Here is a 57,671-nt window from a genome sequence, read left to right as displayed (position 1 = left end):
TTTTTGTATCGCTTTGCCCGGCAAAGGTTTTCCCTCGGGCAAAAAAAGCCCCGCCGAAGCGGGGCTTTAAGCTTGGAAAGGCCTATTTCCGCCGATTGTCCACCACGTGGCTGGCCTTGCCCTCGGAGCGCTTGAGGGAAAAGGCCGGGCGCAAAACGATACGCGAGCTGATGCCGATGTAGGTCTTGATGTGCCGGCTCAATTCGTTACAGATGGCTTTCTGCTGCTCGTCGCCCAGCTGTTGATGCTCGTTCTTGAGCTCCACATGCACCTCGACGCTGTCGAGGTTGCCGTTGCGGTACAGGTGGATCTCGTAGCATTCGCAGAGTTGCCGGACCTTGAGCACCTGCTCCTCGATCTGCGTGGGGAACACGTTGACCCCGCGAATGATCAGCATGTCGTCGCTGCGCCCGGTGATCTTGTCGATACGCCGCATGGGCCGCGCCGTACCGGGCAGCAGGCGGGTCAGGTCGCGGGTGCGGTAGCGGATCATCGGCAGGGCTTCCTTGCTCAGCGAGGTGAACACCAGCTCGCCCATCTGGCCATCCGGCAACACCTGGCCGGTCACCGGGTCGATGATCTCGGGGTAGAAGTGGTCCTCCCAGATGGTCGGCCCGTCCTTGGTCTCGGCGCATTCCATGGCCACGCCGGGGCCCATGATTTCCGAGAGCCCGTAGATATCCAGCGCGGTGATGCCCAGGCGCTGCTCGATGGCGCTGCGCAGTTCGGCGGTCCAGGGTTCGGCGCCGAAGATCCCCAGGCGCAGGGCGAGCTTTTGCGGATCGATGCCTTGGCGCTCGATCTCGTCGGCGATGTTGAGCATGTAGGAGGGCGTGACCATGATGATGTCCGGCTGGAAGTCCTTGATCAGTTGCACCTGTTTTTCGGTCTGGCCACCGGACATCGGGATCACCGTACAGCCCAGGCGCTCGGCGCCGTAGTGCGCCCCCAGACCGCCGGTGAACAGGCCGTAGCCGTAGGACACATGGACCTTGTCGCCACGCCGGCCGCCGGCGGCGCGAATCGAACGCGCGACCACCCTGGCCCAGGTGTCGATGTCGTTCTGGGTGTAGCCGACCACCGTCGGCTTGCCGGTGGTGCCGCTGGAGGCGTGCAGCCTCACCACGTCCTGGATCGGCACGGCGAACATGCCGTAGGGGTAGTTGTCGCGCAGGTCGGACTTGCTGGTGAACGGGAACTTCGCCAGGTCCTCCAGGCTGCGCACATCGTCGGGGTGCACGCCCAGCGCGTCGAAGCGCTGACGGTACAGCGGCACGTTCCGGTAGGCGTGGTTCAGGCTCCAGCGCAGGCGTTCCAGCTGATGCTGGCGCAACTGGTCGACGCTGGCGGTTTCCAGCGGGTCCAGCAGGGGGTCAAGCACGGCTTTGGCAATTGGCATGTTCATGGCTTCACTCGAATTATTGTTGTGTCGAGCCGCCGGTGGGCGGCTCCTGAGTGCCTGCGCCCAGGATACCCTCGGGGGCTCCGGGCGCGGGTGTATCTGGTCTTAAACTCGTCCGACGATCAGGGCGATGCCCTGGCCCACACCGATGCACATGGTGCACAAGGCGTAGCGACCCTGGCGTTGTTCCAGTTCGTGCAGCGCGGTGGTCACCAGGCGCGCGCCGCTCATGCCCAGGGGGTGGCCCAGGGCGATGGCGCCGCCGTTGGGGTTGACCCGCTCGTCGTCGTCCGCCAGGCCCAGCTCGCGCAGCACCGCCAGGCCCTGGGCGGCGAACGCTTCGTTGAGTTCGATCACGTCCATGTCCGCCAGGCTCAGCCGGGCCAGCTCCAGCACCTTGCGCGTGGCTGGCACCGGGCCGATGCCCATGATCCGTGGCTCGACCCCGGCGGTGGCCATGGCGACCACCCGACCACGCGCCTTGAGGCCGTAGCGTTGCGCGGTTATCGCGTTGGCCAGCAACAGGGCGCAGGCGCCGTCGTTGACCCCCGAGGCGTTGCCCGCGGTGACGCTGCCGCCCTGGCGGAATGGCGTGCCGAGCTTCTGCAGCTGTTCGAGGGTGGTGTCGCCCCTTGGGTGTTCGTCCTGCTCGACCAGGGTCGGCGGGCCTTTGCGCTGGGGAATGGACACCGCGACTATTTCCCTGGCCAAGCGTCCGCTGGCTTGCGCCGCCGCGGCCCGCTGCTGGCTGCGCAGGGCGAAGGTGTCCTGGTCGGCGCGGGAAATGCCGAACTGCGCGGCGACGTTTTCCGCGGTTTCCGGCATCGAGTCGATGCCGAAGCCTTGTTCCATCAGCGGATTGACGAAGCGCCAGCCGATGGTGGTGTCGAACAGCTCGGCCTGGCGCGAAAACGCGGTCTGCGCCTTGCCCATCACCAGCGGCGCGCGGGACATCGATTCGACGCCGCCGGCCAGCACCAGCCGGGCCTCGCCACAACGCAGGGCGCGGGCGGCGGTGCCGATGGCGTCCAGGCCGGAGCCGCACAAGCGGTTGAGGGTGGTACCGGGGACCTCCACCGGCAACCCGGCGAGCAGCGCCGACATGCGCGCCACGTTGCGGTTGTCTTCGCCGGCCTGGTTGGCGCAGCCGTAGATCACTTCGTCGACCCGGCTCCAGTCGACTCCGGGATTACGCTGCATCAGGGCGCGCAACGGCACGGCGCCCAGGTCGTCGGCGCGCACGCTGCTCAGGGCGCCGCCGTAACGGCCGATGGGGGTGCGGACTGCATCGATGATCAGGGCGTCATTCATTGGGGGTCTCCTGCGCCAGCACCGGGCCGCGCACTTTGTAGGATTTGCCGTGGAACAGGGCGATCAGCACGCCATGCTGGTTTTCGATCCGCACGTCGTAGTTGCCGGTCCGGCCGCTACGGCTTTGCTCGATACAATCGGCGGTCAGGGTGTCGCCGAGGCGGGCCGGGGCGATGTAGTCGATGCTGCAGCCGATGGCCACCGTGGCTTCGTCGTAGGTATTGCAGGCCAGGGCGAAGGCCGAGTCCGCCAGGGTGAACAGCAAGCCGCCGTGGCAGGTGCCGTGGCCTTGCAGCATGTCTTCGCGCACGCTCATGCCCAGCCGGGCGGCGCCGGGCGCCACCGACAGCAGGCGCATGCCCAGCGCCTGGCTGGCGTTGTCGCGTTTGAACAGGCTCTGGGCGCACGCGCTGGCCAGGCTCATGGCAGGGTGATCAAGCATGCAGTGTCCTCCCTTCGGCAACCCGGCGGCGCAACAGCAGGGACGGTCGATAACGTTCCTCGCCGTAGGCGGCCTGCAGGTTTTGCAGGACCTCGAGCACCCATGGCAGGCCCAGGCGGTCGGCCCAGGCCAGGGGGCCTTCGGGATAATTGACCCCGGCGCGCATCGCCAGGTCGATGTCCACCGCCGAGGCCACGCCTTGCAGCAAGGCGTCGGCGGCCTCGTTGGCGAGCATCGCCACGGTGCGCAGGACCAGCAGCCCCGGGCTGTCGCTGAGCTGGCTGACCTTGAACCCGGCGCGTTGCAACAGTGCCACCGCCTGGTCGCGGGCCAGTGGGCTGGTGCCGGCGCAGCAGCTGATGGCCAGGTGACCGGCGCTGGCATAGTCATGGGCCAGGTCCAGCAGGATCAGGTTGCTCAAGCCGTGGTCGCGGGCGCGCTGGCTGGCCAGGCGCCCGTCGCTGACCGCCAGTACCGCGTCGCCGACCCGCAACAGGCCAGGGCCGTCGCGCTCGACCAGGCGCACGCCGGACTCGCGCAGGCGTTGCAGCAAGCCTTGGGCGGCCCCCAGGTCGCCCTCGACCACACAGTGCTCGATGGGCTGATCGCTGTGCAGCTCGACAGGAACCGGGCGCTCTGCACCCTCGGCATAGGAATAGAAGCCCTGGCCACTCTTGCGGCCGAAATGCCCGGCATCCACCAGTTCCTGCTGGATCAGTGACGGCTGAAAGCGCATGTCGCCGTAATAGGCCTCGAAGACCGAGCGGGTCACTGCGTAGTTGACGTCATGGCCGATCAGGTCCGTCAGCTCGAAGGCACCCATGGCAAAACCACCGGCTTCGCGCAGCAGGGCGTCGAGGGTGGCGCAGTCGCCGGCGCCTTCCTGCAACAGGCGCAGGCTTTCGGCGTAGAACGGTCGGGCCACGCGATTGACGATAAAACCCGGCGTGGATCGGGTGTGCACCGGCTTCTTGCCCCAGTTTATTGCGGTGTCGTACAGGCGCTGCGCCAGTTGCCGGTCGCTGGCCAGCCCCGAGACGACCTCGACCAGCGGCATGATCGGCGCCGGGTTGAAAAAGTGCAGGCCCAGCAGGCGTTCGGGGCGTTTCAGGCCGGCGGCGATGCGGGTGATCGACAGCGATGAGGTGTTGCTGGCGAGGATGCAGCTGTCGCGACACAGGCTTTCCAACTGGCGAAACAGCTCACGCTTGGCCTCGAGGTTCTCGGCGATGGCTTCGACGATCAGCTCGCTGTCGGCCAGTTGCTCGATGGATTCGGCCGCCTGCAACCGGGCCATGGTTGCCCTGTGCGCCTGGGCGTCGAGCTTGCCGTTGGCCACGCGCCGGGCGAGTTGCCGGTCGATGCCGGCGATGGCTTGCGCCGCGGCGCCCGGGCGGTTGTCCAGCAGCCAGACCGGGTGGCCGGCCTGGGCCGCGACCTGGGCGATGCCGGCGCCCATCGCGCCGGCGCCGATCACCGCGACACGGGCCTGGAGTGTCAGTGCGCTCATGTTCAGCGCCCCTTGAAGGTCGGTGTGCGTTTGTCCATGAAGGCACTCACGCCTTCGCGGTAATCCTCGCTGCGCCCGGCCAGGCGTTGCAGGTCCTTTTCCAGTTCCAGCTGTTCGTCGAAGCTGTTGTTCAGGCTGGCGTTGAGGCTGCGCTTGATCAGCGCCAGGCCGTAGGTCGGCTGGGTGGCCAGGTGGCGCGCAAGCTTGAGGGCTTCGTCACGCAACTCGGCATCTTCGACGCAGCGATAGATCAGGCCCCATTGCTCGGCCTGTTCGGCCGTCAGGCGATTGCCCAGCAGGGCCAGGGCCTTGGCCCGCGCCATGCCGACCAGGCGCGGCAGGGTCCAGGTTCCGCCGGAGTCGGGGATCAGGCCGATCTTGCAGAACGCCTGGATAAAGCTCGCCGAACGACCGGCCAGCACCAGGTCGCAGGCTAGGGGAATGTTGGCCCCGGCCCCGGCGGCCACGCCGTTCACCGCGCAGATCACCGGCAGCGGCAGGTCGCGCAACTGGCGGATCAGCGGGTTGTAGAAACGTTCGATGGACTCGCCCAGGTCCGGCACCTCCGCGCCGGGGGCGACGTTGCGGTCGCTCAGGTCCTGGCCGGCACAGAAGCCACGGCCTTCGCCGGTCAACAGCAGCACCCGGGCCTCGGGATTGGTGCGCACCTGCTTGAGCGCTTCGCGGACCTCGCCATGCATCTGCGCATTGAAGCTGTTGAGCTGCTCGGGGCGGTTCAGGCTGAGGAGGGCGACGCCTGCCTCGACGGAAAACAGGATGTGTTCGAAGTTCATGGTTCTGGCGCTCTCTGACGGGTCGTGGGAGTCGTTGGCCGCTGCGGCGGCCTAGTAGCCGGTGAAGCTGGGCCGGCGTTTTTCCTGGAAGGCGCGGATGCCTTCTTCGCGGTCGCGGGTGCCGGCCAGCACCGTGAAGGCGTGGCGCTCGAAGCGCAGGCCGCTGGCGAGGTCGGTGTCCAGCGCCTTGAGCAGTGCCTCCTTGGCCAGGCGCAGGGCCAGCGGCGCCTTGCTGGCGATCAGCCGCGCCAGCTGCAGGGCACGTTCGACCGTGAGTTCCGGTTGGGTGACCTCGCTGACCAGGCCGGCGCGCAAGGCATGGTGGGCATCGATCGACTCGCCGCCGAGGACCATCTGCATGGCCAGGGATTTGCCGACCGCTCGCAGCAGGCGCTGGGTGCCGCCGGCACCGGGCATGATTCCGAGGTTGATTTCCGGCTGGCCGAAGCGCGCGTCCTCGCCGGCGATCAGGATGTCGGCGTGCATGGCCAGCTCGCAGCCGCCGCCGAGGGCAAAGCCGTTGACCGCGGCGATCAGCGGTTTGCTGAAGCCGGTGATCTGCTGCCAGGAAGCCTGGCGCGGGTCGTTGAGGATGCCGGTGAGGTCGCGCTCGGCCATTTCATTGATGTCGGCGCCGGCGGCGAATGCCTTGCGGCTGCCGGTCAGCACCACGACCCGGGTCTCGCTGTCGGCCTGGGCGGCGTCCAGGGCGGCTGCCAGTTCGCCGAGCAATTCGGTGGTCAGGGCATTCAGGGCGGCGGGGCGTTGCAGGGTAATCAGTCGAACGCCGCCATCGAGGTTTTCGACAGCAAGGGTTTGAGGCATGGCGGATGCCCTCACGGTGCACGCTCGGCGCAGGGCCGGGTCATTATTGGATCGGCAGGGGAGCCGGTTTTCGCCGAGTATATCGCCAATGCGATACATAAATGCAATGTAAAAATATGATTAGTGTGTCTTTATGTTGAGGATTTGAGTCTGTTGCGCCAGGACGGAGAGGGGCGATCAAGTCGTGATTTTCCAGGTTTTATTGGGGTTTGTGGCCTTTGTCTGGCGGCCTTCGCTGAGTAGAGACGCGATACTGTTTTTCCGCTTTTTCGTTTAAGCTTGATGTGATACAAAATAAATCCTGATCGGCATCGCTTTGCGCGCTATGTCGACTTGCCGCCTAGCCAAGGAGTACCTCATGACCTGCTACAGCCTCGACGGCCTGACCCCGGTGGTCCATCCCAGTGCTTATGTGCATCCGTCCGCCGTGTTGATCGGCGACGTGATAGTCGGTGCCCATTGCTACATCGGCCCGCTGGCCAGCCTGCGCGGCGATTTCGGGCGGATCGTGCTGGAGGAGGGGGCCAACCTGCAGGACACCTGTGTGATGCACGGCTTTCCCGACAGCGACACGGTGGTCGAGCGCAACGGCCATATCGGCCACGGCGCGGTGCTGCACGGCTGCCGGATCGGCGCCGATGCGCTGGTGGGGATGAATGCTGTGGTGATGGACAACGCCCGGATCGCGCCACGCTGCTTCGTGTCCGCGGCGGCCTTCGTCAAGGCCGGCTTCGAGTGTGCGGAGCAGTCGCTGGTCATGGGCGCCCCGGCCAGTGTCAAACGCCGCCTCAGCGACGAAGAGCTGCACTGGAAGCAGGCCGGCACCCGTGAATACCAACAGCTGGCCAGGCGCTGCCTGGAGCAGATGCAGGTCTGTGAGCCGCTCGCGGAGCCCGAAGCCAATCGCCCGCGTATCACCGACAGCGGCCTGCGCCCGAAAAATACCGCCCAGTGAACAACCAGGGCACAGTGGGTCGTGCGCTCCAGGCCACTCCAAGCCGGTGAAACCCGGTATATTTCTTCCTTTTTGTCCGGTACGCCCATGTCGTCCCTAGCACCTTTGAATCACCTTGTGACCCGTTTCCAGGAGCAGACGCCGATTCGCGCCAGTTCCCTGATCATTACCCTGTACGGCGATGCCATCGAACCCCACGGCGGTACGGTATGGCTGGGCAGCCTGATCCAGTTGCTCGAGCCCATCGGCATCAACGAGCGACTGATCCGCACCTCGATCTTCCGCCTGACCAAGGAAGGCTGGCTGACCGCCGAGAAAGTCGGGCGCCGCAGCTATTACAGCCTGACCGGTACCGGCCGCCGGCGTTTCGACAAGGCCTTCAAGCGGGTCTACAACGCCAGCGTGCCGGCCTGGGACGGTTCCTGGTGTCTGGTGATGCTGTCGCAGCTCGGCCAGGACAAGCGCAAGCAGGTGCGCGAAGAGCTGGAGTGGCAAGGTTTTGGCGCGATTTCGCCGGTGCTGCTGGCCTGTCCGCGCAGCGATCGGGCGGATATCAACGCGACCCTGGTGGACCTCGGCGCCCAGGAAGACACCATTGTGTTCGAGACCACCGCCCAGGACGTGCTGGCCTCCAAGGCGCTGCGCCTGCAGGTGCGCGAAAGCTGGAACATCGACGAATTGGCGGCTCATTACAGCGAGTTCATCCAGCTGTTCCGGCCGCTGTGGCAAGCGCTGCGCGAGCAGGAGCAACTGCAGCCGGCCGATTGTTTCCTGGCGCGTCTGCTGCTGATCCACGAATACCGCAAACTGCTGCTGCGCGATCCGCAGCTGCCGGACGAGCTGCTCCCTGGTGACTGGGAAGGCCGAGCGGCGCGCCAGCTCTGCCGCAACATCTATCGTCTGATCTACGCCAAGGCCGAGGAATGGCTCAACGACGCGCTGGAAAACGCCGACGGTCCGTTGCCCGACGTCGGCGAAAGTTTCTATCGGCGGTTTGGCGGTTTGAAGTAAGGCGCTCGCAAAGTGTCCCCCGGATACTGACTGACCAGGTTCTTGGCCGCAGGGTGTCGCCACGGTCGTGCAGGCTGGTATCAGCCCGCTTGCCGATCCGGCAGATGCGGCCATGTCACTTGTGGTGCGAACCCTCGAGCGTGAATTCGACGAGCAGCAGACGTACCGGTCGCCATCGCTGATATAAGCCACCTCCGGATGATCTGCCTGTTGTAAATGACCCTCAGGATCGTCGGCAGCCCTGGTCGCGATCTCGTCAACTTTCCCGGATAAGTAGTGCTCGCCGGACAAAACTGTTCCCGGTTTCTCCCCTCCATCAAAGACTTGCGCCCCGATACAGAGTTGGGGCGGCGGCGAACTGCTGTCGATCGGAGCGATAACCCCGGATAGGACCCAGTCCTTGTGTTCAGATATTGCCGTGGAGATTCTGCTTGATTCTCTTTTTTAGTTAAGTTTTATCTTATGAGTGCAAAGGAAATATCTTATAGATATTGGGTTTTCGTTAAATATATTATTTCGCGAGAATTCGTGAGTGCGTATCTTTCTCGATTGGTGATCATAAATATTTATTTAACTTGGAGTCTGTGCGGGTGAAAGGCAGATGAAGGGTTGGGCTGGGGGTAAGAGGAACATAATTGAATTAAGAAACAGGCACGCTTTTCGGCTTTGGCCCAAGGCAAAGGATTTTTAATCGTAGTCTTGTTTTTAGTGGCGAGAGAGTCTCTCGTTAAAATGCGGCGATCAGTTTAGACGTGAAGGCTCACTCTAATAAACCTTAAGGATATCGTATGTTTTCTGCCTCGCCTTACACCAGGATCTTCTGGGATGAATATATTATCAAGCCGCAGTCATGCGAATATAACCTGGTTCTGGATCAGGACATCGAAGGTGATCTGGATTTAAACAGGCTGTGTTTGGCCGTAGAGGGTATAAGTCGAGACTATATTCTGTTTAATCATGTTCTCGATGAAAAAGATGGACAGCTTTTCTGGGTGAAAGCCGATAACCCCATAACCCTCGAGTATTTCGATTCACCCTGCGATGCCCAATCCCTGGTACGTACTCCCTTTGACCTCCGCCAAGGGCCTCTCTGTCGCTTCCATCTGATCAAGACTGGCGAACGACGTTACAACTTTCTTGTCGTCGTACACCACGTGCTATTGGATGGCCTGTCTGGCGACGAGTTTTATGCCTTGTTATCTGAATATTACAACAAGGGCCCGCTTGGGCTCGCGCCGGCAGAGACGTTTAGTGATCTCCTCGATTTATATGCGCGCTATGAAGATGACGTTGCTCAATTGCGTGGGCGGTTTGACTCGACCGGGTTCTGGCGCGACTTGTTGTCTGGTTGTCCGCGGCGTGCCGAGTTGCCCTGCATATCCTCCGGACAGAGGCAAGAGACAGCGGGCGAAGTGCGTTTTGATGTCTCGTTCGCCGACTGGCGAGATCTGAAGGCCGGGATCAAATATGCCAATCATTTTCTAATATTCAAGACGTTGTGGGCGATCTTGATTGCCCGTCAGACGGGGCAGGAAAAAGTTTGCATCGCCTATCCTGTCGCAGCGGAAGGAGGGGAAAAAGTCTATTATGGCGGGCAGGTGAATACCGCGGTATTTCCCTTGGCGTTACTTGCTGATTCGAACTTTTCAAGCTTGTATAAAACGACCCTCGACTATACGAAAAAACTTAAGGTCTCGGGACGGCTGCGCCACTCCAAGTTGCCGGTTCATTACATGCTCAGCGAGAGTCCGGTTGCCGAATTGAACGTCAGTTTTTCCCAGGGTTTTCTGAAGAATTTTCCGTTGACATTTGATGGTTGCCGGGCACAGGTCAATCATCGCTTCAATGACGACCTGGCAGGCACTGAATTGTTGTTGGAGTATCAGCAGTCGAAAGACGCCTTTGAGTTCAGGCTCAGGTATGACGCGAATCTATTCGACGCGGTACAAATGGCTGAACTCGCGGAGCAATACCAACATTTGCTGTGGTCGTCACTAAGCGAGCCGGATCGGCCGCTTTCCACGATGCCATATTTATCCGAAGAGCAGGCGCAGCGTCTAGAAAATCAATCCAATAACGACAGTGAAGTGCCGCTGGAGCACGTCACGACGCTGTTCGCCGGTTTTGAGGAAAATGCCCGTCTTTACCCCACGCGGATGGCATTGGTCGACAGCCGGCAGGCATTCAGTTATGGGGAGCTCGCGCAGCGTAGCAGCGGCCTGGCGCGTAGGTTGCGTGAGGAATATCTGCGTATTTGCGGCGAGGAAATGCCGGCCGATACCTTGATCCCCTTGTATGTGCAGCGGGGGGCCAACGCAGTCGTGGCCATGCTGGCAATCATGAAGGCTGGCGCGGCCTATGTGCCTTTGGACCCTTACGCCCCCGCGCAACGGCTGGCGTATATCCTGAGCGATGTGGGCAGCCCCATTGTCTTGACCGAAACGGCTCTTGAGAACTCATTGAAGGAAAGTACGGCCGATAGCTACTGCCTGCTGATCGATCGGCCGGGAGACCGAGTGTCTGGCAAAGAGCCGATACTGCTTCCCGAGGTGAGCGGCGAGCAGTTGGCTTATGTCATTTATACCTCCGGGACAACAGGGAAGCCCAAAGGCACGCTGTGCGAACATCGGGGTGCCGCGAACATGATTCTGGGTCATGGCCGCCGGCTGCTGAGTCGTGAGCAGGGTGTTCTGAACTGTCTGCAATTTGCCACCCTGGCCTTCGACGCGCATGTGTTCGAAGTCTTCATCGCTCTTAACAACGGGCATCGCCTGTGTATCGCCAGCGAACCCCAGCGCCTGGATCTTGAGTTGCTCACCGCGCAGATGCGCGAGTGGCAAATCAACTTCTGCCTTCTGCCGCCCGCACTGCTTGGTCCCCGTCCTCTATTGCCGGACTCTCTGCGTTGCCTTGCCGTAGGCGGGGAGTCGACTTCGCAGGATGTGCTCGATCACTATCTGGCGGCGGGTTTGCAGGTTGCCAACCTGTATGGGCCCACCGAAGCCTCGGTCAGTGTGAGCATCAACCTGTATCGAAACAATGGTGCCCGCAATATTGGCCTGGGCATTGCCAATATGCGCTGCTACGTGGTGGATGAGCATTTTCACCCGCTGCCATTGGGGGTTGAAGGCGAGCTTTGCCTGGCGGGAATCGGCCTTGCCCGCGGTTATCTCAATTTGCCGGAACTGACGGCCTCGGCGTTTATCGAAAACCCCTTCAGCCAGGATCCGGACTACCGTCGGCTGTATCGCACCGGCGATCGTGTGCGGCGCCTGGCTGATGGCAGCCTGGAATACTGTGGCCGAGCGGACCAGCAGGTGAAAATTAACGGTTACCGCATCGAGTTGGGTGAGATCGAGAGTGTGATGCGTGCCGTGCCGGGAGTGGCCGAAGCACTGGTCACGGCGCGCAAGGAGCCTGCGCCGCAGCTTCAGGCCTGGTTCGTCGTCGCTTCCGGCAGCGATCTGACGGTCGAGGGGTTGTGGCGGCAGTTGAGTACCCAATTGCCGGCCCACATGGTGCCAACGGCGATGATGGCGATCCCGAGGATCCCGCTGACGGTCAGTCGAAAAGTGGATTACCGAGCGTTGCCCGAGCCGGCGATGATCGATCAGAGTGTCCCTTTCCGCGCGCCTGGCAATGAGTTGGAAAGCCGGTTGCTGGCGCTGTTCAACCGCCTGCTTGGTAGCCACGCAGGCATTGACCATCACTTCTTCCGCTTGGGCGGCAACTCGATTCTGGCGATCAGGTTGTGCCATGAAATCTATAAGGCCCTTGGCATAAAAGTATCGGCGCTGACACTGAACCGGTATCCGACGGTGGCGCTGCTGAGTGAGCATCTTGCCCAGCAAGAGCGGACGCTGTCGGAACCCTCGATCGCAAGGAGCGGGCGCAGCGAGGTGCGGCTGTCTTTCCAGCAGTCGCGCTTGTGGTTTATGGAGAATCTGTCGGGTGGCGCCACGCATTACCTGTCGCCGGTGCTGTTGCAGCTGTCCGCCGATGCCGACTGCGCGACCTACATCAAAAGTTTACAGGCGGTGGTGGCTCGTCATCAGGTGCTGCGGAGCCTGATTCGCCAGGATGAAACGGGCGAGGCGTATCTGCATGTCACCGAGCAGGAACTGGCGGTACCGATCCATTCGGTGACGCAAGTGCAGTTCACTGACTGCCTGCAACAGGCGCTACAGCAGCCGATTGACCTGCTGCGCGATCTGCCGTTGCGGGCAGCGATCTACCGCTACCGGAATGAGGTCGGGGCAGAGGTTACGGTGAGTCTTCTGGTGTTCCATCACATTGCTTTCGATGGCTGGTCAATGGACGTGCTGCTGCGGGAGCTGGCGGCGCTTTATCAATATTTCCTCGGGCAAACGGAACAAGCTCCCCCGGCGCTTGATGTGCAATATCTCGACTATGCGGTTTGGCAGCGTGAGCAGTCCGATGACCGGGCCAGTGCCGAGGCCCTGGCATTCTGGGATCAGGCGCTGGATGGCTACCAGCAGCTGGATATTGCTCCGGATTACCTTCGCCCCACGTTTTTTGATGCACGCGGCAGTCACTGCGAGGTCCTGCTGACTGCATCCTTGGTGGCAGCACTCGAGTCGTTGGCCCGCAAGGAAGGGGTTACGCTGCATGCCGTGCTGTTGGCCGGCTTCACCCTGTTACTGGCACGTTATACCAACCAGGATGACATCGTGGTGGGGACACCGTTGGCCAACCGCAGCCAGCCGGAGTTGGAAAGCCTAATCGGCTTTTTCGTCAATAGCTTGCCGCTGCGCAATCGGGTGCCTGACGAACTCTCGGTGTGCGAGTTTATCCGCCAGGTCGCGGCCAATACGGCGCAAGTGCAACAACATCAGAGCTTTCCGCTGGAGCAACTGGTGGATCGCCTGGGAGTGCCACGGGACTTTTCGCGGCATCCACTGTTTCAGGTGATGTTCGCTCTGGAAAGCACGGTGGGCGCCGCTTGCCCGGATTGGCTTTCGGTGGTGGATCTGAGTGCGTATGAGCAAACGGCCAAGTTCGACTTGACCCTCACGTTGACGCCCGTTGCCGGGCGGATCAATGCCCGGTTTAACTTCGCCACCGCGCTGTTCAGCCAGGACACGATCAGTCGCCTGGCCGGCTACTACGTCACGGTCTTGCAGCAGATGGTCGAGGGGGCCGAGCAGCCGCTGAGAAGCCTTGGCCTGGCGAGCGCCGCGCACATGCAGACGCAGCTTGCGATGGCTGAGGAGCGGCGTTTCGAGTATTCGTTCGAGCGTACTCTGCAGCACGATTTCATCCGTTACGCGCAGCAGCATCCGCAGGCCGTGGCGGTGATCGATGAGCTGGGTGAAATGACCTATGGAGAGCTGTATCTGGCGGCCCTGACGCTGTCTACCCAGTTGCGCTTGCAGGGCGGCATGACAGGTGAGGCGATTGCGATACTCGCGGACAAGGGACGCCTGCAGCCTGTGGCGATACTGGCGGCGCTGATGTGTGGCAAAGCCTTCCTGCCGATGGATAAAGGCTGGCCGTTGCAGCGCCGCCTGGGCGTGATGGCCCAGGCGAGCATCAATACCCTGTTGAGCAGCGAGCCATGGGAGACGTCGCAGATCAATGTCGTCGGCCTGAGCGCCACAGGGCAGGCCCTCACGCTACCACCACCGGCGCGGCTCTTGCCTGCCGTCGATGCCGCTGCGGACAGCCTGGCCTATATCATCTTTACCTCTGGTTCTACAGGCACGCCAAAAGGCGTGGCGATCGAGCATCGCAGTGTGGTGAATATGCTCGAAGGTACCCGTCGTTATTTCGCTATCGACGCGTACGACCGCAGCCTGGCCCTCAGCGCGCTGAGTTTCGACCTGGCCATTTTTGACATCTTCAGCCCTCTTTCAGTGGGGGGCGCGGTCGTCATGCCGGCCGAGAACGATCGGGTCAACCCGCAGGCCTGGTATCAATCGATCATCAACCATCGCGTTACGGTGTGGCTGAGCGCGCCCGCGCTGCTGGAGCTGTTGCTGGACTATGTCGGCAATGCCGGACTTCTCTCCGGCCCGGTACCCGCGTTGCGCGCGGTGATGGTAGGGGGGGACTGGATTGCCACGTCATTGCCTGAGCGCTGTCGGCAGTGGGCCCCGCACAGCCGTTTCTGCAGCGCCGGTGGCGCAACGGAGGCGGCGGTCTTCTCGATTCTTTATGAGGTCCCGCAGGAGCCAGTCCGGTCGGTCAGCATTCCGTATGGCAAGCCGTTGCCACACGAGCGTTTCTATGTTCTGGATGCTGAATTGCGACCGCTGCCTGTGGGGGTGAAAGGCGAGATGTATATCGCCGGTGAAGGGTTGGCGCGCGGCTATTACGCGGATGCACAGCGCACCGCCGACAGCTTCTTCTGGCATGAGCACTTGCAGGAACGCGTCTACCGTACCGGGGATGCCGGGCGTTTCCTCAGCGACGGCAACCTCGAGTTCATGGGGCGGATAGACCAGCAAGTCAAAGTCAACGGTTACCGCATTGAACTGGGGGAAATCGAGAACATCACGCTGTCCTATCCCGATATAACCATGTGTTGCGTGGTATTGATTCAGCATCCGCAACCTTATCTGGCGGCCTACTTGGTCGCTACCAAGGCGGTGGACATTCAAGCGCTGAGTCAGTATCTGCGTGGTGAGTTGCCGCAATACATGCTGCCAAAGGCGTTTATCCAGCTGGACAGCATGCCGCTGACCGAGAACGGCAAGATCGCCCGAAAATCGCTGCCGCTGCCCGAGAGCGAACAACGCCCCCTGGTCGCCGCCGAGAATGATCTGGAGCGCGAGTGCTGCCTGATCTGGGGTGGATTGTTGAAGTTGGAGCGCGTCAGCGTGGAAGACAACTTCTTCTCCCTGGGCGGCAACTCCATTCTGGCAATCCAGGCCTGTTACCAGATCAGCCGCAGGTTACGGAGGGAGGTCACCCTGGGCGAACTGGGGCAATATCCGACGATCCGCGCCTTGTGCCGTTACCTCAAGCTTAACGGCAATGAGTCCGGGCCTTTGCTGATTCCGGCGCTGCAGCGTGATACCTGGCCACTGTCGTTCTCGCAGATGCAGCTGTGGTTTATCGAGAAGCTCAACGGTGGCAGCAATCTGTACCACGTACCGATGCTGTTCCGCCTGAGCGCCGAGGTCGATCTGAGCGCTTATCGCCAGAGCCTGAAGTCCATCGTTGCCCGCCATCACGTGCTGCGCAGTGTCATTTGCCAGCCGTCGGCTCTTACCGCATTGTCGAAGTTGACCGACAACGAGTTGCGGGTGCAGCAGTTGCGGCTCGATGCCGCTGGCTGGCAACAACAGTTGCTCGGCGACATTGACCGGCCATTTGCTCTCGATTCGGAAATTCCCCTCAGAGCCAGTCTCTATGAGGTCCGCCAGCCTGACGGCAGTACGATCTTGTACAGCCTGATTGTCGTGCATCACCTGGCCTTCGATGGCTGGTCACAAAACCTGTTCCTGGAGGAGTTGCAAAACCTCTATGAGTCGTACCGACGAGGTCAGCAACCGACATTGCCGGACCCGCTCCTGCAATATGGAGATTACGCTTGCTGGCAGCGTGAATACCTCGATTCGGCTCGGTTGTCAGAACTGAAAACCTTCTGGCAGCACCAACTGCAGGGCTGGCAAACGCTGGAGATGCCGCTCGACTTTGTGCGGCCGGCGCAGTTTGACCACCGCGGGGCCAACCATGGCATTGTATTGCCCGAGGCGCTGATGGCTCGGGCCGAGCAGTTCATTCGACGGGAAGGCGTAACGCCTTTTGCGCTTTTCCTGTCGGCATTCAATCTGCTGCTCAGCTGTTTCAGCGGCCAGCAGGATGTTCTGGTCGGTACGCCGGTAGCCAACCGACCGACGACGGAAACCCGATCGGTAGTGGGTTTCTTCGTCAATACCCTGCCGTTGCGTACGCAGATCAACGACGAGATGCCGTTGTCCGAGTACGTGCGCGAAGTCTTCAAGTCTGTGCTTCAGGTGCAGAAGTATCAGAGCCTGCCGCTGGAGCAGTTGATCGATGCTCTGCAGGTACCACGCGATCTGTCGCGGCATCCGCTATTCCAGGTGCTGTTTGTGCTGGAGGATGACGGGCAGACCCCGAAGTTGCCTGATTGGCTGGAACCGCAAAGCCTGATGGAGCAGTACCAGGCGGCAAAGTTCGACCTGACCCTGAACATACAGAAAGAAGGTGAGCGCGTGCAGGCCGTATTCAACTACGCGACCGCGCTCTTCACTGCCCCAACCATGAGCTGCCTGTCTCGGTACTATCTGCGCATTCTTGAACAGATCGTCGGGGAGGGGCATTTGCGGATCAATCAGCTGGAACTGGTACCCTCTGTAGAGGTCCGGCGGCAGCGCGAAGCCTGGAAGTCCTGCCCGCCAGCCTATGATTTCGAACGGGCGATCCATCACGATTTTATCCAGCATGCCCGGCAGCAGCCGCGAGCCATTGCGATTATCGACGGCCTTGGCGAGCTGACTTACGGTGAGTTGTATCAGGCTGCTCTGACTCTGTCGTTGCAGCTGCGCCAGCATGTGGACATGGACGCCGAGACCATTGCGGTCATGGTCGACAAAGGTCGGGCCCAGATCATCGCGGTGCTGGCGATCGTGATGTCCGGCAAGGCTTACCTGCCACTGGACAGCTCCTGGCCGGAAGGTCGGCGGCGGGATGTTCTCAGGCAGTCGCAAACCCGGGTGGTGTTCAGCAGCAAGCCATGGAAGGAGGAACCCGAGGCCAGGCTGCTATTGATCGATCCATACGGTGCGGTTGCCATGTTACCCGCCGCGAGTATGGGTGAACCCATGCTCCCCGACGCGTCTGAACTTGCCTATGTCATCTTTACTTCAGGTTCTACCGGTGTCCCCAAGGGCGTCGCCATTGAACATCGGGGGGCGGTGAACAGCATTGTCGACACCATTCAACAGCTCAATCTCAATGCCCTGGATCGTGGCCTGGCCCTTAGTGCTCTGAGTTTTGATATTTCGGCGTTTGATATTTTTGGCTTGCTGTCGGTGGGTGGCACCATGGTGATGCCATCGGAAGCGGAGCGTTACCAACCGGATGCCTGGCATCGTTTGATGGTGACCCATGGGGTGACGTTCTGGAACTCCGCGCCTTCGGTGATGACATTGCTGGTGGAGTACCTCGAGTCCGTCCAGGCCGATGAAAATGGCTGGCCGATGCTACGTACGGCGGTATTGGTAGGGGAGGTGATTGCCAAACCGCTACCGGCGCGTATCCGCCAATGGAACCGAGGTTGCAGGGTGGTCAGTGCCGGCGGCGCGACGGAAAGTTCCATCTGGTCGATTCTCTACGACATTCCGGATGCTCCGATACTGGCGCCGAGCGTGCCTTATGGCAAAGCCATGGCGCATCAGCGCTTTTATGTACTGGACAGCCACATGCGCTTGCTGCCGCCTTGCTTGCCCGGCGAGCAGTACATCGGTGGGGCAGGCGTTGCCCGAGGCTATTTCCGCAATGAGCCGATAACCCGGGAGCGATTCATCTACCACCCTGAACTGGACGAGCGGCTTTACCGGACCGGGGACGCGGGACGTTATCTACCTGACGGTAACCTGGAGTTCATGGGGCGCATGGACTTCCAGGTGAAAATCAATGGCTACCGGGTCGAGTTGGGGGAGGTGGAAAGCCAGGCTCTGGCCTTTGACCCGATAAAATCCTGCTGCGCCATCGTCTGCAAGGATGAAGTTCAAGAGCGTCTGGCGTTGTACTACGTCTGTGACGAGCCGCTGGTGGAGTCCGAGCTGCTGGAGTCCATGAGTCAGCGGTTACCGCTGTACATGATCCCGACCGTCTTGATACGCCTGCCGGCGCTGCCTTTCAACTCCAGCGGCAAGCTGGATCGCAAGGCGTTGCCCGCCCCCGGGCAGAGAGAGCAGAACCACTACGTCGCACCCGCCAGTGGACTGGAACAGCAATTGTGCGAGCTGTGGCAGGTCACCCTGAAGCGCGAGCAGGTCGGTATGGCGGATGACTTCTTCAGGTCGGGAGGCACTTCGCTCATGGCGATCTCGGTCTGCATGAAGATGTCGGAGTTGCTGAAAACCTCGATCCCTGTCGTCAGGCTTTTCCAGTGCCGTACGTTGAGAAACCTGTTGGCGGTCACTGAAAGTGGCCTGGTGATACCGTTGAATCCGGCAGAGAGCGGCGCGCCAGTGTTGTGGATGATTCATCCGGCCCTGGTTGGGGCCGAAGTCTTCTATCCCCTCGCGCAGGAGTTCCAGGGCAGGATGAACTGTCAGGGCATCGATAATCACAACCTTTATCACCAGCCGACGATCAGCTCACTTGGGGCGCTGGCTGACCGGTACCTGGATGAAATGATTGTCAATGGACTGCAGGTGGATACCGGCAGGGTGCATATCCTTGGCTGGTCGCTGGGCGGGTTGATTGCCCTGGAAATTGCCGCCAAGTTGGAGCAACGGGGAGCTACCGCTGTTTCGCTCTATCTGCTCGATAGCTTCTACCAGCAGGGCACGGCGGAGATTCCGCTTGCCGCACTGCTGCCAGTGCTGGGGCTTACGGGAGCCGCCGCCGAACGTGCCCGGAGGGTCGCCGAAGTGGAGGAGCAGTTGTCGCAAGGGCAGTTGAGCGTCAAATTGCAGGCGACGACGGTCACGTTGTTCAAGGCGATGCAGGCCAATCCGCAGTTGCCGGGCTCTGTGATGAAGTCGCTTGTTGCTGTCACGGATAACGGGTTGGGCGCGGCTTGCTCGCAGCTGAGCGTCGTCCCGCTTGCCTGCCATCATCACAACATTCTGGAATCCAGCGACGAGATCATCAGGGTCATTACCGGATCAATAATCTGAGAAGGAAGCTCGGCAGCGGCCATGTGGGTCGCTGCCGGTCCTGAAAAGAGCCACGGTATGACAAGATGATTGGACTTGACCCCATCGAGCTGGCAACGCATTTCATTGCGGACGGCATCGGCATGGTCTATCTCCGCCTGGACAGAAGCCGTATTGATCTGGGGCAGTTGCTGCAACATGGCGCTGAACTGCCTGTAGACATTCAACGTAGTGTGCACACGAGGAGAGTCGAGTACCTGGCGGGCCGCTATTGTGCCCGCCAAGCGCTTGGCCAGCTGGGGGCCGCTACATGGGCAGTAGGGCGCAAGGCCGATGGTGCACCCGACTGGCCCGAGGGCGTTCTGGGCAGTTTGTCTCATACGGAGGAACGGGTTATTGCCTGCGTGGCGTGGCAGTCCGAATGGAGCGGGCTGGGTATCGACATCGAAAAGATCGTGGGTACAGAGATGCTCCTGTCGCTGGAACATCTGGTCTTCACCCAGACGGATAAATTGCAGATGCAGGCATCGCACTTGAACTTACTTGAAACCGCTACGCTGATCTTCTCCGCAAAAGAGGCGTTTTATAAGTTTATCCATCCACAAACGTCTGCCCGTCTGGACTTTAAGGATGTGTCTCTGCAGGCATTGGATAGTGACGGGTTTACCATCGAGCTTCATAAGGATCTTGGCGCGCCCTGGAGAAAGGGTAGGCGGGTGCGAGGGAGTTACCTGTTCGAGTCGAACCATGTAATTACCCTCATCGCCAAGTCCAGGACTCATCCTGATAGTTAATTCTGAGTGAGTCAAAATGTCGCAGGGGGGTGTACTAAAAGCGCGGAGGATATATCAGATGAATAAGAAAGACGGATCACTGGGTAGTGATCCGTCTTTTCCGTTTATTCCGGCATGGCCCAGGATTGCAGTTTGTAACCTTCCTGGCTCAGTTCGGCGCGGGCCTGTTTCAGCAGGTCTTCCAGTTGCGCCGGGTCGGAGTAGGCGCTGCTTGGAATCTGTTTGCGGCCAATACGGGTATTGGTGCGGTCGATGACGGTCAGGCTCAGTTCGCCGTTACCGTCTTGTGGGGCCCAGGCGACGCATTGGAATGGCTGGAATGCGCGGTCGGCGATCAAAAGTGCTTCGTTGATACGGAGCGGGGCGTTCATGGGGTCTTCTCTCTATGTGCCCAATCAAATGATGTGCCGTCGGTTGGGCTTACCGTTCGGCTGGTTACTTGTACTGATGTCTCGAACCAGGGATCAGGTCACATAGAAAGACCAGAATTTACAACTTTTGTTCACACCCGCGATGCAGAGCCTTCTTTTGAAAGCTGAATGAAAGATTGGCGCACGGAATTAAACCAGGCTTTTGGATCCATGTAACAGTTAGTCCAAATGGTGATTGGCGCTATAAACAATCGATACAAGACCCCCGTCAAGTAATTGCTAGTGTTACAGCCAGGTTTGCCAAACTACTGTTTCTAATAACTTTTCCTCTTTTTGGCGCCAAGGAACAGTCATGCTTGAAGCGACCGCCTTACGCCGCCTTTTAGTGGTTGACCCGTGCGACGATTGCCATCGTCTGCTGCCTGGATTACGCACGGCGGGCTGGGATGTCGACAGTTGTGACCTGGAAGCGGCCGTCGATCGCGGCTGTGACGTCGGCTTGCTGCGTTTGCAGGCTTTTCACCTGGAGCGGCCGGAAGCGGTCAAGGACCTGATCAGCCGCAGCGGCACCGAGTGGATCGCGGTGCTCAGCCCGGAGGTGCTGCGCCTGCAGAAAGTCGGCGATTTCGTCTGCGAGTGGTTTTTCGATTTCCACACCCTGCCGTTCGATGTCTCGCGGGTCCAGGTGACCCTCGGGCGGGCCTTCGGCATGGCCCGCCTGCGTGGCCAGGGGCACATCCATGTCGCTCAGCCCGAGCATGAGTTGCTGGGCGACAGCCGACCGATCCGCGACTTGCGCAAACTCTTGAGCAAACTGGCGCCCACCGAGTCGCCGGTGCTGATTCGCGGCGAAAGCGGTACCGGCAAGGAACTGGTGGCCAGGACCCTGCACCGGCAGTCGCAGCGCCACAGCAAGCCCTTCGTGGCGATCAACTGTGGGGCGATCCCCGAGCACCTGATCCAGTCCGAACTGTTCGGCCATGAGAAGGGCGCGTTCACCGGCGCCCATCAACGCAAGGTCGGGCGTATCGAGGCGGCCCATGGCGGTACGCTGTTTCTCGACGAAATCGGCGACCTGCCGCTGGAGCTACAGGCCAATCTGTTGCGCTTTTTGCAGGAAAAACACATTGAACGCGTGGGCGGCAGCCAGCCGATCCCGGTGGATGTACGGGTACTGGCGGCGACTCACGTCGACCTCGAGGCGGCGATCGACAAGGGGCGCTTTCGCGAAGACCTGTATTACCGCCTGAACGTGTTGCAGGTGGTTACCGCACCATTGCGCGAACGGCATGGCGATATCGGCATGCTGGCCAGCCATTTTTCCCACTTCTATAGCCTGGAAACCGGGCGCCGGCCGCGCAGTTTCAGCGAGGACGCACTGGTGGCCATGGGCAAACACGACTGGCCGGGCAATGTCCGCGAGCTGGCCAACCGGGTGCGGCGCGGCCTGGTGCTGGCCGAGGGCCGGCAGATCGAGGCCCGGGACCTGGGGCTGCTCAGTCCGCAGGCGAGCATCGCGCCCATGGGCACGCTGGAGGACTACAAGCACCGGGCCGAGCGCCAGGCCCTGTGCGATGTGTTGAATCGGCACAGCGACAACCTGAGTGTCGCGGCCAGGGTGCTGGGCGTATCGCGCCCGACCTTCTACCGGTTGCTGCACAAGCATCAGATCCGCTAGGGCGGTGCGACGAAAAGGCCCGCGGCGAGGTGATCGCCGCGGGCCTTTTTTTGCCTGGTGTTTAGAAGTAGTAGGGGAATTTCAGGCTGAAGGTGAAATCCGGCGCATCGTCGGTCAGTCCGATGGACAGGTTGGGCACTATGGTCAGGTTGTCGGTGGCCGCCACGGTCATGCCGACGTTGAAGTAACCGGCGTTGGCATCGCTGGACACCACGGACTGCCAGTCGCCGCCGTCTTCCTTGAGCTTGCTCTTGCGCTGGACCAGGTCCGAGAAGGAGAACGACATACTCATCTTCTCGTTCAGGGCGAAGGCGATGCCCATGCCGATCTGGAAGCTGTCGCCGAGCTTGACCTTGCCCGGGGTCTTCAGGTTGACCGTGGAGCTGATGTCGTCGAAGGATTCTTCCAGGTTGTGGGTGTAGGAGAGGGTACCGAACAGCACCGCCGGGTCGAAGGTCTTGACCAGCGTGATACCGGGGGTGATCGACCAGACGCCGTTACCGGTCGGCAGGTCATCCGGGACGAACAGGTTGGTGTTGTCCTGGACCTGGCGCAGCTTGATGCCGAACGGCTCTTCGCCGGTCGGCGCCTTGACGCGCAAGGACAACACCGCGTCCGGGGTATTGACCGACTCGTCGAGGAACTTGTAGGCGATGCCGAAGTTCACGTCGCCGAGGGTCGGGTCCTTGGACACGGTTTTTTCGCTGGTGACGCCCGCCGCGCCGTTCTGGGCGCCGCCGGACTGGTAGGTTGACTCGCGGTAGATCACCGGCACGTTGACATCGAACTGCCAGCGGTTGTCCAGGTTGTAGCGGGCCGTGAGGTCGAGGGTCCAGTTGTCGGCCTTGATCCGGTCCAGGTTGATGTTGCCGAGGAAGATCGAATCCAGCGCCAGGAAGCCGTTGAGAATCAGCTGCCGGGTGTCGTAGCGGGAGTAGGTCAGGCCGGTCTCGACACTGAACTTGCCGCCGCCAAAGAAGCCGCTGGCTTCGTCGTACAGGTTGGACACGCTCTGTGCCGGTTGCGAATCATCCCTGAGCGATTCCCCGTAGGAGCTGCCGCCGGCCGGGGTCGGGCCTTTGCTCGTGGTCCCGGCCACCTGCTGGTTGCCACGCATGTCCGCTGGCGACTTGGCCAGGCGTTTCGGTGGTGGCGCCGCCGGTTGCTCCTCGACCTGGCGTACCCGTTGTTCCAATACCGCCAGGGCTTTCTGCTGCACTTCGTAACGTTGCTTAAGCTCCAGTAATTCTTGTTTCAGGGCCTCTACGTCGGCATCAGGCGCTGCCTGCAGCAGTGCAGCCGGGAAGAGCGTGCTCAAACATACAACTGCGCGCAGCGAGACTGATCGATACATGAGTAAGCCGTCCCTTTGAGCCTAATGATCGAGAATCAGCGTAGTTCAATATCCCAGGTTGCGAAGGCCCTTGAGCTGGGTCAGGTTGCAATCCAACGCGCCAGTACTCGCCCCGTTATTGTTGAGCACCACGTTCAGTTGGGTCATGTTGCTGACCAGGTTGCTATCGCCCAGCAGGCGAGTGTTCTGCAGCAAGCCGCCCTGGGCCACTTGTTGCACGGCCGAGCCCTGGTTGTTATTGGCCTGGATGGCCATCTGGATGCCGCCACCGGTGGCGGACACGGCCACGCTGCCCGCGGCGTTGCTGCCGCTGATGGTTTGCCCGCTCATCAATAGCTGGCCTTGCGCCGGCACCAGCGCCGGAGCATGGCTGGCTTCCTTGACGTCGATGGAAACGTTGTTATAGGCGCTATTGCGGTCGCCCGCCGCGCGCACGCTCTGGGTCACACCCTGGGTGGTGGCCAGGCCCGCGCCGCCGATCACGTTGCCCGAGCCCTGGGTCGGCGTCGAGCCGTTGCCGGTTTCGGTGATCGTGGAGACATAGAATTCCGGCTTGATCGTCGATTGCTGGATCTGCATCGAGGTCGTGGCGCCGATCAGATCGCCCGAGGCGTTGCGCCAGGTGCTGCTCATGACAATGCCGAAGCTGATGATCCGCCCCGGCATGACGTAGCGACCGCGGAGCTCGGAGAGTTCCTGGTCCTTGATTTCTATAGGCTTGAACCCTGCGTTGGCGTACGCAGGAAAACTTGTGACCAGGCAGGCAGCGGCCAGCCAGTAAGCGCTTTTCATCTGCTGCTCCCGGAGCATCCTGCCCCTTTATCCTTAGGGCGACCCTAGAAGAAGTCGCTCTGAATGAAACCGAATTCCATCAGTTCTGCGTCTTTGACCGGGTTGAAGGTATCCAGCTTGTTCTTTGCGGTCAGCGGGTTGGGCGGGTCGAGCAAGGCGTTGGCCTTGTCGTAGCCGGGGCCGACGATGGCGAAGACGATACCGTTCCAGCCTTTGACAAAGTCTTCGTGGGAGTAGCGTTTATGGCCGAGGACGGGGTCGCCGATATAGACCCAGTCTTTGTATGCCCGCTGCATGACCACGAAGTGCTTGTAGCCACGAATGTCCATCAGTACCACCACCGGAATGGAGACCGCCTGCAGTTTGTCGGGAGGTATCCGGTAGCCCCGGGCGCGCATGCCGATGCTTTCCAGGTAGCGCTTCATGTCCAGCATGGAGAAACCCTGGGTACGCACAAGGTCCTGGTCGGCGGTGGCCAGCATGCCCTTGATGACCTGCTCCTCATCGACGTCGAGCCAGTAGGCCTGGCGCAGTACCGTCGCCAGCGCGGCGGCGCCGCAACTGAAGTCGGTTTTCTGCTCGACCAGGTCGGCGAATTTGCGCTCCCGCACGCTTTGCACCTGCTTGTACACCAGGTTTCCGCCCGGCAATACGGCCACTGGCATCTGTGCGGCCTGAGCCAGGCCCGTCAGACAAAGCAAAAGGGAGAAGGTCGCCATTCGCATGATCGCTACGCCTTGTGGGACTGTGGAAAAGCCCCGTTTCCGGGGCTTTCGTCACGCTCGTGATTACAGGCAGGCTCTGCAGCCGGCAGCGATGGACAGCGAGTTGCTTTGTTGGTTGCCGACACCCGCCGAGACGTTGGCGCCGCCGTTGCCGGAGAAGCCGTTCATCGAGCCAGACATCGACGCGTTGTTGATCACAGGGTTTTTCCAGCCGTCTTTGGTCAGCACTTGCTTCGTCCAGACGCCGGAAAGTTCGATCGTGCCTTGTTCCTTGAAGGTGAACTTCTGATCGTCGTTATCGTAGCCACCACTACGATCGCCGTAGCCATGATGACCACCGCCATGGTGATCGTCGTCGCCCTGGATCTTGCCGTAGCCGGTGCCTTTGTAGGTGCCGGAGGCATTGAACTCACTGGTAAGGGTGTCTTTTTTGTAGGTACGCACACCCTTGTTATCCACGTCCAGGCCAGTGACGGTCTGGTCGGCCGAAGCCGATGCGGTCGCTACGCGTCCGCCGGATACGGCGATTGCCAGGTTGTTTTTCTGTTGGTTGAGGTCGCCGGCGGTGACGTTGATGCCGATGTTGCCGGAGCCGCCGTTGCCAGCATTGTCGAGTGTTGCGTTGTTTTGCGTGGACCAGTTTTTCACCGTGTTGTTGGTGTTGGTCTGGGTAGCGCTGGAAGTGGCTACCGCGCTGCCGAAGATGAAGCTTTCATCGGCGGTGGCCAGGGCGACGGCGTTGTCTTGTTGGTTGCCGGCGCCGGCAGCCACGTTGGCGCCCATGTTGCCGTTGGAGTTGTTCATCGAGTCGCTGGCGTCGGCGTTGTTGTTGGTGCCGCGGTTGCTGACGCTGTTGCCCGAGCTGAACTGCTCATCGGTTACGTTGGCCGCGGCGCCGGCGGTGATTTGCAGCTTGGTTTTGAGGTCTAGACCGTCGTGGCCTCCATGACCGCCATGACCACCGTGGTGACCATTGTGACCGCCATGGCCACCGTGACCTCCGTGACCTCCGTGACCTCCGTGATTGTCGTCGTTGCCCGCATGTGCGGCGATCGCCATGACTGCGGCGAGGGCAAAAACCAGTGGCTTGAGAGCCATTGTAGGTTTCATGGTGTTTCTCCGTGCTTATTTAGTTGGTTAAGTGTTGGTACCTTCCAATCGCACTGCTGCGGGTCAGTCAGCGACCCGTATGCTCAGGGTGTTAGCCATTCGGTTCCCCACCCCGGCACTCTGGTTCACCTGAATCACTCCCCGGCTGCCGGTGAAGGCCTGGTCGCTGGTAACGACCTGGCGGCTGCCTTTGGAAGCGTCAGTTGCTCCCGAGCCTGGTAACAGCGCCACGTTCTGCTGGGACAGGACGCTGTCGTCGATGCTTTGCGGCTGGGCACTGATGCTCACCCGCATTGCGTTGACCATCTGGTTGTTGGCCCCGGCTCCCTGGTTCACGCCCAGAACCCCGTTGCCGTTGCTGAAAGCGTTGCCGCCGATGCTGCTGGTGGCGTCGATCGCGCTGCTGGCCGGCGTGCCGAGCTTCTGCCGGACCACGGTGGTGGCCTGGGCGTCGGTGCCGATGGCGATGGCGCGCGTGTTGGTCTGTTGCTGCTGGTCGCCGGCGGCCTGGTTGACGTTGAAGTTGCCGTTGTAGCGGGCGCCGGAGTTGTGAAGGGTGGCGGTGTCCACCGCCTGGATGCCTGGGTCGGCCATTGCCGAAGGGCAGCCGAACAGGGCAAGCAATACGAGGGTGCGAATCATCTCATTGGCCTCCGGCCAGTCTGCCCAAAGGAGCCAGGCCAGAATTCAGCGAGCGGTTGATGGTGCCGGAGATGGCGCCACCGCTGCCGCCGCCGTGGCCGGCGCTCATGCCGGCCATGCCGTTGGGGTTGGCGACGCTGTTCAGCCCCTGCAGGTTGACGCCGTTGGGCATGACGCTGCTGCTGATCGTGGAACCGCTGCTGACCCCGGCAAAATCGCCGTCACTCAATTCGGTGTTGCTGGTCATCTGTTTGACCCGGGCCGAAGGGTTGGCATTGACGGTGGTCGGGTAGGGATCTGGATGCAGCGGAGGGCGGCCGACGCTACGAGGTTGAACGTCGCGGTCGAGAACGATCCTGCCGTCCCTGATGTCGTCGGCAGCCTGGACCGGGAGGCTGAGCAGCGAGCCGATGGCGCAGCCGATCAGCAGGAGGTGGGTCAGAGCTGAATTGCGATTCTCCACGGCAGCATTCCCTTCTTCTGTCGCTGGCCCTAGCCGGCGTTGCGAGGGTAGAGAGCAGAAGCCGTGCCGCTTTTTTGATTGTTTCAAAAATTCAACAGGTTACGAATAACCAAGGGCGTTACAGGGACAGGAGTGTTTCAACGATGAGACCGGTGCCGCCTCCGGCAGCCCGACAGTACCGTGGCGACGCTCTGGATCGGGAGGCTCGCGTCGGGCTGTATCAGCGTTTTAACAGATGGCTGAAGGGCAATGAGAAGCCCTTTGAATTGGCCGCTTTGCGCAGCGGCGGGTGTTTCAGGAGTGGACATTTGTCCTGCTTGCGCAGGAGAAAAAAACGCGGACACGAAAGGTATTCGGTCAACCCTGAAGCAGGCGCTCGACCAGCTCGAATGCCCGTTGCCGACGGGCTTCCCAATCGCCGCGAATCACTTCGAAGGGCTGCTGGTGTTGCACCAGCCAATCACCGGTGGCCTTGAAGAAGGCCAGGCGCTCGCTCAGTTCGGGTTGGCAGCGCTGGCCGTCGTTGCTCCAGCCGACATCTTCCGGGGAGAGTAGCAGGTGCAGGTCATAGCAGCGAGCCAGCAGCTCGGGTTCCAGCCAGTCCGGGCAGGCGCCGAACAGGGCCTGGCTCCAGAGCATATTGCTCAGCAGGTGCGTGTCGAGAATCAGCAGCGGCGGGTGTTGCGCCCGGGCCTGGTCTTCCCAGGCCAACTGGCCGCGGGCAATCTCCGGGATATCCGCCAGGCAGGTGTCGCGCCGGTGCTGTTCGATGAAATGGCGGACGTACTCGCCCACCTGGATGCCACCGAAGCGCGCCTGCAAGTGGCCGCTGAGCCAGCTTTTGCCACTGGACTCGGGGCCGGTCAGTACCAGGACCTTCATGCCGGGCGCAACGCCGGGTCGGCCCGCCAGGCGCGCCAGCCCTGCACGGCCAGCAGGGTGAACAGCCCGTACAGTGCCGCTGTCAGGTACAGGTCCTTGTAGATGAACAGGCCGACAAAAATCACGTCGACGGCAATCCACAGCGGCCAGCATTGCACGCGCTTCTGTGCCATCCACCATTGCGCCACCAGGCTGAAGCCGGTCAGCGCGGCGTCCAGCCAGGGTTGCGCGGCATCGGTCCAATGGGCCATGGCCGCTCCCAGCAGCAGGCTGCCAACGGCTCCGAGGCTCAGGCCCAGCAGCATCGAGCGGGGCCCTAGCAGGCTGACCGGACGCCCCTGATGGCTGGCGCCGCCACGGGTCCATTGCCACCAGCCATAGAGTTGCAGGGCGGCGTAGACCACTTGCAGCAGCATGTCCGAATACAGCTTCACTTCGAAGAAGATCCAGCTGTACAGCAGCACCATGACCAGGCCGATCGGCCAGCACCAGGGGTTCTGTCTGACTGTCAGCCAGACGGCGATCACGCCGAGTGCAGCGGCGAACAGTTCAAGCCCGGACATGAAAACTACCTGGAAGCGGAGGAGGGTGCGGATTGTAACCAGAAGCGGCCTTGCATGTTAGTGAAGGCCGGCAACCGTGGCGGGGCGAACCCCGCCAACGGAACGTCTCAGACCCGGAACTGGCGCAACAGGCCGTTGAGCTGCTCGCTCAGCTCTTTCAGGTGCAGGCTGGCGGCACTGGACTGCTCGGCCGCCAGGGCCGTGCTGTGGGACAGGCCGGCGGCCTGGGTCACGTTCTGGTTGATGTCTTCGACCACATGGGCCTGTTGCAGGGTGGCGCTGGCGATGGAGGCGTTCAGCCCATTGAGGTTGCGCAGGGCCTGGCCGATGGCATTCAGGCTTTCCCCGGCCAGCCCGGCCTGCTCGATGGTTTGTTGCGAAGCCCGGCTGCTGTCGCCGATGACTTTCACCGCGGCTTCCGAGTGCCCTTGCAGGCGCTCGATCATCGACTGGATCTCCGCGGTGGACTTCTGCGTCCGCTGGGCCAGCAGGCGCACCTCATCGGCCACCACGGCAAAGCCACGACCCTGTTCGCCGGCCCGCGCGGCTTCGATCGCCGCGTTGAGCGCCAGCAGGTTGGTCTGTTCGGCGATCGAGTGGATCACCTCCAGCACGCTGCCGATCTGGGTGCTTTCCTGGGCCAGGGTGCGAATCACTTCCACGGCCTGGTCGATGGTGGCCGAGAGCCGGTCGATCTGTTGCAGGCTGCCGTCGATATTCACCTGGCCCTGCTGGGCCTGGGCCTCGGCGTCGCGCATCTCGCTGGCGGCGTGCTCGGCATTCTTCGCCACGTCCTGTACGCCGTAGGTCACTTCGTTGATGGCGGTGGCCACCAGCTCCATCTGCTGCGACTGCTGCTGGCTGCGCTCCTGGGCCTGGCTGGCGTTGCTGCCCAGGTCGGCGGAGGATTGCGCCAGGGCGCTGGCCGACACCTGCAACTGGCTGACGACAAGACGCAGCTTGGCGGTGAAGCCGTTGAAGTGCCGGGCCAGTTCGGTGACTTCGTCCTGGCCGTGGGTGTCGAGGGTGCGGGTCAGGTCGCTTTCGCCGCTGGCGATGTTGGCCATGGCGTGCACGGTTTCCTGCAACGGGCGGACGATGCTGCGAGCGATCAGTAGCACCAGCAGGGCCATGAGCAGGGCAATGGCGATACCGACGACCGAGGCTTTCACCACCTGGCTGCGGAACTCGGCCTGCACGTCATCGATGTACACCCCCGAACCGATGATCCAGCCCCAGGGCTGGAACAGCTGGACATAGGAGGTCTTCTGCACTGGCTCGCTGGCGCCCGGTTTCGGCCAGCGATAGTTGATCATGCCGGCGCCCTTGGCCTTGGCGATGGCCACCATTTCGTTGAACAGGGCAAGACCGTCCGGGTCGCGAATGGCCGAGAGGTTCTGGCCGTCGAGCTTGGGGTTGGTCGGGTGCATGACCATGACCGGGGTCAGGTCGTTGATCCAGAAGTAGTCGCTCTGGTCGTAGCGCAGGCCGCGTATGGCGCTCAGTGCCTGCTTCTGCGCCGTCGCGCGATCGAGGCTGCCGGCGCTTTCCAGGCCCTGGAAATAAGCCAGCACGCCGTTGGCGGTCTGCACCACATGCTGGGTCTTCTGGACCTTGGCCTGGTACAGGTCCTCATTGATCTGCTTGAGCATCAGCATGCCCAGGGTCATCAGCATCAGTACCGCCACAATCAGGATCAGCCACAGCCGGCGGCTGATCGACATTCTGCGTAAGCTGTTCATGAATCTGTCACTCCCGATTGTTGTTCTTGTAATGGAAACACCCTGTACATCCGTCATGCGCTCCTTGCAGTCAGGTCCATCGGATTCTTGCAACGCGACAGCGTTTATCGCGTCTGTCTGCTAGGATTTCGGCCACATCGCGAAAAACCTGAATCCGGCTGATTTTTCACGGAATTTTCAGGGGCGATGATGATCCTATTGCGGCTGCGAAGCCGCGACGCACGCGTCAGTGAACATTGAAGAAAAACTAAAAAGGCATGTTACGGCATGACCTTCGGGGGATTGATGGAGCTTTGGACTGCCGTACAGGCATTGATTTTGGGGATTGTGGAAGGGCTGACAGAGTTTCTGCCCATCAGCAGTACCGGCCACCAGATTATCGTTGCGGACTTGCTCAACTTCGGTGGCGAGCGCGCCATGGCGTTCAACATCATCATTCAGCTGGGGGCCATTCTCGCGGTGGTCTGGGAGTTTCGCCGCAAGATCCTTGACGTGGTCACCGGCCTGCCGACCCAGCGCAACGCCCAGCGTTTCACCATCAACCTGCTGATCGCCTTCATGCCCGCCGTGGTCCTGGGGGTGATCTTCGCCGACCTGATCCATGAATACCTGTTCAACCCGATCACCGTCGCCACGGCGCTGGTGGTGGGTGGCCTGGTCATGCTCTGGGCCGAACGCCGGCAGCATGAAATACATGCCAACAACGTGGACGAAATCAGCTGGAAAGATGCCTTGAAGGTCGGTTTCGCCCAGTGCCTGGCGATGATTCCAGGCACCTCGCGCTCGGGCTCCACGATTATCGGCGGCCTGCTGTTCGGCCTGTCGCGCAAGACCGCCACCGAGTTCTCGTTCTTCCTGGCCATGCCGACCATGGTCGGTGCCGCGGTCTACTCGGGCTACAAATACCGCAACCTGTTCCAGCCGGACGACCTGCCGGTGTTCGCCGTTGGTTTCATCACCTCGTTCATCTTCGCGATGATCGCGGTCAGGGGCCTGCTCAAGTTCATCGCCAACCACAGCTACGCGGCCTTTGCCTGGTATCGCATTGCCTTCGGCCTGGTGATCCTCGCCACCTGGCAGTTCGGCTGGGTCGACTGGACCGCGGTCCATTCCTGATGAACGCACGCAACCAGAACCGCCCCGGCGAAGCCGCCGGGGCACGGATCCAGCAGCCACGGCTCAAGGCGGTGGTTTTCCTGCTGCTCTGCGCCTTGCCCCTGTGCGGCTCGCTGCTATTGGGTGTGAAGGGGATTTCCTGGGTGCCGCTGGCGGCCTACGGCGCGGTCAGCGTGCTGACGTTCTTCCTCTACTGGAGCGACAAGCGCAAGGCCCGCAGCGACAGCTGGCGGACCCCGGAAAACGTCCTGCATGCCGTGGAACTGGCCGGTGGCTGGCCAGGCGCCTTGCTGGCGCAACAGGCCTTTCGCCACAAGACCCGCAAGCTGTCCTATCAACTGGTGTTCTGGCTGATCGTGCTGCTGCACCAGGTGTTCTGGATCGACCGGCTGTTTCTCGAAGGCAGCCTGTTCTCGCTGTTCTAGAGTAACAACCCGACCTGTACCCGCTTGGGCAGCTTGCTCACCACCAACTGGTGCGAACGCTGCAGCAAGTCCTGCAGCTCGCCGGCGCCCAGCGGGTAGGGCGTCTGCATGATGATCCAGTGCGCCCGGGCCAGGTACGGCGCCGGCGCAATGCCGGGACGGTCGACATGGCCGAGGAACAGCTCCTTGTCCACCTTGAACGCCAGTGACTCGCCCCGCAGGTTCTGCAGGGCGAACATCTTGTTGCCGGCCACGGAAAACACCCGCACGCCGCCCCATTTGTAGTCTTCGCGCGCACCCGGCAAGTCCAGGCAGAATTGCGCCACATCCGCTTCAGTCATGGTTTTTCCTTTTATCGCGGCCGTCATAACGTTCGGTCTCCGCAGCCTTTGAACGCTTCGCTGACATGCTCGATCCAGGCCCTTACCGCTGGCAATACCCCGCGCCGGTGAGGGTAGACCGCCTGCAGCCAACCGCCAGGCAATGACCATTGCGGCAGCAGTTGCACCAGCTGCCCGGTCTGCAGTTCTTCCTCGCAATACATCATCGGCAGGATGGTACAGCCAAGGCCGGCGAGGGCGCAGGAGCGGCGCACCAGAAAATCGTCGATGCCCAGGCGTGCTTCCAGGACCAGGTCGCATTTCTCGCCCTGGGCGTCGAGCATGCGCAGATGCACCATGCGGTCGGCCTCCAGGGCACCCAGCACCGGCACCTTGTGCAGGTCTTCGGGACTGTGGATCGGCCATTCGCGGGCGAACGCCGGGCTGGCGACCATCACAGTCTGCGCCTGGCGCAGGCGCCGGGTCACCAGCAACGGATCTTCGTCGCCATGCTCGCGAACCCGCAGCGCCACGTCGATGCCTTCGGCGACCACGTCGACCCGGCGGTTGAGCAACTGCATGTCGAGCTGGACCTGGGGGTATTGCTCGAGGAAGGAACTGATGACAGTCGGCAACATATGATGGGCCAGGCCGACCGGACAGGACACCCGCAGGCGCCCGCGAGGTTCGCTGGACATGCTGGCCACGGCCTCGTCGGCCATTTCCGCTTCCAGCAGCATGGCCTGGCAGTGGCGCAGGTAACGCTCGCCGACCGCGGTCAGCTTCAGTTGGCGGGTGGTGCGTTGCAGCAAGCGGGTGTGCAGCCGCTCTTCCAGCTCGGCGATACGCCGCGACAAACGGGATTTGGGCACCCCGAGTAAACGCCCGGCGGCGGCGAAACCACCGGCTTCCACCACCTTGGCGAAGTAATAAAGATCGTTGAGGTCTTGCATAGAATGACTCGACTGTCCTGCTGATGGGACAAACTATCGCATTTGTGCCGACTAATCAGCTATTGGTTTCATCTGTAGGATTGTCCTCAATTGATCGCCCGGTGGCGATCCTCACTTGGAGAATCCCAGATGAAACTGCTGCATATCGATTCGAGCATCCTTGGTGACAACTCGGCTTCCCGTCAGTTGAGCGAAAGCGTGGTCAAGGCCTGGAAAAACGCCGACGCCAGCGTTGAGGTGACCTACCGCGACCTGGCCGCCGACGCCATCAGCCATTTCAGCTCCGCCACCCTGGTGGCCGCCGGTACTCCGGCCGAAGTGCGTAACGCCGCCCAGCAGCACGAAGCCGAGCTGAGCGCTTCGACCCTCGCCGAATTCCAGGCCGCCGACGCCGTGGTGATCGCTGCGCCTATGTACAACTTCACCATTCCGACCCAACTCAAGGCCTGGATCGACCGCATCGCCGTGGCCGGCCAGACCTTCCGCTACACCGAAGCTGGCCCTGAAGGCCTGTGCGGTGGCAAGAAAGTCGTGGTGGTCTCCACCTCCGGCGGTCTGCACGCCGGCCAGGCCACTGGCGTGGCTCACGAGGACTACCTGAAAGTGCTGTTCGGTTTCCTCGGCATCACCGACATCGAATTCGTCCGCGCCCACGGCCTGGCTTATGGCGACGAAGTCCGCACCAAGGCCTTGAACGACGCCCAGGCGCAAATCAGCGAGCAACTTTTCGCTGCCGCGTAAGGCTTGTGTAAAAGTCGCTTACGCCCCAGGCAAGGCCCTTTAAACTCTGTATTCTGATGCCCTCCAGGCAGCGGGATACGGAGTTTTTCGTGTTCGTGCTTTTTTCGTTCTGGCCCGGGTTATGCAAATTGCAGTGCATACAGCGGCGTGATCCGGCCGACAACCCAGGCATCAGGCCAGCGAAACCCTGGCCAGTGAAGCAATCAACCGGCGTTTTCATCAGGTAGGGAAGGTGGTGCATCCATGATGCGTCTTTGGGCAATGTCACTGATCTGCCTGCTTGGCGGCCCGATTATCGTGCACGCCGCGCCCGCGCCCCATCCACATTGGAGCGTGGGTTTCCATGAGATGAGCTTTCTCGACCCGCTGGACCAGCAGCCGATGCGCGCCATTGCCTTCTATCCCTCCACCGGCATCGAGCACCACAGCAAGGTCGAGGGTTACCAGATTGCCGCCTCCCGGGATTCGAAGATCGCCATCGGCCGCTTTCCGCTGTTGATGCTGTCCCACGGCAATACCGGCACGCCGCTGGCCCTGCACGACCTGGCCACCTCGCTGGCGCGCAAGGGCTTCGTGGTGGTGGCGGTGATTCATCCGGGTGACAACTACAAGGATCACAGCCGGCTGGGCACCCTGAGCAATCTCTATGGCCGGCCGATCCAGATTTCCGAAGCCATCACCGCGACCCTGGCCGACCCGATGCTGTCGCCTTTCGTCAATGCCGGGCAGGTCGGGGTCATCGGTTACTCGGCCGGCGGTGAAACCGCGCTGATCCTGTCCGGGGCGACTCCCGACCTGGATCGCTTGCGCCGCTATTGCCAGGAGCGCCCCGACGATCACGATGCCTGCAATACCCAGGGCGAGCTGATCGTCGATCGCGACGACTTGCAACCGGTTGCCGACCCGCGGGTCCAGGCCTTGCTGCTGATGGCGCCGTTGAGCCTCAAGTTCGGGCGGCAGACCCTGTCTGGCGTGCATGTGCCGGTGCTGCTGTACAGCGGCGACGTCGACAAGCTGGTGGCCCTGGACAAGAACGCCGCGGCCCTGGCCCGCAAGCTGCCGGTGGCGCCGGACTTCAGGCTGTTGGCCGGGGCCGGGCACTTCGTGTTCATGGCGCCGTGCACCGAGGAGCAGTTACTGAGCATGCCGGCCTTGTGCACCGACGCCGATGGCGTCGACCGCGCGGACATCCACCGTAGTCTGATTGCCGAGGCCGGCCGCTTCTTTGCCCAGGCCCTGGGCAAGCCGAGCCGGGCCGGGATGCAGACCGCGGATCAGTGAGTCAGGCGTCGGCCCGGCGCATGAGCAGCAGGGTCAGGCCCAGGGCGCTGAGCGACAGCAGCGCCGCGCAGAAGAAAATCCACGAATAACCCAGGTTCAACGCCACCGCGCCCATCAGAGGGCCGGCAATCGCCAGCGCCAGGTCGAAAAACACCGCGTAGGCGCTCAGGCCGGCACCGCGGCTGGTGCTGGGCACCTGCTTGATCGCTTCCACCCCCAGCGCCGGGTACACCAGCGACAGGCCGAAGCCGGCGAGCCCGGCGCCGATCATGGCGAACGCCGTCGAGGGCGCCAGCCACAGCAGGATCAGGCCCAGGGTCTCGATGCTCATGCAGGCGATGGCCGCGCGATAGCCACCAAAACGGCTGATGCTGGAGATGAACAGCAGGCGCGAGAGGATAAAGCAGACGCCGAATACCGTCAGGCAATAGGCCGCGCCGGTCCAGCCACGGCTGAGGTAGAACAGGGTAATAAAGGTGGTCAACGTGCCGTAGCCGATGGACGCCAGGCTCAGGCCGGCGCCGTACGGCGCGATACGGCCGAACACCGCGCGAAATGACAGGCGCTCGCCACGGATCACCGGCACCGACGGCTTGTTGCGGATCAGCAGCAGGGCCAGGGCCGCCAGCAGCGACAAGGCCAGCCCCAGGCTTTCGAAACCGTAGTCGGCGACCATCACCACCCCCAGCGGCGCGCCGATGGCAATCGCGCCATAGGAGGCGATGCCGTTCCAGGAAATCGAGCGCGCGGTGTGTTCGGCGCCGACTTGGCCCATGCACCAGCTGATGGTGCCCACGCCGATCAGGCCCTGGGCCACCCCCAACAGCAAACGTCCGAGCAGCAGGATGCCCAGGCTGAGCAGCGGCATTGCCAGCAGCAGGGTGGACGCCAGGGTCAGCAGCCCGCTGAGGAAAATCCCCGCCAGGCCGTAGACGATCGCACGTTTGGTGCCGAGGTTGTCCGACAGGCGCCCGGCCATGGGCCGGCTGAGGAGGGTGGCCAGGTACTGCGCGCCGATGGTCAGCCCGGCCACCACCGCACTGAAGCCCAGCTCGCCGTGGACGTAACCGGGTAATACCGCGATTGGCAGGCCGATGCAGAGAAAAGCGATAAAGGTATAGAAGACGATGGAGACGATCTGCAGGGTGATCGCCATGGAGCTGGGCACGGGCTTTTGTTGCGCAGACATGAGGGCTCGTTCGCGGGCGGGCGGTTGGAGAACTGCATCATGGCGCGGGCTGGAAATAAAAGGAAGCAGGCTAACGATTTCTTTATGGCCGGCTATTTGTGGGGGCAGGGAGGACGTCATCGCGGGCAAGCCTCGCTCCTACAGAAACGTGTGCGCACGCTTGCCCGCGATGTTTTTATAGCCGGACAAAAAAAGCCCCGTCACCAGGACGGGGCTTTCAGACTGACAAGCAACGGGCGTTCCTTAGAACACCACGCCCTGGCTGCGCAGGTAGTCGTCGTAGGTGCCGCTGAAGTCGGTCACGCCGTTCGGGCTCAGCTCGATGATGCGAGTGGCCAGGGACGATACGAACTCACGGTCGTGGCTGACGAAGATCAGCGTGCCCGGGTAGTTTTCCAGCGCCAGGTTCAGCGCCTCGATGGATTCCATGTCCAGGTGGTTGGTCGGTTCGTCCATCACCAGGACGTTGGGCTTTTGCAGGATCAGCTTGCCGAACAGCATGCGGCCCTGCTCACCACCGGAGATGACCTTCACCGACTTGAGGATCTCGTCGTTGGAGAACAGCATGCGGCCCAGGGTGCCACGGATGATCTGCTCGCCTTGAGTCCATTGGCCCATCCAGTCGAACAGGCTGACGTCGTCTTCGAAGTCATGGGCGTGGTCCTGGGCGTAGTAGCCCAGCTCGGCGCTTTCGGTCCATTTCACCGAACCGGCGTCCGGGGTCAGCTCGCCCATCAGGGTGCGCAGCAGGGTGGTCTTGCCGATGCCGTTCGGGCCGATGATCGCCACGCGCTCGCCGGCTTCGACGGTGAAGCTGAAGTTCTTGAACAGGGTCTTGCCGTCGAAGCCCTTGGACATCTGCTCGATGGTCACGGCCTGGCGGTGCAGCTTCTTGGTCTGTTCGAAGCGGATGAACGGGCTGACGCGGCTCGATGGCTTGACCTCGGCCAGCTGGATCTTGTCGATCTGCTTGGCGCGGGAGGTGGCCTGCTTGGCTTTCGAGGCGTTGGCCGAGAAGCGGCTGACGAAGGTCTGCAGCTCGGCGATCTGCGCTTTCTTCTTGGCGTTGTCCGACAGCAGTTGCTCGCGGGACTGGGTCGCCGCGGTCATGTACTCGTCGTAGTTGCCCGGGAACAGGCGCAGCTCGCCGTAGTCCAGGTCGGCCATGTGGGTGCAGACGCTGTTGAGGAAGTGACGGTCGTGGGAAATGATGATCATGGTGCTGTTACGCGCCGTCAGAATCGTTTCCAGCCAGCGGATGGTGTTGATGTCCAGGTGGTTGGTCGGTTCGTCGAGCAGCAGCACTTCCGGATCGGAGAACAGCGCCTGGGCCAGCAGGACCCGCAGTTTCCAGCCCGGAGCGACTTCGGTCATCGGGCCGAAATGCTGTTCCAGGGGAATGCCCAGGCCCAGCAGCAGTTCACCGGCGCGGGATTCGGCGGTGTAGCCGTCCATCTCGGCGAAGTCGGTTTCCAGCTCGGCCACGGCCATGCCGTCTTCTTCGCTCATTTCCGGTAGCGAGTAGATGCGGTCGCGCTCGGCCTTGACCTTCCACAGCTCTTCGTGACCCATGATCACGGTGTCGATCACGGTGAATTCTTCGTAGGCGAACTGGTCCTGGCGCAGTTTACCCAGGCGAACGTTCGGCTCCAGCATGACCTGGCCGCCGGACGGCTCGAGGTCGCCGCCGAGGATTTTCATGAAAGTCGATTTGCCGCAACCGTTGGCGCCGATCAGGCCATAGCGGTTGCCGCCGTTGAACTTGACCGAAACGTTCTCGAATAGCGGCTTGGCGCCGAACTGCATCGTGATGTTAGCTGTGGAGATCAATTACTTTACCTATCAAGGGGTTGCGAGCATCGTGTTGGCTCTTGGGTCATTCCCGGGGCATGTTGGAGCGTTTCCATTTCGCCCCGGTCATCGCCAGAGTCGAGCCAGCGAGCATAAGTAGACAGCAACATCTGGACGCTATGGCCAAGTTGCTGGGCAATAAAGGTGGGAGGTCATGTTGGAATTTGGCGCGCATTGTCGCATATGTGCGCCGGCAGTTGTATGACGGCGAGCCACGGATTTTTCATCCAGGCGGCTCAGCGCCAGCCGTTGTAAAAGTCGCCGCTGCGGATTTGTCCCGGGCAATGCGACTTAGGTCGTGGCACCGTGGGCGGACACATTTTCACAAATCGGAGTTAACCTTTGGTTACAAACTGTGGCTAAAATGCCGACCAGTTGCCACATGCCATCATTGGCATGGGCTCAGGGACGTGCCTTCAGGACCTCTTATCGCTTTCGGACGCTGCACATGACCCCTCGGCCCAGGTGGCCCACATGGGGGCGCAGTATGTTCTCTTCTGACATGTGACGATTTCCGTGAAACTCATCATTGCCGCTGTTTACGTTTTATCCATTGCGTATGTGCACCTGCGTGGTCGCGTGCGCCATAAACTGGGCCGCCAGCTGAGTGATCACTCGAGCTTCCTGGCTCCCATCAACTGCTTCCTTTATCTGTTCTCGAAGATCCCCAACCGCCCGTACCTCGATCCGGCCGACTTTCCCGACCTGAGCCCGTTGCAGGCCCACTGGGAAGAAATCCGCGCCGAGGGCCAGAGCCTGCTCAGGGCCGGGGAGATCAAGCGTTCGGAGCAGTACGACGACGTCGGCTTCAACTCGTTCTTCAAGACCGGCTGGAAGCGCTTCTACCTCAAGTGGTACGGCGACAGCCATCCTTCGGCGATGAAACTGTGCCCGCGGACCACCGAGCTGGTGCAGAGCATCGGCTCGATCAAGGCGGCGATGTTCGCCGAACTGCCGCCGGGCTCGAAGCTGGTGCGCCACCGCGACCCTTATGCCGGTTCCTACCGTTACCACCTGGGCCTGGAAACGCCCAACAGCGCCGGTTGCTACATCAATGTCGACGGTGAGAAGTATCACTGGCGCGATGGCGAAGCGGTGATGTTCGACGAGACCTACATCCACTACGCGGAAAACACCACCGAGCAGAACCGCATCATCCTGTTCTGTGATGTCGAGCGGCCGATGAAGTACCGCTGGGCCGCCGCTTTCAACCGCTGGTTCAGCCGCACCGTGATGGCCGCCGCCGGTGCGCCCAACGATGCCGGCGACCGCACCGGGGGCCTGAACCGCGCCTTCACCAAGCTGTACAAGATCCGCCTGCGCGGTAAAGAGCTGAAAAAGCGCAACCGCAAGCTTTATTACCTGGAAAAGTGGGCGATCTTCGCTGCGCTGTTGCTGCTGTTCATCTTCATCTGATTCGCCGCACGGCGAATCGCTGATCGCGGGCAAGCCTCGCTCCTGCATGGGTTCTGCAGGAACGAGGCTTGTCCGCCATCACTTCCTCAAGGCTTGTCCGCCCCCAATTGCTGCCACATCTTCGCGGTGATCCGCTGCCGATGGGCGAAGCCGTGCCACGGATCCCTCCGTAACTCCTCCAGACGCTGCCCAAGGTTCGCCACATTCCACTGCTGGGCATGCCGGACATCGCCCAGCTCATCCCGGGCGATAGGCACCGAGACCGGCAGTCCCGGGCGGGCGCGTACCGAATAGGCGGCCACGGTGCTGGCGCCGCGGGTGTTGCGCAGGTAATCGACGAAGATCCTGCCGACCCGGTTTTTCGGGCCCATGGTCGCGGTGATGCGTTCCGGCAACTGCTGCGCCATGAACTGCGCGACGGCCTTGGCGAAGCCCTTGACCGTTTCCCAGTCGGCCCTGCGCGCCAGCGGCACGATCAGGTGCATGCCTTTGCCGCCGCTGGTTTTCAGGAAGGCCTGCAAGCCCAGCTCATCGAGCACCGACAGGGTCAGTTGGGTGGCTTCCAGCATGCTTTTCCAGGGCAGGGCCGGGTCCGGGTCGAGGTCGAGCACGAACAGGTCCGGGGTTTCGATCTGATCGTGAGTCGCGCCCCAGGTGTGCAGCTCGATGGTGCCCATCTGCACCGCGCCGATCAGCGCCGACGTACTGTCGATTTCCATCAGTCGCGCGTGGCCGGGGTCCAGCGCCGGGTCGAGGTGACGGATATTGGGGATGGCCAGGTGCTCGGCATGTTTCTGGAAAAACTGCTCGCCTTCCACTCCTTCAGGCGCCCGCAGCAGCGACACCGGCCGGTCGCGCAGGTGCGGCAGGATCTGCTGGTCGATGCTGGCGTAGAACTGCGCCAGTTGCAGCTTGGTGGTGCCGGACTGCTGGTCGATGACCCGTTCCGGGTGGGTGATTCTGACCCCGGCGACGCTGTGGGCGGCCGATTTATCCGAATGGGAGGCCGTATGCCGACTGCGGGTCTCGACGGCCTTGAAGGTCTGTGGCCGCTCACGGACGATTTCGCTGGCCGGCTTATCGCTGCGCAGGGCGATGAAGGCTGCCTGGCGCACCACCTGTTCGCGGGTCCACTCGGCGAACTCGGCTTCGGCCACCAGTTGCGGTTCGATCCAGTGCACGCCGCGGGCCTGGGCCGCGGTCAGGGGCTTGGCCAGTGGCGATGAATCCCGTTCAAGTTCCTGCATCCGCTCATGCAGCTGCTTCAAGGTCTTCTGGTCGAAACCGGTGCCGACCCGGCCGGCGTACACCAGCCCGCTCGCGTCGTTGACCCCCAGCAGCAGGGCGCCAAAGCCGCTGCGCGAACCTTGCGGCTTGGTATAGCCGACCACCACGAACTCCTGGCGCAGCCGGCATTTGAGCTTGATCCAGTCGGCGCTGCGGCGCGACACATAGGGGCTGCCGGCCCGCTTGCCGATCACCCCCTCGAGGGACAGGGCGCAGGCGCTTTCGAGGACGTCCTGGTGGTGGGCGGCAAAGGCTTCGGAAAAGCGCAGGACCTTGCTCGATTTGCGCCCGAGCGCCTGCTTGAGCGCCTGACGGCGTTGTTCCACCGGCGTTTCGCGCAAGTCCTCGCCCTGCAGAAAGGGCGCATCGAACAGGTAATAGATGATGTCTACGCTGCGACCGATATCGAAGGCGTTCTGCAATGCCTGGAAGTCCGGCAGGCCTTGGTCGTTGAGCACCACCATTTCGCCGTCCAGCCAGCTGTCCTTGAGCTTCAGGGCGGCCAGGGCCTTGGCTTGCTGGGGCAGGCGGCTGGTCCAGTCGTGACCGTTGCGGGTCAGCAGGCGCACTTCGTCGTCCTGGATCCGCGCGAGGATCCGGTAGCCGTCGAACTTGATCTCGTAGCGCCAGTCGCCGCTGGGCGCCTTGTCCACCAGGGTTGCCAGCTGCGGCGCCAGGCTTTGCGGCAGGGCGACGACCTTTTTTCCTGGCGGTTTCTTCGCGGTTTTTTTCGCGGCCTGGGGTTTGGCGCGCTTGTTGTCGCCCACCGTGGCACCGCTGAGCACGCTCCTGGGCAGGGCCTGGACCACGTCGTACTCGTCGCTCGGTCGTGCCTGGGCATCCTGCTCCTTGATCAGCAGCCACTGTTCCTTGTCGCCGCTGCCGCGCATATGGGTGCGCACCAGGGTCCAGTCGCCGCCGAGCTTCTCGCCGATCAGGGTGAACTTGAGCTTGCCGGCCCGGTAGCTGGCGTCGGGGTCGTCATGGGGTTGCCAGATGCCATGGTCCCAGACGATCACGTCGCCGGCGCCGTATTGCCCGGCGGGGATGCTGCCTTCGAAATCGCCATAGCTCAGCGGGTGGTCCTCGACATGCACCGCCAGGCGTTTTTGCCTGGGGTCCAGGCTCGGGCCCTTGGGCACCGCCCAGCTTTTCAGGCTGCCGCCCAGTTCCAGGCGAAAGTCGTAGTGCAGGTTGCGCGCAGCGTGCTTCTGGATCACGAAACGCAGGGCCGAGGCGGTCTTGGCGGATTGGCCGAAGGGTTTGTCCGCCGCCGGCTCCGAGGTGATCGCGAAGTCGCGTTTGCGCTGGTATTCACTCAAGGATCTGGCCATGACCCACTACCTTGTCATGCGAGCCGCGCCGTTCAGGCACTGGATCGCTTCGTGGTTTTCTTGGTCGCAGCGGCCTTGCCGGGTTTGTCCGGGCTGGCGGGCGGCTTGCTCCTGGATTTGCCGCCCAGGCTGCGCTTGAGCATTTCGGTGAGGTCGATGACATCGGCACTCCTGCGTTGCGCTTCGCCGGTGCGGCTTTCCACGTCTTCGATCTTGCCAGCCTGGGCCTTTTTCTCCACCAGGGCCATGATTTTGTCGGTGAAGCTGTCGCGGTATTCCTCCAGCTGCCAATCGGTGCTCATGTTCGCGACCAGGCGCTTGGCCATGTCCCGCTCGCCCTTGGTCAGGTCCGGGTGAGTCACCTCCGGCCCCAGGGCCAGTTCGTCGAGGCTGCGCACCTCGGCCGGCCAGCGCAGCATTACCAGCACCAGCGCCGACTCCAGCGGCATCAGCGCCGCCAGATGCTGGCGGGTGTGCAGCACCACCAGGGCCAGGGCGACTTTCGAGGTGCTCCGCAGGGTTTCGCGCAGCAGCGCATAGACCTTGCCGCCGCGCTTGTCCGGGGCCAGGAAGTAAGGGGTGTCAATGTTCTGCAGCGGGATCTGCTGACTGTCGACGAAGGCGAAGATGTCGATGGTCTGGGTCGACAGCGGGTGGGCCGAGCGGATCTCGTCCTCGCTGAGCAGCACATAGCGGCCTTTCTCGTACGCCACGCCCTTGACGATATGTTCCTTGCTGACTTCCTTGCCGGTGACCTTGTTGATCCGCTTGTAACCCACCGGGTCCATGGTGCGCTGGTCCAGCCAATCGAAGTCGACGCCCTGGGAGGAGGTCGCCGAGACCAGCGCCACCGGAATGTGAACCAGGCCGAAACTGATCGCGCCTTTCCAGATTGCCCGTGCCATGAGCCTGTCCCCGTATTGACTGTGGAATCGCTATGCAGCGACTGGTTTTCAGGTGACCCGTGGCGTGGCGCGAAAGTTTCCCCGGGGTGCCGGCTTGCAGGGGCGAGCCGATAACTCGTGTTACATGTCTGGCGGATTATTTAATTAACAAGGCCGAACCTGCGACGTAGCCTGGACTCGAATGCGATAACTCGTCGCCATCCAGGAGGGTCGCCATGAACAACCTGCTTCGCGGTCTTGCCGTGTTTGCCCTGATGAGCGGGGCCAGCATCGCGGCGTTCGCCGCACCCCAGGCGTCCTCGGACAGCACCGCCATGCTGCTGGCGCAGAACCTGCCCGGCAGCATCAACAACAATCCCTACAACAGCCCGATACGCCGGGCCAACCCCAACAGCATGCAGGGCACCCAGCCCAGTGCCCCGGCTGTCCGCGGGGTTAATCCGGTACCGGTGCAACGCCCTCCGACCCTGGAGAACGGCGGCATCGGCAACGGTTACCCGCGCACCATCACCCAGCCGCGGATCATCGATCCGACACCCGTGACCCCACCGCGTAACCAACAGCAGCGATAAACGCTGACCGCCCGAGGCCGATGCCGGCCCCGGGCGGACCCCTTTTTATCGACAGAAGGAATCGTGCATGTTGCGTAAAACCCTCTTGGCGACAGTCTGCGCCAGCCTTGTCCTGAGTAGCGCGCTACCGGCCGCGGCCGCCACCCGCCAACAATTGCAGAGCGAACAGGGCCCGCTGAGCGTGACTCCGGTGGTCGAGGGCCTGGATCACCCCTGGGCCCTGGCATTCCTGCCGGACCGCCAGGGCATCCTGGTGACCGAGCGGCCGGGCAACCTGCGGCTGGTCGGCGCCGACGGCAAGCTCTCGGCGCCCCTGGGTGGCGTGCCGCAGGTCTGGGCCAAGGGCCAGGGCGGCTTGCTGGATGTGGTGCTGTCGCCGGACTTCAAGCAGGACCGCCTGGTCTATCTGTCCTACGCCGAAGGTGGCGGCGAGGGTGGCACGGCAGGGACGGCGGTGGGGCGCGGGCGGCTGTCCGAGGACCTGAAGACACTCAAGGATTTCCAGGTGATTTTCCGCCAGGCGCCCAAGCTTTCCACCGGCAACCATTTCGGTTCGCGCCTGGTGTTCGACCGCGATGGCTACCTGTTCATCACCCTGGGGGAAAACAACGAGCGCCCGACCGCCCAGGACCTGGACAAGCTGCAAGGCAAGATCGTGCGCCTGTATCCGGATGGCCGGATCCCGCAGGACAACCCCTTCGTCGGCCAGCCGGGCGTGCGCCCGGAAATCTGGTCCTACGGCCACCGCAACCCCCAGGGCGCGGCGCTCAACCCCTGGAGCGGCACCTTGTGGGATAACGAGCATGGGCCCAAGGGCGGCGACGAAATCAACCTGATCGAGCGTGGCAAGAACTACGGCTGGCCCCTGGCAACCCACGGCATCAACTATTCCGGTGCGCCGATTCCCGAAGCCGAGGGCAAGACCGCCCCGGGCACCGTGGGGCCGCGGCATGTCTGGGAGAAGTCCCCCGGCATCAGCGGCATGGCCTTCTACGATGGCGACCGCTTCAAGGCCTGGCAACACAACCTGTTTATCGGCGCCCTGGCTTCCCAGGAACTGATCCGCCTGCAATTCGATGGCGACAAGGTGGGCCACGAAGAGCGCCTGCTGGGCGAGCTCAAAGAGCGCATCCGCGACGTGCGCCAGGGGCCGGACGGTTATCTGTATGTGCTGACCGACGAGGACAAGGGCACGCTGTACAAGGTTGGCCTGGAATAAACCAATCCCTTCTTCTGTAGGAGCGAAGCTTGCTCGCGAAAAAATCTTCAACGATAACGCGTGTTGGCAGGATGAATCGCCGCTTCGCGGCTATCGCGAGCAAGCTTCGCTCCTACAGAGGCACTGCGGCTGGGTAGAGGATCACCGCCGCCTGCAGCTTGCCGCTGCCGAAACGGCACATCTTGGCGAACTCGCCGTGGCTCACCGGCAGGTGCTGGCAATCCATCGGCTGGCGGTGCTGGCTGTGGTCGACATCGGGATCGTGCAGGTAGACAAACTCCTCGTCGCAGTCGGTGACCATCACCCAATGCGGGGCCTTGGAGCGGGTCAGGCGGTAGCTGCTGATCAGCACCAGGGGCTGGCCGCCGTCGGCCAGCAGCCTTGGCAGGTCCAGCGGGCCGCCCAGCACCTGCAAGACGTCGCTGCTATCCAGCTCTGCGCAGAACTCCTCGTGCACCAGGCGCATGACGTCTTTTTTATGCTCGTCGCGCACCCCACCAAGAAACAGCGGCCCGCGGGTATTGACCTGCAGCCTGACCCTGAAGCCCCGGCGCCACGCGGCCAACGCCAGCCCCTGGGGGCTGCAGCCGCCATGCCCGGAGGTCATGAACACGGTGGTCGCCTCGCGCCACAGTTGCAGCTCTTCGCGTCGCTCCAGCGCCCGTCCGGGTTGCAGCGCGCCCATAGCCATCAACAGGCAGGCCGGGCCACAGGTGAAATCGGTGGTCTGCTGGTAATAGGGCACGCTGATACTGCGGGTCTCGCGATGCTGCAGGATGCGCTTTTCCAGGCGCAGGGCATCGGTGTGGTCCTCGTAGTAGTCGTGCAGCACGGCGAAGCGCCGGTAGCCGCTGCGCTCGTAGAGGGCGATGGCCGTCGGGTTGTCGGTACGCACCTCCAGCCGTAGGTAGGCGCAGTCATGCTCCCGTGCGCAGGCCTCGATTTGCTCCAGCAGGCGCTTGCCCAGGCCCAGCCCGCGGGCCTCGACCGCGGTGGCGATGGAGTACAGGCGGGCCAGGGACGTACCGCGATGGAACAGCACCAGGGCGTACCCCAGCAGCTGGTCCGCCTGCTCGGCGACGATCAGGCGCGCATGGGCGCGGCTGATCATCCACTGGAAGCTGCGCGCGGTGAGGCGATCGGTGGTGAAACACTGCTGTTCCAGTTGCACTAATGCGGGCAAATCCTCAGGTGTGGCAATGCGAAAGACAAGATCCATATAACCGCCGTAAAAGTTGCGTAACGAAACGAGACTTTCAGAAAAGTTCGTGCTTAATAGAAAAGGTCTTGTTCTTAAGCGGATCAAACATTATGTCAGCGGTACAAGGTCATTGGCGTGGAGTATCCGAGCAAAGTCTGCCGGCGACAATAACGCCGGTTAATTATTTTTCAACGGTGAGTGAAACTTCCAGTCAGTTGGTGATTATTGTCGAGCGCAAGGAAGATTGGGCTTCCTACTTCCCCAGCGAAGACATCCTCAGCGCCCAGGAGTACCTGGAACAGACCCGCGAAACCCAGCCCGGCAAGCGGGTCCAGGTGATCAACCTGTGCCGCAGCTACAAGTACCTGGGCCACGGTTACTACTGTTCGCTGCTGGCCGAGGCGCGGGGGCACAAGGTGATTCCCTCGGTGCGCACCATCAGCGAACTGACCCGAAAATCGCTCTACGGACTGGCCCTGGACGACCTGGATAAAACCCTGGAAAAGGCCCTGAGCAATCATCTTTACAGAGATACCGAAGGTTTTACCCTGACCCTGTACTTCGGCAAGACCCATATCGAACCGTTACAGGAGTTGGCCCGCCAGTTATTCGAAGTTTTCCCCTGTCCGATATTGCTGGTGGACTTCAAACGAACTAACGGCTGGCATATCGAAGGCGTGAAGTCCGGGGCCTTACATAAGTTGCGCGAAGACCAGGAAGATCAATTCGCCCATTCCCTGGACAGTTTCAGTCGCAAGATCTGGCGTGTGCCGCGCTCGAAAAGACTGGCCCGGTATGACCTGGCCATCCTGCATGACCCCCAGGAGGCCTTGCCGCCTTCCAACGCCCGGGCGCTGGAGAACTTTGTCCGGGTCGGCAAGGGCCTGGGCATCGACGTCGAGCTGATCGAGAAGAAGGACTACCCGCGGATCGCCGAATACGACGCCTTGCTGATCCGCGAGACCACCAGCGTCGACAACCACACCTACCGCTTCGCCAAGAAGGCCGAAAGCGAGGGCCTGGTGGTGATGGACGACCCGACCTCGATCCTGCGCTGCACCAACAAGGTCTACCTGACCGATCTGCTGAAAAGCCACCAGTTGGGCATGCCCGCCACCGAGATTCTCTACAAGGAGCGACCGGAAGATTTCGAGCGGGTCGGCGAACGCCTGGGCTTCCCGCTGGTGCTGAAGATTCCCGACGGTTGCTTCTCCCGCGGGGTGATCAAGGTCGAGAGCCAGCAGGCGCTGCTGGAGGCCACCGCTGAGCTGTTCGAGCATTCGGTGTTGCTGCTGGCCCAGGAGTTTTTCTACACCGAGTACGACTGGCGCATCGGCGTGCTCAACCGCAAGCCGATCTTCGCCTGCCAGTACTTCATGTCCAAGGGCCATTGGCAGATCTACAACCACAAGGCCAAGGGCCAGGACATCAACGGCGAATGCCGCACCCTGGCGATCCACGAGGCGCCGCGGGCGGTGGTGGAGCTGGCGGTGAAGACCGCCAACCTGATTGGCGACGGCCTGTACGGCGTGGACCTGAAACAGTCCGGCGACAAGGTGGTGGTGATCGAAGTCAACGACAACCCCAACCTCGACGCCGGCATCGAAGATGCCTACCTGCGCGACGACCTGTATTCCCTGGTGCTGGAGGAGTTCGTCCGCCGCCTGGAGCTCAAGCGCCGCGGCCAGGCCTGGTGAACGGCCGATGATCAAGAGCTATCAGCTGAGCCAGGGCCGCCTGCTGGCGGTGGAGTGCCTGGACGCCGAGGTGATGCTGTTCAGCAACCCGGACCCCGCCGAACGCGATCTGCTGCGCACCGGCTTCAAGCTCGACGAGCATGCCCTGGCCTCGGCCCTGGACCCGGACGAGGTGTCGCGCATCGAGTTCCACCCGGACAACCTGTTCCTGATCTGGAAGCGTCCGGAGAACTATTCCGGTGGCGGCAGCCTGTCGTTCGAGGTGTCGTCCTGCGGCCTGCTGTTTTCCCCGCAACGGCTGCTGCTGATCGCCCATGACGACAGCCAGCTCAGCGGCCTGGGCGCGCGCCAGGCCTTGAATAGCCCCCTGGATGTGCTGCTGGACCTGCTGTCCAACAACATCCATCACTACCTGGGGCACCTCAAGGTGATCAAGATGGTCGCCCGGGAGTTGCAGCAGCAGTTCAACGACTCGATGGAAAACCGCCACCTGATCCAGATGTTCAACCTCAGCGAAAGCCTGATCTATTACATCAACGCCATTCACAGCAACGGCGCGGTGCTGACCCGCCTGCGCAACCACGCCGAAAAAGAGCATTTCAGCGCCGAGGCCATCGGCCTGATCGACGACCTGATCATCGAGAACAACCAGTGCTACAAGCAGGCGGAGATCTATTCGACGGTGTTTTCCGGGCTGATCGATGCGCGCGGCAACCTGATGAACAACAACATGAACAGCCTGCTGCGCAAACTGACCTTGATCAACGTGGTGTTCCTGCCGCTGAACCTGATCGCCAGCATCGGCGGCATGTCCGAATTCAGCATGATGACCGCCGGCACCCCCTGGTGGATTGCCTACCCGCTGTTCCTCGTGGCGATGCTGCTGGCGGCAGGGGGGATGGTGCTCGGTCTCAGGCGCCTGGCCGGGGGCAGCGGCAAGTGCGCCTGAGCCTTCAGGCCGGTTGCAGGGTCAGCACTTCATAGCCGTCGCGGGTCACCGCCACCGTATGTTCCCACTGCGCCGACAGGCGGTTGTCGCGGGTGACCACGGTCCAGCCGTCTTTCAGGCCGCGCACCCGGGCGCTGCCCTGGTTGATCATCGGCTCGATGGTGAACACCATGCCTTCGCGCAGCTCCAGGCCGGTGCCGGGACGACCGAAATGCAGGATCTGCGGCTCTTCGTGCATCTGCCGGCCGATGCCGTGGCCGCAATACTCGCGCACCACGCTATAGCCCTGAGTTTGCGCGTGTTTCTGGATGGCATGGCCGATATCGCCAAGGCGCGCGCCGGGGCGAACCACCTTGATGCCTTGCCACATCGCCTCGAAGGTGGTGCTGACCAGATGCTGGGCCTTGGGGCTGACATTGCCGACCAGGTACATCTTGCTGGCGTCGGCGATAAAGCCGTTCTTTTCCAGGGTGATGTCGATGTTGATGATGTCGCCGTCCTTGAGAATGGCCTTTTCATGGGGCATGCCATGGCACACCACCTCGTTGATCGAGGTGTTGATCGAGTAGGGGTAGCCGTACTGGCCCTTGCTGGCCGGGCGGGCGCCCAGGTCGTGGCGAATGAAGCGCTCCACCGCGGTGTCCAGCTCCATGGTGGAAAGGCCGGGCGCGACCAGATCGTCGAGAAAGGTGAACACCGTCGCCAACAGGCGCCCGGACTCACGCATCAGCGCCAGTTGTTGCGGGGTCTTGATCAGGGCCTGGGTCATGCGCTGCGCCCCCGGATCAGGTCGCTCTTGTTCAGCAGCAGCTTGTTGATCAGGTCGTTGTAGGCCAGGTGCGGATTGAGCTCGGCCAAGAGGCCGATCTTGATCCAGAACTCGGCCTGGGCGTTGATGGAGCGATCCATGGCGTCGCTGGCGACGCGGATCTGTTCATGCAGCTGATCTGAAATCTTGACGATGCCCACGGGGTTTCTGTCCTGGTAAATATACGAAGCATATACGTTTCATATATTCGCGGGCAAACCCAGATCGCTCGACCGGGCTCAAGCCTGCTGGCGGGCAGGGCGGGTGGTTCTCCGTTCACGAAGGCCGCGAACCACCAGATACAACAGCGGGCCGATGGAGACGAACACCGCCGTCAGCAGCAGATAAGGCAGCACCGACCGCGCGGACTGGCCACGGGAGCGGGCGTCCCGGTACATCCAGATGCCGGCCAGGGTCGCCAGCAGGTACAGGTCGATCACCACCTGCGCGGTGTCGGGGCGGGACATCAGGCTGAGGCCGAACTCGAGCAGCGATTGTTCCGCCTGCAGCATCACCGCGAAGGTGTAGCCGGCAAAGGCGATCAGGGCAATCAACGGCAATCCGACAGACTTCATGGGTTCCTTCCTTGGTGGCTGAATGAGGGCTGAGAAGCGAGCCGCGAGAGTAGCGCAGGCAGCGGTCGCCTCAAAGAATTGGCCATTGACTTGCCAGCAGCGTGCCGGTTAATTTCCTGGCCATGACTTTTTCCGCATTGCGTTCCCAGCCAAGCATTATTACCGCCATTCCTGATTGGCGGGTTTGCTGACGACTGCACCCAACCCGCCCTAGAGGCGGGTTTTTTCTTTCTGTCTCCGGGGCCTTCAACACAGCCAGGAGAGCCGTATGAACCATCCCGCCGAGCCCGACACGCAACTGGACCTGCTTGAGCACTACGTGAAGAAGATTCTCGCGGCGCCGGTCTACGACCTGGCGGTGCGTACGCCGTTGCAGCCGGCGCCGGCCTTGTCGGCGGCGCTGGGCAACCAGGTGCTGCTCAAGCGCGAGGACCTGCAACCGACCTTTTCCTTCAAGATCCGCGGTGCCTACAACAAGCTGGTGCAGCTCAGTGACGAGCAGAAGCGTCGCGGAGTGATTACCGCATCCGCCGGTAATCACGCCCAGGGCGTGGCGTTGGCGGCGCGGGAACTGGGGATCAAGGCGACCATCGTCATGCCTTCCACCACGCCGCAGCTGAAAGTGCAGGGCGTCAGCAGCCGTGGCGCCGAGGCGGTGCTGCACGGCGAGAGCTTTCCCTTTGCCCTGGCCCATGCCCTGCAACTGGCCGAGCACAGCGGCCAGACCTTCGTCTCGCCCTTTGACGACCCGGACGTGATCGCCGGGCAGGGCACGGTGGGCATGGAGATCCTGCGCCAGCACGCCGGGCGCCTGGACGCGATCTTCGTCCCGGTGGGCGGTGGCGGATTGATCGCCGGCATCGCCGCCTATGTGAAATACCTGCGGCCCGAGGTGCGCATCGTCGGCGTCGAGTCCGAACACTCCAACTGTTTGCAGCAGGCGTTGCGGGCCGGGGAAAGGGTAGTGCTGCCCAGCGTCGGCACCTTCGCCGACGGGGTCGCCGTAGCGCAGGTCGGCGCCCATTGTTTCGAGCTGTGTCGAGTGCTGGTCGACGAGGTGATCACGGTCAGCAACGACGAACTCTGCTGCGCGATGAAGGACATCTACGACGACACCCGTTCCATCACCGAGCCGTCGGGGGCGCTGGCGGTGGCCGGGATCAAGCGGTACGTGGCCCGCAGCGGCGTACAGGGCGAAACCCTGGTGGCCATCGATTCCGGAGCCAACATCAACTTCGATCGCCTGGGGCATGTGGCCGAGCGCGCGGCTTTGGGCGCGGTTGCGCTGGTGTAAGAAGGAGCAGGGCCTCTGTAGCCGCTGGCGAAGCCTGCGCACGAGCGCGAAGCGCTCGCCAACCGAACCACTGCTGCACCGCGTTGCCTGGCCTGGCGGCTACTGCGTAGCCGATCGCAGCCTGCGGCAGCGGCTACATCACCTGCGATGCAGCCGCCACGGTCTGGATTATTCCGCGCGGGCCTTCTCGACTTTATCGGAGGCGGACCACAGGCGGTAGCGCACTTCAATGTCCTTGGGGGCGTAGATCACGATCGGCAGCTTGCTGTTGTAGCGCAGCACGAAGCCTTCGCCGACCACCGGCACGAACGCCTGCTTGCTGGTGCCTTCGGGACAGGCCATCAGGGTGCTCATCGGGCCGCTGACCTTGTCCAGGCGGTAGTAGGGATAACCCCAGCCATCCAGGTTTTTCTCTTCCAGGGTGCCGCCCAGGCGCTGACGGTTGCAGTCGACGGTCAGGGTCTTGCCGGCCAGCACCTCGACCTTGAAGTCTTCTTCCTTGGCCTGCTTGGGCAGATGGATCACCTGGCGCACAAAACCGTCTTCGGCCTTGGGGTAGGGCGCCACGTCTTCGAGTTTGGCCGCATGGCTCAGGGTGGAAATACCGCTCAACAGCACAGCGACGGCGGTGGAAACAGGAAAAAAGCGCATAAGGCCTCCTTGCAGGTTGATCGACGGCTCTCTCCATTTAGAGGGAGTCGCTTGCTTGAAACGCCGGGCAGTTTGACCGGGTAACGCCCGATCATGCAAACCGTGGCCCGCTTCGCTGCGGCAAATAGCATGAGGTTTTCCTTCAATACCCAGGGGTAAGTCGATGATTTATCAAACATGGCAACGGGCGGGAGGACGGCATGCATATGCTCCATCCGCTATCGGCGAGAGGCCGCTATCGGATCCGCAGGAGGTCCTCCAGGCGGGCGAAAGACCCAGGACTGAGGGTGAAAAAAGCCTCACTGCTCAGAGCAAAATAGAATTTAGTAGAAGCGCAAATACGGCCTAGTCTAGGAATTGGCTTTCTCTTCCAGGGAGGTTTAGTCATGCCGTACGCCGTATTTCGGGGGTGGAATCCCGAGACGATATTCTTGCCATCATTGAATGGCCACTGCACCAACGGAGAGATCTGCCATGTTCTTATCTGCCTTGGAACTGCGCAATATCATTGAATGCAGCTTCCTGCCCAAACGCTGCGAGTGCACCCTGAGCCCCGACCTGCACATGACCGTGAAAGTCTATGGCGACCATGAAACCGACCGTGTGGACCTGGTGGTCACCGGTATCGATGCGGCGAGCCTCAACGGCTGCCGGGAAATCAACGACCTGATCGCCGAACTGCGCTACGACCTGGCCAATCATCCGGGAAGCCAGCCCATCACCCTGAAATCCAGGGCTCATTGATCGGCTGCTTTGCCAATGCCTGCGTTGCCTGCCTGGCCTGGATAGACCCGGGCCAGGCGCAAACTCGACCCTCACCGCGAATAAAATCCCCGCCTGAATCTCACAGAGCTGCCTGTAACCTTGCGCGCGGTAGAGCAGGAGCAGTCTTCAGTTCTGATAACTGCAGGCGTCCGACAACTTGCGGTAGCTGATGGCTTCCAGCTTGCCCGCCTTGTCGATAAAGGTCATGTCCGCGGTGATCACCTTGCACTCCGGCGTCGCGGGCTCGGTCATCGACACCACCTTGGCCACATTCAGCGGCATGCCATAGTGATAAGGCACCGGCTGCACCTGGGCTGTGTCCGCCTGAGCCCCACCCACGACCCCGACAAAAGCCAAGGCCCCGACCAGCAAAATACGCATGTTCATGAGAATTTCTCCGATAAGCCCGACACAAACCGCCATCGAGCGCGCCGCGGAGGGCGGCAGAGGATTCTGCGCTGCGCGGTCCCGTACAGTTTTGGGCTGGGGGATTAATCGAAGATTAAGTAGGGGGCTAATGATTTGCGCGGAAGGGAAACTGCCCGGCGAGATGTTCCTTGGGCAAAAACGCGTATTTGGTGTTCGGCGGTAAGGGCTGAAGGCAGGGGACAGAAGCCCCTGCCTTGCTGGTCGTCAACGCCTTGCCCGATTCCGGGCAGGCACTGAATACACTTATTTCTTCTCTTTCTCTTTCTCCTTTTCCTTCTCTTCTTCCTCCGGCAGATCGATCCCACGGATATCGAAGTAGTATTGCCCGCTCATGGACTTGGCTGACTGTTGAGCGAGGGACTGTACCAATTGGTCATGAATGAAGTGACCGAACAACAGGCTCACTTCCTCCGGCAATGGCGACAGTTGCTCCTTGAACCATTCCTCTTCCAACAGCACCTGCCACACCAGCATCTGCTGCGGTGTGCCGGCGGCCCTGTAGCCATCCCGTGCCCGGCCGCTGCGCATGCTGCGGGCTTCGCTGTCCACATCTTCGAGCCAGCCGAGTTGTGCCCTTAGCGTCTCGCGCTCGGTTTGCAGTTCCTGGGTGCGCTTGAGGCGGGCCTGCCTCTTTTCCTGGGTTTCCACCGGGCGGCTGAACATTCCGGCGCTATTCCCCGCGGCATACTGGCTGGCATTCAGGCGATCTTCTTCTTCGCCGATCTCCCGCAGGCGCTGCACATAAGGGCGTGAGATCGATGCCAGCCAGCGGATATACAGGCGCATATGGCCGAGGAAGGGCGCTTTATTACCCAGGTTGAGGTTCTTCAACTGGGCGATGCTGGCCTTGGCGGCCTGTTGATAGTGTTTGACCAGCGCAAAGGCGCCCTTGCCGTTTATATGGTCGTTGAAGGTGAACAGTCCGGCAGTCTTCATATCGATATCCGGCAGATCTTCGATATGGGGAAAAGGCACTCCAGCCTGGAACGCTGCGCGGTACATGCGGTGTAAACTGACCAGGGCCAGTTCGGCGCTGGGCTTCTGTTCGCCGGGCAGCAGGCTGCCACCGACATCTTCGCTGACCCCGGGCATCAGTTCCTCACGCCACTTGGCGTTGCCTTTGCCGAGCAGGCTGGCCCGTCGGTAAAAGCGTCGCTCGTGGGCAGCCACCAGATGCAGCGCCTGCCGCACCTGTTTGGGCAGGCCGTTGGAGTCTCCCAACACCGTACTCGTGGGCACGGGTATGTAGTCGTCGACCAGCGGTATCTTGCTATGGCTACGGTCCACCGCATCGAACAGGCCGGCAAACAACACGACCAGGCGGGCACCCTGATACTCCACCTCTTCTCCATTGATCAGGCTGCGATCCCGCAGACGATAGAGAAACCCCCGGGCCAGGGTGGCGCCATAATCGAAGCCATATACGGACAGTTCGATACGCTTCAATGGAGGGCCGCTCAATGCCTTGATCTTGCCAACTTCAACGCTCAGATAATCGATAGCACCATCTATACGAACATTGGCTCCGGTCTTGGCCACCTGAGCCATACCAGGGTTGTCGCGCAAGGGCGGTATGGCTTCAGCCACGGCGTCAACCACCGCGCTTTTGACCACTTTGAAAATTTTGATGGGGGCACTCACCACGCTTTTCACGTCGCGCTTCAAGCGCTCCCACCAATTACGGCCATCCAGCACGTCCTTGAAGACTTCTTTCGCTCTGTCCTGTGCCACATCCTTGGGTATATCTGCGGCTTTTTTGCCAATGATATCCATACCCGCGTTGGCAGTGGTGGTCAGGTCTGCGATGTACTCCTCACCCATCCCGGAAAGGTATGCCCGTCGATAGTTATAGGAATCTTTGTCCTTTTCGGTATGGGGGTGTGCCATATACATCTTGGCCACATTACTGACACGACCTGTCTGCAGGTCTTTCAATAAATGGCGTCCAAAACCGTCGAAAAAAAATCCGATCCGCAAGGTCCGTTCACAAGTGGTGACGTGAGAGTTGTTGAGCGGCCCAGTACAACGGGCTCCGGCAGCGGTTGCCAGATCAGCATTACGAGTGCTCATTGGGGTGTGGCTTCCTGATCCTTGGAATTAGGCACTGATGGGGCCTCCTTGAGGTTTTCATAAGGGGTATCCAGGTTGGCGCTCCAGGCCAGACGAACTTGGTCTCCGGGAAAAAAGTGCACGTGCAAATAGCGGTCACTGCGTTGGCGGGGAGGGTTAGGGATCTCTATTGATAGGGTTTCTTCCCTAGCTCCTTGCTCATGTTGTGTACGGGTCATGCTCTTGATCCAGTCTACCTTCAGTGTCGTGCCTTCTATGCGCCAACAGCAGGTCATACCCCCTCCACCATTTGCAGCGGCGTTCCCCCCCCAATTGTCATTAATGAAATAACTGAAGATGGGTCGATCCGTATGGTTGTGAGCATAAAGCGCCGCCCCCGGCATTCGGCTGTACTGCCAGATGAAATAGGCGGGAATCATCGTCCCCAAAACCAATAGATTGATGAGGGTCTTCTGCAGACCGGACAAAGACTTCCAGCGATTTCTGAGTGATTGAATCGATGTCACAACAAACTCCTTGTTGGTGCGAATCTGTTTCTGCGCACGGTCACGTTCTTTTGCCTGGGGGCATTTCTGTTGCCCAGCTCACGCTATTTGCAAGTCGTTCAATAGTTGGCGCCAAAAAAACTCGACTCATTGGGGTTGAACTTCCTGATCCTTGGTGGCGGGCACTGCTGGTGCTTCCTTGAGGTTTTCATAAGGGGTGTCGAGATTGGCGCTCCAGGCCAGGCGAACCTGGTCGCCGGGGAAGAAGTGCACATGCAAATAGCGGTCACCGCGCTGGCGGGGAGGGTTAGGGATCTCGATTGAAAGGGTTTTCTCTTCGAGCCCTTGTTTAATTTGTTCTGGCGTCACGTCCAATATCCAATCCACTTTCAGTGTCTTGCCCTCGATGCGCCAGCAGCAGGTCATGCCCCCATTTCCCCCCCAATTGTCATTGACGAAATAACTGAAAATCGGGCGATCCGTATGGTTATGCCCATAAAGCGCCGCACCCGGCATACGGCTGTACTGCCAGATGAAGTAGCTGGCGACCAGCGCTGCCAAAGCCAACCAGTGGATCAGGGTTCTCTGGCGGCCGGACAGGCGCTTCCAGCGCTTTGCGAGTGACGGGAACAATGTCATCAGGCGCCTTCTTGCGCGGCCAGGGCGTTTTCCAGGGTGTCCTGGTCATCTATGACCTGACGCAGGACTTCGGCCCATTCGGGGCGCTGGTGCAGCGGGCTACGGGTGATCAGGCTGTGCAATACGAAGGTCGACTGATCCTCCTGCTGGTCCAGGCCCTGGGCTCTGGCGATTTGCAGCAGGTCTTGCACCTGTTGCAGGCGTTCGCCGTGGCAGTCGCTGGCAAAGGCCTCGGGGGCGACGTTTTCGGTCTGTACCAGCAGCTGCTCGGCGTGGGCGTCATGCTGCAGGCTGTGCATCATCGGCTCATCCAGGCGTATCGGGTGGTACTCGGGTACTTCGCTGTGCGCCGGGCCGGCAAAGCGCTGCCAGTCCTTTTCAGCCTTGACCCACCAGGTATCGAGGGGGCCGAACAGCCACTGGTGCCATGGCTGGTAATTTTGCTGGTGGAGCAGGGGCAGTACCTCGGCGCTGTAACTGCGGATCAGCAGCACCGCATCGTTGGCGTCCTGGCAGACCAGGGCGTCGCCAAGGTGGGTGGCCAGCCGATTGGCAGGCAGGGTGCTGCTCAACCAGCCGGCCAGGTTCGAACCGAACAGCTCGTGGATCGCCACCAGCTGCTCGAAAGCTTGACCGGTCATGTCCAGCAACAGCGGCCCGTCATTGCGCAGTTGGGCCAGCTCGGGCTGGTACATCAGGGGCCAGCGGGCGCCTTCCAGCTCCACCAGGGCATCGCGCTGCTGCGCGTTGAGCAGGGCCTGCTCGACGATTGCCGCAAGGCTGAAGCCCTTGGCCGCGGCGTTGACCCAGTCCTGCTGGCCTTGCTGCAAATCGCTCATGGCTGTGCTCCGGACAGAATCGCCTGGCGTTGGCGGATGGCCTTGAGCAGGCATTCGACACAGATACCCTTGGGCGGCGCCAGGCGTGGTATTGGCGCGTTCAAACGGCCCAGCAGCAGGCCGCCGGCCTTGTCGGCGTCGGCAAGCTTCAGCAGGCCCGGCAACAGCGGCGCCGCCGGTGTACCCACCCCCGGCGCGCCGCCGGAGTTGATCTTCACGTCGGCGCCACTGATGGTCACGCCACCACCGTCGAGCTTCACGAAGCTGCCACCGGCCTTGGCGGTGAGTTCGGCGCCGGCTTCCAGGACCACGATGTTGCCGGTCTTGTAGTGAATCTCCTGACCGGCTTCGACAAATTGCGCGGTGCCGATGTTGGCGTGCTGGGTGACGGCCACGGTGAGGTGGTCGTTGGCGCGGATTTCGCTCTTGCGGTCGAGGTGGGTGATGCGGTGTTCTTCGGCCTTGAGTTCGGTC

47 protein-coding genes and 2 pseudogenes are annotated in these 57,671 nt (G+C 61.7%); 16 read left to right on the top strand and 33 right to left on the bottom strand.

All coding sequences use genetic code 11. The features are described 5' to 3' along the window. Nucleotides 1-82: 82 nt before the first annotated feature. From paaK to paaF, 6 genes are all read right to left on the bottom strand, one after another. The gene (gene paaK / locus DK261_RS12660; RefSeq protein ID WP_110175791.1) at nt 83-1,405 is read right to left on the bottom strand and encodes a phenylacetate--CoA ligase PaaK; all 1,323 of its coding nucleotides are present in this window, start codon (nt 1,403-1,405) and stop codon (nt 83-85) included. 102 nt (nt 1,406-1,507) lie between these two features. Next, nucleotides 1,508-2,713, bottom strand: a complete 1,206-nt coding sequence (gene pcaF / locus DK261_RS12655; protein WP_110175790.1) for a 3-oxoadipyl-CoA thiolase — start codon at nt 2,711-2,713, stop codon at nt 1,508-1,510. Beyond that, complete coding sequence (gene paaI / locus DK261_RS12650) at nt 2,706-3,155, bottom strand: hydroxyphenylacetyl-CoA thioesterase PaaI (protein WP_016704785.1); 450 nt, start codon at nt 3,153-3,155, stop codon at nt 2,706-2,708. Before paaI ends, pcaF begins: the two co-directional genes overlap by 8 nt. Then, nucleotides 3,148-4,665 (bottom strand): 3-hydroxyacyl-CoA dehydrogenase PaaH, encoded by a 1,518-nt coding sequence (paaH, locus tag DK261_RS12645; protein ID WP_110175789.1) that lies wholly within the window; start codon nt 4,663-4,665, stop codon nt 3,148-3,150. Before paaH ends, paaI begins: the two co-directional genes overlap by 8 nt. A 2-nt stretch (nt 4,666-4,667) precedes the next feature. Continuing rightward, nucleotides 4,668-5,459: a 2-(1,2-epoxy-1,2-dihydrophenyl)acetyl-CoA isomerase PaaG gene (paaG, locus tag DK261_RS12640; protein ID WP_110175788.1), complete on the bottom strand. Its 792-nt coding sequence runs from the start codon at nt 5,457-5,459 to the stop codon at nt 4,668-4,670. Between the two features lie 51 nt (nt 5,460-5,510). Continuing rightward, nucleotides 5,511-6,284: a 2,3-dehydroadipyl-CoA hydratase PaaF gene (gene paaF, locus DK261_RS12635; protein ID WP_101282408.1), complete on the bottom strand. Its 774-nt coding sequence runs from the start codon at nt 6,282-6,284 to the stop codon at nt 5,511-5,513. Between the two features lie 358 nt (nt 6,285-6,642). On the opposite strand from paaF, the gene paaY reads away from it, so the two are divergent. From paaY to DK261_RS12615, 4 genes are all read left to right on the top strand, one after another. Continuing rightward, the gene (paaY, locus tag DK261_RS12630) at nt 6,643-7,239 is read left to right on the top strand and encodes a phenylacetic acid degradation protein PaaY (RefSeq protein WP_009048880.1); all 597 of its coding nucleotides are present in this window, start codon (nt 6,643-6,645) and stop codon (nt 7,237-7,239) included. Nucleotides 7,240-7,326: 87 nt separating this feature from the next. After that, the gene (gene paaX, locus DK261_RS12625; RefSeq protein WP_009043762.1) at nt 7,327-8,250 is read left to right on the top strand and encodes a phenylacetic acid degradation operon negative regulatory protein PaaX; all 924 of its coding nucleotides are present in this window, start codon (nt 7,327-7,329) and stop codon (nt 8,248-8,250) included. A 788-nt stretch (nt 8,251-9,038) separates the two neighbouring features. Beyond that, nucleotides 9,039-19,091 (top strand): non-ribosomal peptide synthetase, encoded by a 10,053-nt coding sequence (locus DK261_RS12620; RefSeq protein WP_110175787.1) that lies wholly within the window; start codon nt 9,039-9,041, stop codon nt 19,089-19,091. A 65-nt stretch (nt 19,092-19,156) separates the two neighbouring features. After that, nucleotides 19,157-19,864, top strand: coding sequence for a 4'-phosphopantetheinyl transferase (locus DK261_RS12615; RefSeq protein ID WP_110175786.1), 708 nt, complete (start codon nt 19,157-19,159; stop codon nt 19,862-19,864). Between the two features lie 104 nt (nt 19,865-19,968). On the opposite strand, the gene DK261_RS12610 is transcribed toward DK261_RS12615, so the two are convergent. Next, the gene (locus tag DK261_RS12610; protein ID WP_009048883.1) at nt 19,969-20,235 is read right to left on the bottom strand and encodes a hypothetical protein; all 267 of its coding nucleotides are present in this window, start codon (nt 20,233-20,235) and stop codon (nt 19,969-19,971) included. Between the two features lie 352 nt (nt 20,236-20,587). On the opposite strand from DK261_RS12610, the gene DK261_RS12605 reads away from it, so the two are divergent. After that, a complete protein-coding gene (locus DK261_RS12605) occupies nt 20,588-21,913 on the top strand; it encodes a sigma-54 dependent transcriptional regulator (protein ID WP_009048884.1) in 1,326 nt (441 codons plus the stop codon). Nucleotides 21,914-21,974: 61 nt separating this feature from the next. Here DK261_RS12605 and DK261_RS12600 read toward each other — a convergent pair whose 3' ends face one another. The 9 genes from DK261_RS12600 to DK261_RS12560 all read right to left on the bottom strand — a co-directional run bounded on the left by DK261_RS12600 (nt 21,975) and on the right by DK261_RS12560 (nt 30,186). Then, nucleotides 21,975-23,267: a transporter gene (locus tag DK261_RS12600; protein WP_009048885.1), complete on the bottom strand. Its 1,293-nt coding sequence runs from the start codon at nt 23,265-23,267 to the stop codon at nt 21,975-21,977. A gap of 45 nt (nt 23,268-23,312) precedes the next feature. After that, nucleotides 23,313-24,059: a hypothetical protein gene (locus DK261_RS12595; protein ID WP_041984085.1), complete on the bottom strand. Its 747-nt coding sequence runs from the start codon at nt 24,057-24,059 to the stop codon at nt 23,313-23,315. 44 nt (nt 24,060-24,103) lie between these two features. After that, nucleotides 24,104-24,784: a C39 family peptidase gene (locus tag DK261_RS12590; RefSeq protein WP_009048887.1), complete on the bottom strand. Its 681-nt coding sequence runs from the start codon at nt 24,782-24,784 to the stop codon at nt 24,104-24,106. A gap of 63 nt (nt 24,785-24,847) precedes the next feature. Continuing rightward, complete coding sequence (locus DK261_RS12585) at nt 24,848-25,894, bottom strand: heme utilization protein (RefSeq protein WP_110175785.1); 1,047 nt, start codon at nt 25,892-25,894, stop codon at nt 24,848-24,850. 63 nt (nt 25,895-25,957) lie between these two features. Next, nucleotides 25,958-26,536 carry a hypothetical protein gene (locus DK261_RS12580; RefSeq protein WP_009048889.1) on the bottom strand — a complete coding sequence of 193 codons (579 nt, stop codon included), beginning with the start codon at nt 26,534-26,536 and terminating at the stop codon, nt 25,958-25,960. Nucleotide 26,537: 1 nt separating this feature from the next. Continuing rightward, entirely contained in the window at nt 26,538-26,999 is a 462-nt protein-coding gene (locus DK261_RS12575; RefSeq protein ID WP_009048890.1) for a hypothetical protein, read from the bottom strand. A 357-nt stretch (nt 27,000-27,356) separates the two neighbouring features. Further along, nucleotides 27,357-27,881, bottom strand: a complete 525-nt coding sequence (locus DK261_RS12570) for an AAA family ATPase (RefSeq protein WP_009048891.1) — start codon at nt 27,879-27,881, stop codon at nt 27,357-27,359. Next, nucleotides 27,878-28,444, bottom strand: coding sequence for a nicotinamide riboside transporter PnuC (pnuC, locus tag DK261_RS12565; RefSeq protein ID WP_016704792.1), 567 nt, complete (start codon nt 28,442-28,444; stop codon nt 27,878-27,880). The genes DK261_RS12570 and pnuC overlap by 4 nt, the downstream gene beginning before the upstream one ends. 107 nt (nt 28,445-28,551) lie before the next feature. Next, nucleotides 28,552-30,186, bottom strand: a complete 1,635-nt coding sequence (locus DK261_RS12560; protein ID WP_110175784.1) for a methyl-accepting chemotaxis protein — start codon at nt 30,184-30,186, stop codon at nt 28,552-28,554. A 285-nt stretch (nt 30,187-30,471) separates the two neighbouring features. Between DK261_RS12560 and DK261_RS12555 the strand changes: the two genes are divergently transcribed. Together DK261_RS12555 and DK261_RS12550 are read left to right on the top strand one after the other, a co-directional pair. Further along, a complete protein-coding gene (locus DK261_RS12555) occupies nt 30,472-31,302 on the top strand; it encodes an undecaprenyl-diphosphate phosphatase (RefSeq protein WP_110175827.1) in 831 nt (276 codons plus the stop codon). Continuing rightward, on the top strand, nt 31,302-31,727 hold the full coding sequence (locus DK261_RS12550; RefSeq protein WP_009048895.1) for a DUF1294 domain-containing protein: 426 nt from the start codon (nt 31,302-31,304) through the stop codon (nt 31,725-31,727). The genes DK261_RS12555 and DK261_RS12550 overlap by 1 nt, the downstream gene beginning before the upstream one ends. Here DK261_RS12550 and DK261_RS12545 read toward each other — a convergent pair. Next, complete coding sequence (locus DK261_RS12545) at nt 31,724-32,068, bottom strand: MmcQ/YjbR family DNA-binding protein (protein WP_009048896.1); 345 nt, start codon at nt 32,066-32,068, stop codon at nt 31,724-31,726. The genes DK261_RS12550 and DK261_RS12545 overlap by 4 nt on opposite strands. 23 nt (nt 32,069-32,091) lie before the next feature. Continuing rightward, complete coding sequence (locus DK261_RS12540) at nt 32,092-33,000, bottom strand: LysR substrate-binding domain-containing protein (protein ID WP_009048897.1); 909 nt, start codon at nt 32,998-33,000, stop codon at nt 32,092-32,094. A 129-nt stretch (nt 33,001-33,129) separates the two neighbouring features. Here DK261_RS12540 and DK261_RS12535 point away from each other — a divergent pair, with 129 nt between their 5' ends. Both DK261_RS12535 and DK261_RS12530 read left to right on the top strand, forming a co-directional pair. Further along, the gene (locus DK261_RS12535) at nt 33,130-33,741 is read left to right on the top strand and encodes an FMN-dependent NADH-azoreductase (RefSeq protein ID WP_009048898.1); all 612 of its coding nucleotides are present in this window, start codon (nt 33,130-33,132) and stop codon (nt 33,739-33,741) included. 243 nt (nt 33,742-33,984) lie between these two features. Beyond that, nucleotides 33,985-35,022: a dienelactone hydrolase gene (locus tag DK261_RS12530; RefSeq protein WP_009048899.1), complete on the top strand. Its 1,038-nt coding sequence runs from the start codon at nt 33,985-33,987 to the stop codon at nt 35,020-35,022. A 1-nt stretch (nt 35,023) separates the two neighbouring features. On the opposite strand, the gene DK261_RS12525 is transcribed toward DK261_RS12530, so the two are convergent. After that, nucleotides 35,024-36,211 carry an MFS transporter gene (locus DK261_RS12525; RefSeq protein ID WP_053268989.1) on the bottom strand — a complete coding sequence of 396 codons (1,188 nt, stop codon included), beginning with the start codon at nt 36,209-36,211 and terminating at the stop codon, nt 35,024-35,026. Nucleotides 36,212-36,454: 243 nt separating this feature from the next. After that, a complete protein-coding gene (locus tag DK261_RS12520) occupies nt 36,455-38,041 on the bottom strand; it encodes an ABC-F family ATPase (protein WP_009043780.1) in 1,587 nt (528 codons plus the stop codon). 537 nt (nt 38,042-38,578) lie between these two features. Here DK261_RS12520 and lpxO point away from each other — a divergent pair. Beyond that, nucleotides 38,579-39,478, top strand: coding sequence for a lipid A hydroxylase LpxO (gene lpxO / locus DK261_RS12510; RefSeq protein WP_009048901.1), 900 nt, complete (start codon nt 38,579-38,581; stop codon nt 39,476-39,478). An 86-nt stretch (nt 39,479-39,564) separates the two neighbouring features. On the opposite strand, the gene ligD is transcribed toward lpxO, so the two are convergent. After that, nucleotides 39,565-42,099 (bottom strand): DNA ligase D, encoded by a 2,535-nt coding sequence (gene ligD, locus DK261_RS12505; protein ID WP_110175783.1) that lies wholly within the window; start codon nt 42,097-42,099, stop codon nt 39,565-39,567. Between the two features lie 32 nt (nt 42,100-42,131). After that, nucleotides 42,132-43,004: a Ku protein gene (locus DK261_RS12500; RefSeq protein WP_110175782.1), complete on the bottom strand. Its 873-nt coding sequence runs from the start codon at nt 43,002-43,004 to the stop codon at nt 42,132-42,134. Between the two features lie 215 nt (nt 43,005-43,219). Here DK261_RS12500 and DK261_RS12495 point away from each other — a divergent pair, with 215 nt between their 5' ends. Then, nucleotides 43,220-43,576, top strand: coding sequence for a hypothetical protein (locus DK261_RS12495; RefSeq protein ID WP_016701742.1), 357 nt, complete (start codon nt 43,220-43,222; stop codon nt 43,574-43,576). A 67-nt stretch (nt 43,577-43,643) separates the two neighbouring features. Further along, nucleotides 43,644-44,795, top strand: a complete 1,152-nt coding sequence (locus DK261_RS12490; RefSeq protein WP_016701743.1) for a PQQ-dependent sugar dehydrogenase — start codon at nt 43,644-43,646, stop codon at nt 44,793-44,795. 112 nt (nt 44,796-44,907) lie between these two features. On the opposite strand, the gene rimI is transcribed toward DK261_RS12490, so the two are convergent. After that, complete coding sequence (gene rimI, locus DK261_RS12485; RefSeq protein ID WP_110175781.1) at nt 44,908-46,014, bottom strand: ribosomal protein S18-alanine N-acetyltransferase; 1,107 nt, start codon at nt 46,012-46,014, stop codon at nt 44,908-44,910. 92 nt (nt 46,015-46,106) lie between these two features. Between rimI and DK261_RS12480 the strand changes: the two genes are divergently transcribed. Next, nucleotides 46,107-47,693: a RimK family protein gene (locus DK261_RS12480; RefSeq protein WP_110175780.1), complete on the top strand. Its 1,587-nt coding sequence runs from the start codon at nt 46,107-46,109 to the stop codon at nt 47,691-47,693. Between the two features lie 7 nt (nt 47,694-47,700). After that, nucleotides 47,701-48,642 carry a magnesium transporter CorA family protein gene (locus DK261_RS12475; RefSeq protein ID WP_110175779.1) on the top strand — a complete coding sequence of 314 codons (942 nt, stop codon included), beginning with the start codon at nt 47,701-47,703 and terminating at the stop codon, nt 48,640-48,642. A gap of 4 nt (nt 48,643-48,646) precedes the next feature. On the opposite strand, the gene map is transcribed toward DK261_RS12475, so the two are convergent. The 3 genes from map to DK261_RS12460 all read right to left on the bottom strand — a co-directional run bounded on the left by map (nt 48,647) and on the right by DK261_RS12460 (nt 50,025). After that, complete coding sequence (map, locus tag DK261_RS12470; protein ID WP_009048909.1) at nt 48,647-49,411, bottom strand: type I methionyl aminopeptidase; 765 nt, start codon at nt 49,409-49,411, stop codon at nt 48,647-48,649. Further along, on the bottom strand, nt 49,408-49,611 hold the full coding sequence (locus tag DK261_RS12465) for a ParD-like family protein (RefSeq protein WP_007926402.1): 204 nt from the start codon (nt 49,609-49,611) through the stop codon (nt 49,408-49,410). Before DK261_RS12465 ends, map begins: the two co-directional genes overlap by 4 nt. 78 nt (nt 49,612-49,689) lie before the next feature. Further along, the gene (locus DK261_RS12460) at nt 49,690-50,025 is read right to left on the bottom strand and encodes a DUF2834 domain-containing protein (RefSeq protein WP_038632262.1); all 336 of its coding nucleotides are present in this window, start codon (nt 50,023-50,025) and stop codon (nt 49,690-49,692) included. A gap of 268 nt (nt 50,026-50,293) precedes the next feature. Here DK261_RS12460 and ilvA point away from each other — a divergent pair. After that, a pseudogene (gene ilvA / locus DK261_RS12455) lies at nt 50,294-51,301 on the top strand (threonine ammonia-lyase, biosynthetic); the annotation flags it as partial. A 186-nt stretch (nt 51,302-51,487) separates the two neighbouring features. On the opposite strand, the gene eco reads toward ilvA, so the two are convergent. Next, a complete protein-coding gene (gene eco / locus DK261_RS12450; RefSeq protein WP_009048913.1) occupies nt 51,488-51,970 on the bottom strand; it encodes a serine protease inhibitor ecotin in 483 nt (160 codons plus the stop codon). Nucleotides 51,971-52,444: 474 nt separating this feature from the next. Here eco and DK261_RS12445 point away from each other — a divergent pair, with 474 nt between their 5' ends. Next, nucleotides 52,445-52,714 carry a DUF1652 domain-containing protein gene (locus DK261_RS12445; RefSeq protein WP_009048914.1) on the top strand — a complete coding sequence of 90 codons (270 nt, stop codon included), beginning with the start codon at nt 52,445-52,447 and terminating at the stop codon, nt 52,712-52,714. A gap of 147 nt (nt 52,715-52,861) precedes the next feature. Here the strand turns inward: DK261_RS12445 and DK261_RS12440 are convergent, their stop codons facing one another. The 6 genes and pseudogenes from DK261_RS12440 to DK261_RS12415 form a co-directional block, all read right to left on the bottom strand. After that, the gene (locus tag DK261_RS12440; RefSeq protein WP_110175778.1) at nt 52,862-53,122 is read right to left on the bottom strand and encodes a DUF2790 domain-containing protein; all 261 of its coding nucleotides are present in this window, start codon (nt 53,120-53,122) and stop codon (nt 52,862-52,864) included. A gap of 285 nt (nt 53,123-53,407) precedes the next feature. After that, nucleotides 53,408-55,234 (bottom strand): phospholipase effector Tle1 domain-containing protein, encoded by a 1,827-nt coding sequence (locus tag DK261_RS12435; protein ID WP_232539773.1) that lies wholly within the window; start codon nt 55,232-55,234, stop codon nt 53,408-53,410. Next, a complete protein-coding gene (locus tag DK261_RS12430) occupies nt 55,231-55,740 on the bottom strand; it encodes a DUF3304 domain-containing protein (protein ID WP_038632265.1) in 510 nt (169 codons plus the stop codon). The genes DK261_RS12435 and DK261_RS12430 overlap by 4 nt, the downstream gene beginning before the upstream one ends. A gap of 126 nt (nt 55,741-55,866) precedes the next feature. Further along, on the bottom strand, nt 55,867-56,358 hold the full coding sequence (locus DK261_RS12425) for a DUF3304 domain-containing protein (RefSeq protein WP_038632267.1): 492 nt from the start codon (nt 56,356-56,358) through the stop codon (nt 55,867-55,869). Beyond that, nucleotides 56,358-57,197 carry a DUF4123 domain-containing protein gene (locus DK261_RS12420; protein WP_110175776.1) on the bottom strand — a complete coding sequence of 280 codons (840 nt, stop codon included), beginning with the start codon at nt 57,195-57,197 and terminating at the stop codon, nt 56,358-56,360. Before DK261_RS12420 ends, DK261_RS12425 begins: the two co-directional genes overlap by 1 nt. Beyond that, nucleotides 57,194-57,671 (bottom strand): annotated as a pseudogene (locus DK261_RS12415) (type VI secretion system tip protein VgrG); the annotation flags it as partial. The pseudogene DK261_RS12415 and the gene DK261_RS12420, both read right to left, overlap by 4 nt.

The organism is Pseudomonas sp. RW409, assembly GCF_003184125.1.
Lineage (GTDB): Bacteria > Pseudomonadota > Gammaproteobacteria > Pseudomonadales > Pseudomonadaceae > Aquipseudomonas > Aquipseudomonas chlororaphis_I.
Note: the sequence above shows the minus strand (reverse complement) of the source record. Positions and strands in the feature narration are given on the sequence as shown.

Coding starts and splice junctions, on each gene's coding strand:
- DK261_RS12550 (WP_009048895.1), top strand. CDS start 31,302: ATGAACGCACGCAACCAGAACCGCCCCGGCGAAGCCGCCGGGGCACGG.
- DK261_RS12480 (WP_110175780.1), top strand. CDS start 46,107: ATGTCAGCGGTACAAGGTCATTGGCGTGGAGTATCCGAGCAAAGTCTG.
- rimI (WP_110175781.1), bottom strand. CDS start 46,014: ATGGATCTTGTCTTTCGCATTGCCACACCTGAGGATTTGCCCGCATTA.
- paaY (WP_009048880.1), top strand. CDS start 6,643: ATGACCTGCTACAGCCTCGACGGCCTGACCCCGGTGGTCCATCCCAGT.
- ligD (WP_110175783.1), bottom strand. CDS start 42,099: ATGGCCAGATCCTTGAGTGAATACCAGCGCAAACGCGACTTCGCGATC.
- DK261_RS12460 (WP_038632262.1), bottom strand. CDS start 50,025: ATGAAGTCTGTCGGATTGCCGTTGATTGCCCTGATCGCCTTTGCCGGC.
- paaI (WP_016704785.1), bottom strand. CDS start 3,155: ATGCTTGATCACCCTGCCATGAGCCTGGCCAGCGCGTGCGCCCAGAGC.
- DK261_RS12435 (WP_232539773.1), bottom strand. CDS start 55,234: ATGAGCACTCGTAATGCTGATCTGGCAACCGCTGCCGGAGCCCGTTGT.
- DK261_RS12530 (WP_009048899.1), top strand. CDS start 33,985: ATGATGCGTCTTTGGGCAATGTCACTGATCTGCCTGCTTGGCGGCCCG.
- DK261_RS12490 (WP_016701743.1), top strand. CDS start 43,644: ATGTTGCGTAAAACCCTCTTGGCGACAGTCTGCGCCAGCCTTGTCCTG.
- map (WP_009048909.1), bottom strand. CDS start 49,411: ATGACCCAGGCCCTGATCAAGACCCCGCAACAACTGGCGCTGATGCGT.
- DK261_RS12620 (WP_110175787.1), top strand. CDS start 9,039: ATGTTTTCTGCCTCGCCTTACACCAGGATCTTCTGGGATGAATATATT.
- DK261_RS12420 (WP_110175776.1), bottom strand. CDS start 57,197: ATGAGCGATTTGCAGCAAGGCCAGCAGGACTGGGTCAACGCCGCGGCC.
- DK261_RS12580 (WP_009048889.1), bottom strand. CDS start 26,536: ATGATTCGCACCCTCGTATTGCTTGCCCTGTTCGGCTGCCCTTCGGCA.
- pnuC (WP_016704792.1), bottom strand. CDS start 28,444: ATGTCCGGGCTTGAACTGTTCGCCGCTGCACTCGGCGTGATCGCCGTC.
- DK261_RS12495 (WP_016701742.1), top strand. CDS start 43,220: ATGAACAACCTGCTTCGCGGTCTTGCCGTGTTTGCCCTGATGAGCGGG.
- DK261_RS12600 (WP_009048885.1), bottom strand. CDS start 23,267: ATGTATCGATCAGTCTCGCTGCGCGCAGTTGTATGTTTGAGCACGCTC.
- DK261_RS12610 (WP_009048883.1), bottom strand. CDS start 20,235: ATGAACGCCCCGCTCCGTATCAACGAAGCACTTTTGATCGCCGACCGC.
- DK261_RS12540 (WP_009048897.1), bottom strand. CDS start 33,000: ATGCAAGACCTCAACGATCTTTATTACTTCGCCAAGGTGGTGGAAGCC.
- DK261_RS12535 (WP_009048898.1), top strand. CDS start 33,130: ATGAAACTGCTGCATATCGATTCGAGCATCCTTGGTGACAACTCGGCT.
- DK261_RS12475 (WP_110175779.1), top strand. CDS start 47,701: ATGATCAAGAGCTATCAGCTGAGCCAGGGCCGCCTGCTGGCGGTGGAG.
- pcaF (WP_110175790.1), bottom strand. CDS start 2,713: ATGAATGACGCCCTGATCATCGATGCAGTCCGCACCCCCATCGGCCGT.
- paaK (WP_110175791.1), bottom strand. CDS start 1,405: ATGAACATGCCAATTGCCAAAGCCGTGCTTGACCCCCTGCTGGACCCG.
- DK261_RS12585 (WP_110175785.1), bottom strand. CDS start 25,894: ATGAAACCTACAATGGCTCTCAAGCCACTGGTTTTTGCCCTCGCCGCA.
- DK261_RS12500 (WP_110175782.1), bottom strand. CDS start 43,004: ATGGCACGGGCAATCTGGAAAGGCGCGATCAGTTTCGGCCTGGTTCAC.
- DK261_RS12525 (WP_053268989.1), bottom strand. CDS start 36,211: ATGTCTGCGCAACAAAAGCCCGTGCCCAGCTCCATGGCGATCACCCTG.
- DK261_RS12570 (WP_009048891.1), bottom strand. CDS start 27,881: ATGAAGGTCCTGGTACTGACCGGCCCCGAGTCCAGTGGCAAAAGCTGG.
- eco (WP_009048913.1), bottom strand. CDS start 51,970: ATGCGCTTTTTTCCTGTTTCCACCGCCGTCGCTGTGCTGTTGAGCGGT.
- paaF (WP_101282408.1), bottom strand. CDS start 6,284: ATGCCTCAAACCCTTGCTGTCGAAAACCTCGATGGCGGCGTTCGACTG.
- DK261_RS12615 (WP_110175786.1), top strand. CDS start 19,157: ATGATTGGACTTGACCCCATCGAGCTGGCAACGCATTTCATTGCGGAC.
- DK261_RS12560 (WP_110175784.1), bottom strand. CDS start 30,186: ATGAACAGCTTACGCAGAATGTCGATCAGCCGCCGGCTGTGGCTGATC.
- DK261_RS12605 (WP_009048884.1), top strand. CDS start 20,588: ATGCTTGAAGCGACCGCCTTACGCCGCCTTTTAGTGGTTGACCCGTGC.
- paaG (WP_110175788.1), bottom strand. CDS start 5,459: ATGAACTTCGAACACATCCTGTTTTCCGTCGAGGCAGGCGTCGCCCTC.
- paaX (WP_009043762.1), top strand. CDS start 7,327: ATGTCGTCCCTAGCACCTTTGAATCACCTTGTGACCCGTTTCCAGGAG.
- paaH (WP_110175789.1), bottom strand. CDS start 4,665: ATGAGCGCACTGACACTCCAGGCCCGTGTCGCGGTGATCGGCGCCGGC.
- DK261_RS12590 (WP_009048887.1), bottom strand. CDS start 24,784: ATGCGAATGGCGACCTTCTCCCTTTTGCTTTGTCTGACGGGCCTGGCT.
- DK261_RS12595 (WP_041984085.1), bottom strand. CDS start 24,059: ATGAAAAGCGCTTACTGGCTGGCCGCTGCCTGCCTGGTCACAAGTTTT.
- DK261_RS12445 (WP_009048914.1), top strand. CDS start 52,445: ATGTTCTTATCTGCCTTGGAACTGCGCAATATCATTGAATGCAGCTTC.
- DK261_RS12555 (WP_110175827.1), top strand. CDS start 30,472: ATGGAGCTTTGGACTGCCGTACAGGCATTGATTTTGGGGATTGTGGAA.
- DK261_RS12545 (WP_009048896.1), bottom strand. CDS start 32,068: ATGACTGAAGCGGATGTGGCGCAATTCTGCCTGGACTTGCCGGGTGCG.
- DK261_RS12425 (WP_038632267.1), bottom strand. CDS start 56,358: ATGACATTGTTCCCGTCACTCGCAAAGCGCTGGAAGCGCCTGTCCGGC.
- DK261_RS12440 (WP_110175778.1), bottom strand. CDS start 53,122: ATGAACATGCGTATTTTGCTGGTCGGGGCCTTGGCTTTTGTCGGGGTC.